We start from the raw sequence: 57,671 nt of genomic DNA, 5'->3' as shown, positions 1-57,671 counted from the left end.
CAACTCCGCCATCAGCTTCAGCGTCCGCTCCCCCATGTTGGGGAAGTCCAGTGCCAGCGTGGCGCCGTGGCAGGGGAAGGAGAGCAGTCCCGGCGAGGGCATGTTGCCGAACATCTTGAGCACGGCCAGAAAGGAGCCCAGACCGGAGCGGGCGATGCGTTCCAGTATCTCTTGCATGGCCGGTTCCGCGTTGGCGACGGGGATGGCGCATTGGTATTGGTAGAAGCCTTTGGGGCCGTAGATCCGGTTCCAGTCGGACACGGCATCCAATGGATAAAAGAAGGGCGCGTAATGAATGCGGCTGTGTTGCTCCCGTTTGCGCTGCTTGTGGTAATAGCAGAAGTTGAAGGCATTGAGCGAGGCGCGGTTGATCAGGCTGAACGGGGGTTCGATAGGGCAGCTTAGCGCCAGCTTGCTGGCAGGCCGCGATGCTCCCTTGGCATGATCGCCACGCATGAACAGGCCTCGCCCCAGGCGGCGCCCGCGGGCGGCACAATCCACCCAGGCCACCGTATAGGGATGGCTGCCGTCAGACTCGGCTGCCAGGTGGAAGAACTCCTGCAGATTGCCGTACTTGATCGACTCGTTATCGATCTGGTTGGACTCGATGGGCTGGAGCCGTATGGTGGCCCAGGTGATGGTGCCCGTCAGGCCCAGGCCGCCGATGGTGGCGTTGAAATAGGCCGGGTTTTCCTGCGGGCTGCACAGCAGGCGCTGACCATCGGAGCGCACCAGCTCGAATTGCAGCACATGGTTGCCGAAGGTGCCGTCCCTGTGGTGGTTCTTGCCGTGCACATCATTGGCAATGGCACCCGCCATGGTGACGAATTGGGTGCCCGGGGTCACCGGCAGGAACCAGCCTTGCGGCACTATGACGGCCAGCATCTCGCTGAGCAGGACACCGGCTTCGCAGGTCAGGATCCCGGCCTGGGCGTCAAAGTGGATCAGGCGGTTGAGTGACCGGGTATGCAGCAGGCTGCCGGCCAGGTTCAGGCAGCTATCGCCGTAACTGCGGCCGTTGCCGAAGGGCAGTATGGTTTCCCCGGCGGGCAGTGCCGGGGCTTGGTGGCGCCAGTGCCAGTTGAGCACCGGCGAACTGTTTTTGGGCAAACGGCCCCAGGATTCAAGAGTTTGCATGTCAGATGGCCATAATCAGAAGAAGAAACATGAAACCGCCAATCAGTAGGCTGGTTTTATCGCGTAGGGCAAACAGTATGGGGTCGTGGTGCATGTCGCCCCTGTGAGTCTTGAGCCAGAAATAGCTGACCCAATAGAGCAGCAGGGGGCAGGTGGCCCACAACCATTGCGGCTGCCGATAGAGCAGCTGGATCTCGTTGCTGTTGATGTAGAGGGCCAGCACCAGGACCGAGAGGTAACCACTGGCGATGCCAAAGGGAACCATGATCTGCTGATCGTCGTGCAGGTAGCCCCGCCCTCTGAGGCTGCCGGCGGTTTTGCCTCTGAGCTCGGTGCAGCGTTTGGCGATGGCCAGACTCAGGAAGATAAACATGGCGAAGGAGAGCAGCCAGAGAGACAGGGGGATGTCGGTGGCGGCGCCCCCGGCGATGATCCTCAGGGTGTACAAGAGCCCCAGCGTGACGGCATCCAGCAACACCACCCGTTTGATCGCCAGGCTGTACAGCAGGGTCACCAGGTAGTAGCAGCCCAGCACCAGCAAAAATGCCGGCGAGACCAGCCAGCCCAGCAGCAGGGCGGAGACCAGCAGCACAGGGGCGGCCAGCAAACCCCAGAGTGCCGGCACTGTGCCCGCGGCAAAGGGCCGACGGCGTTTGCTGGGGTGGTGTCTGTCATCCTGGATATCCAGCAGGTCATTGAGCAGATAGACGCTGGACGCACACAGGCCAAAGGCGACAAAGGCGAGCAGGCTGGCCAGCAGCTTGTCGGGCTGAGTGAATTGGTGGGCAAACAACAAGGGCGTGAAGATCAGGAGGTTCTTGATCCACTGATGGGGGCGCATGGCCCGCAGCAGTCCCAGCAGCCGGTTATCGGATCCGCCGAGCACCAGGTGCTCGCCATGGCGGCGCGCCACCAGGCGCCGTAACGACGCGGGGGCGTTGACCATGATGATCTGCGCCGCCTGCGACCAGATCGGCAGATCGACCCTGGCGTTCCCGGCATAGTCGAAATTGCGCTCGCCAAAGATTTGGCGAAGCAGGGAACACTTGGTCTGTCCCGTGAGGTTGACGGCGGCGCCGCTGCCATGCACGGCACTGAAGAGCCCCAGGTGTTCGGCAATCTTGTCGGCATGCTTTTGATTGGAGCCGGTGGCCAGCACAATTTGACGACCGCTGGCATGTTCTTGGCGTAACCAGTGCAGCAGATCGCCGGTATAGGGCAGGACGGCGGCGTCAAAGTCGACATGCTGGGCGATCCTGTGCTTGAGGTAGGAGCGTCCGCGCAGCAACCAGGCCAGCAAGGAAAAAATGCGCCACGGATAGTGCCGGATGAAGAGCAGCAGGCTCTCTATCAGCAGATCCGTCTTCAACAAGGTGCCATCAAGATCTACCACTAGTGGACGGGTGTTCATGGTGGATATCTCTTTGTAAAAAAGTAGGCCGGACGAGCCGGCCTAGCGGGTTAGGCGGCAGGCGCCTTGCTCTTTTTCAGCGCTTCGAGGATGTTGCGCTTGGCCGAGGCCCGGATGGCCTCGTTTTCTTCCATCTGCTTACAGGCGGACTTGGTGCCGGATGCCGGGTTGCAGTTGGCATAGGCGGCCTGCTGGCCGACGAGCAGGATGGAACAGGACAGCAACAGATATTTCAACATGACTTATCTCCTATAAGTGGTTGGTCTTAATGGCTTTTTCTGCATCTGACAGGCTGGCGAAGGTTTGTTCTAGCGCATCCAGATACCAGAGTTCTACCGACTCATAGCCTTCTTCCAGCTCCTGATATTCGGTTTGCCAGGCTTTCTCGTTCGGCAGGTAGTAGTGGATGATGGCCACCTTGGCGGGGGACACCGTCAGCTGCGGTGTCATGGGGTTCTCGCCGTCCAGAATGAACTCGTAGACGCCGGCCTTGTCCACCTGCAGTTGGAGGTTGCCGGAGCCGCCGTTATTGACCAGCGAGAGCGGAGTGCCCTGGGACAATTGGCCATGCTGACCCGCGCCTATGTTGCGTTCGTTGCTCCAGTAACGATCGGCGATCTTCAGTTCGGCCTTGCCAGGTTCCAGGTAGACCCAGGCACGGTAACGGTTGGCACCCAAGTAGGTCAGGCCGTCCTGCGGTTCCCAGTTGTTCATGGTGCCGCGGACAAACAGATCACCCCCAAAGGGACCCTCGCTGGCGCCGGTGAGTTTGGGATTGAACAGCACCTCGACCCGGTTATCGCCCTGCACTATCAGGCTCAGCAGGTAGGTACCGGCCTTGGGCACCGTCAGGCGCAGTGCGCCGGGCTGGGTGAGCAGCGGGGTGCGCTTGCCCATGGCGATGGCGGCGGAACTGGATACCGGCATCTGCTGACCCAGGGGATCCTGAATCGTCAGCGACAGCTCGGTAGCCTCCGTCGTCTCCACCACGGCCTCATAGGCATTGTTGCCCACGTAGTTCAGCGGTTGCGGGGCGGCCAGCCCGTCGCCCTGCAGGGCATAGCGACGTCCCAGCGGGCCCTCATCCGGCATGTAGATGAAGAAGCGGAACTCAGGCCGATCGAAATAGAAGAGCTCATAGGAGGAGCGCTCCGTGATGGTGGCCTTGAGGTTGGTGGACTGGATGCTGTTGGTCAGCCCCTGGGGCGTCATGTCACCGCCTATGTTCACCAGGTTCCAGGTCTTGTCTGCCAGCTTGAACTCCATGGCCCCCTTGTCCATCACCCGTTGCAGGTAGTAGACGCCATTGGCCTGGGGTTGCAGCTCGTCGCCGATCCCCCAACCGTTCAAACTGCCGCGGATGTACAAGGCCTCGTCACCGAAGGCGGCAGGCATGGCCTGGTCGAAGGTGATTTCATCGGCCGCTGCGGTCGCATAGCTGCTCTTGTCCTTGGCGACGGCACCTTGGTTGCCGATAAACAGCTCGGCGGACAGCTTACCCTGGGCATCTTCCTCGGCCAGCTTGACGGCGGTGGAACGGGTCAGCACCTGCGGCTTGTCGAAGGTGAAGTGCATGCCTTCCCGATGTGCCGGCAACAGGGTGACGAAGGTGCTGTATTCCGGCCAGGTAAAGTTGAAGCCCTGCTCCAGCGGTGTGTTGATCTGGGTGACTTGGCCGCGATCATCGATCATGAACAGCCTGTCCCTGTGGTGATCGTTCTGGTAATGCAGGGTCAGGGGTTCCGGCAGACGGTGGTCGATGCGCACCGACTCCTCACGCCATACCTGTTGTTCCCCCTGCTGCCAGACGGCCTTGACCTTGGCCATCTGCCCATCCTTGACGGCCGAGGCATCCCAATAGGCGCGGTAAGGCGGCTGGGGATCGGTGGCGATCTCCTGATAGCCGTCGCCAGCATCGGCGTAGAAGGTGACGGCACCGGCGGGCAGGCGATCATCGCCCTTGGCGGCCACCTCCAGCTTGATCATGCCACTGATCACCTCGTCGGCCTGGGGCGAGACAAAGCTCAGCGCCTGGACTTCGCTCTGTACCGGGCTGGCCTCGGTGGCCTGATAGACGGCGTAACTCAAGGGCGGCAGGCTCAGGGTGACTTGTCCCTCCTTGGCGGCCAGCTGGGTTGTGGTGCCGTCGGTGCCATTCACCTGGCGGTAATCCGTCGCCGCGACCTCGAAGTGTTCCTCATGGGCCTGGGTGTCGTTGTTGAAGGCAATCAGGTACTCGCGGCGTCGCTCCTTGTCATAGCGGGAGAACACCAGCAGGCCGGGCTTGTCGCTGCTAAACCGCAGCAACTGCTCGCCCTGGCGCAGGGCGCTGTCGCTCTTGTAGAGGCGGGTCAGCCCCTGGATGGTCTTGAACAGCGGATGGTTGACATCGAAGTTGTCATCGGCGGCCGTCTTGCTGGTGCCGAGCAAGGGCTCATCCTGGATGCCCTTGGCCAGACTGGGGAACATGTCGGCTCTGGCCTCATGATCCGCCGTCCTGCCCTCCATGCCCTGTTCATCGCCGTAATACAGGCAGGGGATACCCCGCACCAGTATCATGAAGGCGTTGGCCAGGGTCACTCGGGCCAGTTTCTGCTCTGGGGTGTAGTCGGCATTGTCCACGCCCATCATGTAGGCCAGACGGCCCATGTCATGGTTGCCGAGGAAGTTGACGTTGTTATCCGGCGAGTTGTCCACATCACGCATCACCTCGTCACGCTCGAACAGCCCCTTGGCCAGGTCGGTTTCCTGCCCCAGGCTGAAGAGGGTACGCATGCTGTCTTGCATGATGAAGTCCAGCAGGCCGCTGAATTGACCGTATCTGAGGTAGTGGGTCAGCACCATGGGGTCATATTCATAGGCCTCGCCGAAGACAAAGAAGTTCTCCTTGCCCAGCTGCTTGGCGTAGTCGGCTACCGCCTTGTTCCAGGCGTGCCAGAAGTCGATGTCGATGTTTTTGACGGTGTCGACGCGGAAGCCGTCGATGTCATATTCCTTCATCCAGTGCTGGGTGATATCGATGAGCCCCTGCACCACGGCGGGCTTGGTGGTGTCCAGATCGTCGCCACCGTAGAAGTCGCCGATCAGGGCGTTTTCACCCACGAAGCTGGTGTCACCATAGTGGTGATAGTTGTCGATGTCGTTCAGCCAAGCCGGGTTCTTGGCCCCCTGGTACTGGGGCGGAATGAAGGGGGTGTACTTCTTGTCCGATTCCGGGCCGTGGTAGGTGCAGTCGCTGTAGAGGAACTCGTGGTTGCCCTCTTTCACCTTCAGCGGCGGATTGCGGAAGCGGCCATCATCGAAATGGCACTCCTTGTACTTGATGGCATCAAAGGTGTGGTTGAGCACCAGATCCATGTAGATCTTGAGGCCCTTCTTGTGGGCCTCGGCGACCAGTGCCTTGAACTCCTCATTGGTGCCGAAGTGGGGATCCACATTCAGGTAGTCCTTGATCCAGTAGCCGTGATAGCTGCCGGTGAGGATGCTTTCACTGGTGACCACGGTGGGGATGTTGGTAAAGATGGGCGACAGCCAGATGGCGGTGGCGCCTAACTCCTTGATGTAATCCAGGCGTTTCCTCACCCCGGCCAGATCACCGCCGTGGAAGTAGCGAATGTCGGTGGGGTCGAACCCCGTGATCTCACGGGGTCCTTCCAGCTTGCCGGTGTCGTTGCTCTTGTCGCCGTTTTCGAAGCGATCCACCATCAGGAAGTAGATCACCTCATCGCTGGGCTTTCGCTGAGCCACCTGGCTGTAGTCGGTCTTTGCCGGCTCGCCGTCGCCGCAGCCGTACAGGCTGCACAGCATGATTGCCAGCAGGCTCTTTTTCAGTGTCAACATCTTGATCATCATCCTTGTTTATCCTGCAGTGCCTTTTCCGCCGCCTCTTGGCTGGGGAAATATTGATCCAGGGCTTCGATGTACCAGGACTCCACGCCATGGTCGCCTTCGTTCAGATCCACAAACTCGGTGCCCCACTTCTTCTCGCTGGGCAGGTAGAAGTGCACTATGGCTTGTGACAGCTCCTCAAGGGTCAGCACCGGCTGTTTGAGCTGCGCCACATTGAGCTCCAGCTTGTAGACCCCGCCTTGGGCGGTTTCAAAGCGCAGGTTGTCGCTTTCGGCATCGTTGAACAGCAGGTTGGGCTGGCCCAGCTGCAGCAGCTTGGTGCCCTTGGCGCCTATGTTGCAGCCGGCATTCCAGGTCTCGTCTGCCAGCTTGAACTCGCTCAGCCCCTGGGGCAGGTAGAGGGTCTGGCTGTAAATCTGGCCGCCACGGTAGGGGATCTCCTGGGTGACGCCCCAGCCATTGATGCTGCCGCGGATGAACAGCTGCTTGCCCAGCGGGCCGAACTCATCGGCCTTGCCGGACTTTGCAATCAGCAGGGTCGGCTGTTTCGGATCTTCGACATTCACCTTGAGCAGATAGAGGCCGGCCTCGGCAAAACTCAGCTTGAAGTCGCCAGCGGCACCCTGGGTCAGGGGGATGAGGCGATCCAGCTTGACGGCGCTGGCATCCTGGGCGGCGAACGAGGAGAGGCCGAAGTGATACTCACCCGGCTGGGTGACCATCACCGCCAGCTCGTAGTGGCCGCCATCCTGGTAGGCGAAGCGCAAGGGGCCTTCGATGGTCCAGGCCTTGGGTTGCTCGGTCAGCATCAAAGGGCTGGGCAGCGGGCCCAGCTCGGGCACTATGGTGTGGAATTGATAGGCCTTGCCGTCATCGCTCTTCATCGAATAGAAGTTGAAGGTCATCAACTCCTTGCGATCGAACTTGTGATTGAGGTTGGCCGGGTTGTCACCGCCGCTCAGCCCGGTGGCGATGTAGGGACCGCCCCGGTTGAAGCGCTGCCACTCGGCATCGGCGAACTTGAACTCGGTGTCACCGGGCTTGACCAGGCGGGTCACATGCCAACGGCCATTCTCATCGGCTTCCATCTTGTCGGCGGCGGACCAGCCATTGAGCGAGCCGCGCAGGAAGAAGTCGCCGTCCAGGGGGGCAAAGTGACTGGTCAGGGTGGCGGGTTTGCCGGCCTGGCCTGTTGCTTGAGTGCCACCTTTCACGTGACCCTGGTTGTCGACGAACAGCTCGGCGGTGATGCCCTGCTTCTGGGTCTTGATGTTGCGTACCATGTCGGCCCGGGTCAGCAGGATCGGCTTGTCGATCTGCCCATCGGCAATGACGTCATCGGCGAAGTAGACGAACTTGGTCTTCTCGCTGGGACGCCACGGCAAGCTGAAGCCCTTGTCGTCCAACGCGAAGGGGCCGTCGAAGGCGCCCACATCGCTGACGGCGTAGGCCCACTTGCGGTGGTTGCCGTTCTGGTAATGAACCGTCACATGTTCCGGCGTCCGTCTATCGACGATGAGCGGCATTGTGATGGACTTTTCCTCACCCTGGCCGTTCTTCATGGTGGCCTTGAGGATGATGGTCTGGTTGTTATCGTAACCGTCCGGATTCCAGTACAGGCGGTACGGGCTGGAGTAATCGACCCCGACCGGGACGAACTCCTTGGCCTTGGGGGTTTTGATGGCGTACTCGACGGAGACCCGATTCAGCTTGTCTGCCGGCAGCCCCTTGGCCGCCACCTCAAACTTGGTGCGGGTGCTGATGACGTCATTGGCCACCAGATCGTTGAAGGCCAGCGTCACCTGCGCCAGGGAGGTGGGCGGCACCGGACTGTTGGCTTTCCAAATGGCAAAGCTCAGCGGTTGCAGCGCGATATTCAGCTGGTCGCCGACGACCTCCAGAAGGTTATCGTCTTCGGAGTAGATCTGCTCATAGCCGGCGGCGGTGGCACTGATCTGGATGTGGCTCGGCCCCTGGCCGGGATTGAAGGCCAGCAGGTATTCGACGCCCGTGTCGGGATCGAGCCGGGAGAAGACATAGGTGTCGGCCTTCTGCTTGGTCTTGTTCAGGTAGCGCTCATACTGCAGACCGCTGCGCAAGGCCGGGAACTGCTTGTACAGATCGGCGTAGGTGCGCAGCTTGCGGTAGAGGGGATGTTGGGTGTCAAATTTGTCCTCTGCCGGGCTGCGGTTGGTGCCCAGGTAGTGGTTGTCCAGATATGACGGCGTCTGGGTGGCCATCATGTCTTCCCGGGCATCCCGATCCAGGCCATCGCCGATGAAGCCTTGCTCATCGCCGTAATAGATCACCGGGATACCGCGGGCGAAATACATGAAGGCATGGGCCAGGTCGAAGCGTTTGATCAACTCGGCCTCGCTGGCATCCGGCAGATCCTGCTTGAGGAAGAAGCCGAAGCGCCCCATGTCATGGTTGCCAAGGAAGTTCACCAGGTTGTAGGCATTCGAATCCTTGTCGATGTAGTAGTCGTCATGGGTAAAGAGGAAGTTCATGGCTTCGCTGGCTTCACCCACGCTCATCACGGAACGGGCCACCCCCTGGAAACCGAAGTCAAACACCGACGGCAGGTTGCCGCGGGTGGTGTAATCACTGCGGTTTTCGACGCTGTAGTCGTAGACCTCGCCGAACATGAAGAAGTGGGGTTTGCCCTTCGACTTGGCGTAGTCCAGGATGTCACCGGTCCACTTATTCCAGAATTCGACATTGACGTTGCGCACCGTGTCGATGCGGAAGCCGTCGACCCCGATGTCGATCCACTTCTTGAAGATCTCCACCATGCCCTTGATCACGAAGGGATCTTCGGTCTTGATGTCGTCCATCCCCTCAAAGTCACCGTTGAGGGCATCCTCCCCGGCGAAGGTGGTATCCCCCTGGTTGTGGTAGTACTTGATGTCATTGAGCCAGGCGGGCTTTTTGATGGTTTCCATGCCGGCCGGAATAAAGGGGTGATAAGGCAGTACCGCCGCTTCCTTGCTGGACTGGTAGGGGCAGATGGGCTTGCTGCCCAGGTAACCGCCCTTGGCATCGTGGCACTCTGTGTACTTGATCACATCGGCGGTGTGGTTGGTGATGATGTCGAAGAACACCTTGATGCCGCGGCGGTGGGCGGCGTCGATAAAGCGTTGCAGCTCGTCATTGGTGCCGAAGTGGGAGTCGACGTTGGTAAAGTCGATGGTCCAGTAGCCGTGATAGGCGGCGGACTCCTTGCCGTCCGGGCCCACCTGCAACGGCAGGTTTTTCAGTATGGGGGCCATCCAGATGGCGGTGGCGCCCAGGCCCTGGATGTAGTCCAGCTTCTGCTCCAGGCCGACGATGTCGCCACCGTGGAAGAAGCCCTTATCCTTGGGATTGAAACTCCGCTCGTAGGGGGTGTTTTCCAGGCCGCCCTTGTCGTTGCTCGGATCCCCGTTGTAAAAGCGGTCAGGAATGACGAAATAGACAATTTCGTCCTCCATCGTGCGCTGATTGATGTTTTCCGGACTGTAGAGATCGCTGGCATAGGCGGTGCCGCCCAGCAAGCTCATGGCAAAAAACGCCAAATATTTCATCTTGAACGCTGACATATTCACCCTTGAACCTTGGTTTGACTTGATTTCGCAGCCTGTTGGCTACGGCTGAGGTATTGGTTGGCTTCCGCTTCGCTGAAGAAGGGGGTCTCCTGTTCGGGCACGAACCAGATTTCACTGCCCGGGAGATTCTCTTCGGCGTAGATCAGGCTGGTTTCCCAGTGGCCATCGGCATCCGGCATGTGCAGGATCACATGGGGGCTGGGACGCACGGAGACGCGCCAGTCCTGGTCACCCTGGCGCTGCAGAATGAACTCGTAGAGTCCTTCGCCCAGCGGGGCCAGTTCGAATTCGGTGCTGGACAGGCGGCGCATCGGCGCGTCGGCGGCCACCGGCACCTCGTGGAGTGCCGGGCTGGCGACGCGCAGGGCCTTGCCCTGGCCGTGGAACAGCAGGGTGTAGCGCTGTGCCCCTTGATATTGCAGACAGGACTGGCCAGCCCAGTCGGCTAACCCTTCCAGGCGCACAGGTTCACTCAGCGGGCCGGGCATCTCGTCACAACCGGCCTGGTTATACAGGGCGCTGGCGGTCTTCTGAGTCTCCGGCTTGGGCACGTAGAGGTGATACTTGCCAACCTGGCTTTGCTTTTCATAGGCCTGGCGCATGGCGGCCAGCATGGGGTCGGTAAAGCGCTGATGGGCGTAATCCGGTACCTCGTCGAGATCGAAGAACAGGATCAGACCGGCGAACTGGCCGGCTAACACCTGACTCCGCAAGGGCAGCTCATGCCAGAGGCCCTGCCGTACCAGTTGAGTCTCCTCGAAGGGTTGCAGCACCAGGGGATGGCCGGACTCGCTCAGCAGTGTCATGTCTTCGGCAATCAGGTTGCCCTGTTGTTGCTCGGCCCAGCGCAGCACCTGGGTGAGCTCCGGCAGCGCTGCCTGTTCGTCATGAATGTTGCGCTCGCCGATGGCGACCTTCTGGCTGCGATAATCCCATTGGTAGTCCCCCTGGTACTTGGCCAGGGTAAAGGCGCCGGCCAGCAACAGCAGCAGGCTACCTGCGCCCGTGGCCAGCCGGTGAGCCGGGCTGCGGCTCAGCAGCCAGGCCCCCAGCTGTACCGTCGCCACCACGGCCAGGCCGAGCCATTCGATGAAATAGTTGAAGTTGGAACCTATCTTGCCGATGGACAGGGAGGTGATGAAGGCCAGGGGCAGGTAGAGCACCAGCACCCGGGCGTCGCTCGATAGCCGGCGGAACTGGCGCAGGCCGAGGCACAGATACGCCAGGGCGCCCAGGATGAACAGCCAGTTATCCCGCAGCATCAGCGTCAGGTAACGCAACAGATCTGCCAGGATGAACTCATTGATGTTGGCGGTGACCAGGTTGTCCCAAATAGCACCATGCGTGACGGCCATCAGGCCACCCAAGAGTGCAAGACCCGCGGCCACCATGGTCAGGCCCCAGCCCAGGGCCAAACCGGGGCGCTGCACCAGCAGCACCAGACCACAGGCGGCGGGGGCGGCCAGATAGGATTGCTTGGTAAAGCAGGCGGCCAGCATCAGCAGCCCCCCCAGGACAAGACCGTCGAGCCGACCCAGCCGATGGGCAAACCAGAAGGCGCCGCCGTAGGCCAGGGCGATGGCCAGCATGTCGACACGGAACAGGCCGCTCCACATGTAGACATAGTCCAGGCTGAGGAAGCCGGTCAGTGCCAGCCCCCCCACCAGCAGCTTGGCGAACCGGTTGGGCAGAAGGTGGCCCACCAGGGTGGCGGCCCAGGCGGCCAGGATCACACCGGCCGCCAGGGTGCTCAGCAGGGCCAGCAAACGGCCCGCCAGCAACAGCGGCTGGCCGATGAGCTTGGCCAGGCCGACCGTCAGCAGGTGAAACAGGGGCGGATAATTGGCCACCACATACTGATCCGCTTGGGTCAGGGAGAAGTAGGGCCATTGCCCCTGCTGCAAGAGTTTGCTCTGTGCCAGCAGGGGGCCTTCGCCATAATCCATTTCGAAGGGGTGCAGTATGCTCAAACCACTGTCGTGGATGAGCATGCCGGCATCCAGCAGCAATGACAGACACAGCAGCGCCAACAGCGCTGTCATGCCAATCCTTAGCATGTTTTGCATGGTTATTCCTTTAATTGGCCCGGGTGTCCGCCGGGCACGCTTTCACCCTTGCGGGTGTTCAGGGGCTGGGTCGCAGGGTCGCGTCCCCAGCCGCCCCGTGAGCGGCACAAAACCCCCACCGGGAGCCCGGTGGGGGATACCGGCTCGGTTAGGCTTCGGCCAGGGCCGCTTGCGGTTCGTCATCCACCAGGCTGCGTACCCACTTCTTGGAGCGCACCCGGGCATAGCCCACCATCAGGCGCACCAGTTCTTCGAAGGAGAGCACCAGGTAGACCCAGTAGACCGGCAGTTCGAAGTAGAAGGCCATCAGGAAGCCGGACGGCACCCCAACCAGCCAGGTGGCCATGGACTCCATGGCGAAGACGAACTTGCTGTCGCCGCCGCTGTTGAGCACGCCACCGGCGACTATCATGTTGGCCACCTTGACCCAGAGGAAACCGCAGAACACCAGGACGCAGAACTGCCCCATCTGCTGTACCTCGGCCGAGGTGCCATACAAGGCGACGTAGAAGGGCGAGGCCAGGGCCACCAGGCCGCCGACCGCCAAGGCAAACAGCACGCCGATGCGGATCAGCTTGTTGGCATAATCGATGGCGCCATCGAAGTTGCCGGCCCCCAGCCGATTGCCCACCAGCACGGAGGCCGCGCCGGCCAGGCCACAGAGCAGACCGATGGCCAGCCCCTGCAAGGGGTAGGTCATGGTCATGGCGGCGATCTCGTCGGTGCCCATGCGGCCATAGACCACGGCATAACCGCTTTCCCCCAACACCCACAGCAGTTCGGTCATGACGATGGGCAGGCAGGTGGCAAAGAAGCGGCGGAACAGCCCGGCCTCCATGCCAAACAGCTCACCCAGGTGGCGGAAGGCCACCACATGCCGTTGCCAGTAGGCGGCAACCAGTATGATGAGGAACTCGATGCTGCGAGCCAGACAGGTGGCGATCGCCGCCCCCATCAAGCCCAGCTTGGGGAAACCTAAGTGGCCGAAGATCAGCAGGTAGTTGAGCACCACGTTGATCACCACGGCACTGGTGCTGGCGTACATGGGCAGCTTGACCTGGCCCGTGCTGCGCAGGACGGCGGAATACATCATGGTCAACATGCAGGGCAGGTAGCTCCAGGCCAGCAGTTGCACATAGATGGCCCCCTCGTTGAGCAGCGTTTCATCCGTGGTGAAGGGGGACATGGCCCAGCGTGGCAGGCAACCCACCAGCAGGGCCAGGGCGCCGGCGAACAGCAGGCCAATCAGCAGGCCAAAGCCCAGCAGGTGGCGTATGCTGGTCTCATCCCGCTTGCCCCAGTACTGGGCACAGAAGATGGAGATGCCGGCCGCCAGACCACCCAGCACCACGGAGACGATGGAGGTCAGCTTGGCGCTGATGCCGACGGCGGCGATGGCCACCTCCCCCAGTTGGCCCACCATCAACTGGTCCGCCATGCTCAGCAGGGACATGATCACGCTCTGTATGGTGATCGGCAGCGCGATGCGCATGATGTCCGCGATAAACTGTTTGTCCTTAAACATGACACCCTCGTAAAAGTTGTTGATATATCTCTTCATGACTGTGGCAACACCAATCGGCGGCAGCCAGTGACTGGTTGCCGGAGTTGGGGTTTTGCAGTCCGATGCATGGCATGCCGGCGGCCTTGGCCGCCGTCACGCCATGGGCTGAATCTTCAATCACCAGGCAGTGGGCCGGTGCCACCCCCAGGCGATCCGCCGCCTGCAAGAAGATGTCTGGCTCCGGTTTGCTCAGCCGCACCTCATCGCCGCACACCGTCTGGCTGAAACAGGTGCTCAGACCTATGGTCTCCAGCATGGTTTCCACCAGGGCGCGTGGCGAGGAGGAGGCCAGGGCGCAGGGCTTGCCGGCGGCGGCCAGCGCCGCCAGCAAGTCAGCGACGCCAGGCATGGCCGGCAGTGGCTGCTGCCGCAAGGCGGCCAGCACCGCCTGCTGGTGTTCGGCGATCAGGGTGTCCAGCTCAGCTTCAAGCCCGTATTCCTGTCGGATGGTCTGCCACATCTGACGCTGACTGGTGCCGACAAACCTGTCTTGATCCGCCGGCGCCAGGAAGACGCCATGGCGGGCAAAGGATTGCCGCTCCACGCGCATGTAGAGGGGCTCGCTGTCCACCAGGACGCCATCCATGTCGAAGATGACGGCCTGCACCGTCTGGCAAGAGAGTCGGGTCATTTAGTTCACCGACCTGTCCCGGCTGAAGCGCATCAGGCTGTAGTTGGGGTAGGGCTTCATCTCTTCGAGCTTGAAGCGTTTGGTTGTCTGCAGATCGCGATAGCCGACGCCGTCGGCCAGGCTGACGTTGTCGGAGCCGCCGATGATGATGGGCAGCTGCATCAGGATGATTTCATCCACCAGATCCGCATCGAACATCTGCCAGTTGAGATAACCGCCACCTTCCACCATCACATGACGCATGCCACGGGCCGCCAACTTGGCAAACAGCTGGTGGAAGTCCACCCGCTTGGCACCGGAGATCAGCACCTCTTTGCCCAGACCGCGAATGGTGTCGAGCATGGGGTTATTACTGGCCTGCTCCGAGGTGACTATGATGGTCTGCTCCGGGGTGCTGAGCACCTTGGCCGACTCCGGGAAGTCCAGGCTGTTGGTGGGGATGACCCGCACCGGATTGCGCCCTTCTTCGTAACGGTTGGTCAGTTGCGGGTTGTCGGTGACTATGGTGTTGCGCCCCACCATGATGGCGTCCACTTCGCCCCGAAATTTGTGGATGAAGCGCATGTCGTCATCGGTGAACAGCTTGAACAGATCCTTGCTGGAATTGCCGCTACCCAGGGTCAATTTGCCATCGATAGAAATCTGACTAAATACGGTGACTTTCATCTTGTTCCTCCACTTATCTGTGTCAAAGCAGCTCAGCCATCTGACTGCCGACTTGCTGTTGGGCGCACACCTGCATGAAGGCGGCCGCCTCTTTGACATCGCACTCTTGGTTGAGTAACCGGCGCAGCCCCAGGGCCATGGCAAACCAGACATCAAACATGATCCGCTCCCGTGGCATGGGCCGACAGGCCTGGCGCAGGGCCAGGATGGCCTGACGGTTGCCATCGCCCAGCCGGATCTGCTCTTCGATCACCCCTTCGTGTACCGGCCACCTTTGTACCTGGGTCGCCCACTGCCGTTGGGACGCCTCGCTCAACATGAAACGGGTGAAGGCGAGGATCAGCTCGCGTTTCGGGCCGCTTAACCCCTGGTTGGGGTAGACGAGACCTATGGTAGAGGTCATGGAGGTCATGGCACGGCCCTCCACGGTCGGCAGGGCGGCGACACCCAGTCGTTCCCCCATCTGCTGGCTCAGGTAGTTGAAGATCCACTCGCCGCAGACGATGGCGGCGGTGTGGCCGGCGATGAAGTTGTCCAACAGGGCGGTGGAGCCTTGCTGGTTGGCCAGCAGACCCTGGCGAACCTGGCGCTCCATGAAGGCCATGGCGCTGCGATTGGCGTCGTTGTTTAAGTCCGGCGTGCCCTCGTTCAGCACCCAGCCGTCATGGCCGGTGAGGAAGGGGATGAACCAGTAGGCATCACAACAATCCGATGCCATGGGGGTGATCCCCTTGGCCTGCAGCTCGGGCGCCAGCGCCTCCAGGGCCTCCCAGCTGGCGGGTGGCTCGGGCAACAGCTGGCGGTTGAAGAAGAGCACCAGATGGTTGCCGCCCAGCAGGGGGACGCCATATTGCTGCTGGCGCAGTTGCATGGTTTGCCAGTGCCCCTCGGAGATGGGGGTGTCAAAGTCGCTGGGGGAAACCGGCGAGAAGAGGGCATGCTCCTGCAAATAGAGCATGTCGGCCGGCACGAAGGCGATATCCGGTGCCGGGCCGCCCGCCTGGATCTGGGCCAGGCGCTCATGCAGATGGCGGATGTTCATCACCTCGGGGACCACCTCGCCCAATCCCAGGGCGGAGAAGGCCGCGCAGCGCTCCTCCAGCACCTGGATGGAGGTGTCACCTTTGCCGTCAAATTCGTGCCATAACAGCAGACGTTCCTGTGCCATATATTGAACTCCTATATCGGCGATGGGGGAGTTAGGGGTGCCAGAGCAGCACCGCCTGCAAGGGCGCGAGCTGAGCTGGACAACCTGTGATGACGGGTGACTCGGCCTGGCGCGAATCCAGCAGTCGCTCGGTGCGACCGCTGAGCTCCGGGCACAGATGCGCCCAATCCACGGTGTGGGCTTGCTGGGGATCCAGGTTGACGGCCAGCATCAGGTGCTCGCTCTCCCGGCGGTAGCCAAACAGCAAGACAGGCGCCGGGGCGGCCAGCAGGACGAAGTGCCGCGGAGAGAGCAAAGAGGCAAAGCGCTCCCGCAGCTGGGCGATGCGGCAAAGCAGCGCATACATGTCGTGATTGCCTTGCCAGGCGATCTGCATCCGATTGAAAAAGGCCCGGGGGATGTCGGCGCCGTCTGTGTTGTCTGCCAGGCCGCAGTTGAGCGGTTGCAGCTCGTTGACCTCCAGCCCTGTGTTGATGAAGGGAATGCCGTTGGGCAACACGCCATTGAACAGGGTCAGCGCCTGGGCCAAGGCCTTGCCACCGGGACGGGAGGTGATCCGCGGGGTGTCCGGGGTTTCGGTACAGGCGAACACATGGATCTTCAGATCGGCCAGTTCCCGCAGATAGGTAAACAGCCGTTCATGGGTGGCGTCCGCCATCACATTCCAGCCGCTGCCCAGCATGATGTTGTAGCCCGTGGCCCGGGCCTGCTCGTGATTACGATTGAACAGATCCTCGCTGATGATCAGCGGATGGGCGCTGCCATCGTGCATGCGGTCGATCAGACGTTGCAGCAGCGAGGGGGGCAGGGTATGGCCGATGTCGATACGGAAGCCGTCAAAACCATAACGCTTCATCTGATAGGCTACGGCGTCTTCCAACCACTGCCACAGGGGCTCATTGGGCTCGTCGCCCGGGAAGCGATTGCACTTAATGGTATCGAACAGCACGTAGGGCGGCTGATGATCCGGCAGATAGGGGCGCGCCGCCGGGTGAACATCCAGATACAGTCTCAGGAAGGCGATGTCAGTCCAGACCGGTTGCACATCGTTGATCCAGTCGGAGTGAGCCGGGGCCGGGACTATACCCATCTGCTCTTCCACCAGGGTGATGAGCTCACTGCCGTCCGCCTCCGCTTGGGCTTGCAGTCGCTGCCACAGTTCAGGATCCAGCCGGTTGGGGGCCAGGCTGAATTTAGCCAGATGGCTGGCGGTGGCTGGCGCCTGATACAGGCGCTCCAGCCGCTCCGGGGTACATTCGGTGAAGGGATCCAGTCCAGGAACCTCGGGGGGGGCAAAACCGGGCAGTGCCTCGCGTCGAATCCAATAAATCCAGTCGGGATGCTGCTTCACCAGCTCATTGTTCATCGCCGTGACCCGGGGAATGAAGTCATGCACCACTCGGATCCCCAGGCGATGGCACCCGGCGATCAGCAGCGCCAGTTCATCATCCAGACAGAGATCCGTGAGCCCATCCAGCAAGGGATCGTGCAAGGCCGGATCCAGAGAGAAATAGTCGGCGATGGCATAGGGGGAGCCGAGATCGCCCTTGCGGTTCAAGTCACTGTTACGGGTGACCGGCAGCAGGTAAAGAATGTTGACGCCCATTTTTTGCAGCATGGGCAAGAGCCATAACATGCGCAAAAAGGTGCCTGATTGCCAATTACCGCTACCGTCATAGTTCCATGCCGCGCTGTACCGCACCAGGGTGGTATAAATAACACTATTATCCAGATTAAGGGGCTGTTCCAATGATGGCGCATCTGTGGCCAACAGCTGATCAAGCAACCTGGCAGTGTGTTCATAAGGGTTTACTGCGAGTTCAGTTTCTTTGCTGGACAAGACAGGTGCACAGGAGGACTGATTCCAAATTGACGGGATCCAGAATTTAATGTCTTGATGTTCATTTGCCGCGCGCAGGCAATATTCGTGCACCTTGGAAATTATTTCCATATGTCACCTTCTTTAAACTGTCACATGTTATGAGTCGTTAACGAGAATAGAATTAAACAGTCATCTCAAATACTGTTTTAATCGCTTTGTCCTGAGGATCGAAACGCCCATCAATAGCTTCTTCATATTCAGACAGTGCATATTTGTGGGTCACCAGGCGTGCCAGCTCCGGCAGCGATGCAGCCATGGCAATGGCGGCAGGAAAATGTTGGTTATATTCCCCTGCGCCGATCACGGAGAGGGCATTGACCAGGAAGTGCTTGACCGGCAACTCGAAACGATAGTGCTGATCGAAACCGAATAAAAGGATGCGACCGCCCCGCACCAGATGACGGGTGGCCAGCGCTAGCTGATTGCCGGAAGAGTCCAGCACCGCATCAAATTTATCTTCTCCAGGCAAGTCTTCCGGTGTCATCACGTTCAGACCAAGCTCACGGGTAAATGCCAGTCGATGAGGGTTTTTCTCTAATGCAACTGTTTGAATTCCCATCTTTTTACAAACAAGTTGTGCCACCAGACTCATGGGGCCACAGCCGATCAGTAGCAGGCGCTCTTGGGCTCGTAAGCCGCCCTTCTCCAGGGTGTGCAGCACGCAGGCAACGGGTTCAATCAGTACGGCCGCTTCCCAGCTCATGTTTTCTGGCAGGCGGTGAACGAAGCGCTGATTGCAGACGAAGCGTTCGGCAAAGGTGCCGTGAATATTGACTCCGGCAATGGCTAAACCACCCTCATGCCCCTCACACAAATTGGTATCGCCTCGGCGGCAGGCAATACATTCACCACAGTACTGATTCGGATCTATGACGACACGATCCCCGATTTTAACTTGTGTGACATCTGTACCAATGGCCGTAACTATACCGACGGCTTCATGGCCGCGAATAATTCCACTTGCGCCTTCTTCTCGCCCGGACAATACCGCCAAGTCAGTTCCGCATATCCCTGTCATGGTAATGGATACTTCCACGTCTTTATTACAAAACGTGGTGCGTTCTTCATGTTCAGATAAGAAAAGGCGTCGAGTTTCACCCAGCTTCAATGTCAGCATTTTTATCCCCACCCAAAATGAGATGGATATTCTCTATAGGTGAATGTGGAATGTAAAATAATTTATAATTCGCGCCAGAAAAGCATTTCATTTGGTTGTTTGTATCGTCATAAGTAAAACTGAAAGCGTTTCTTCGATTTATTAATGCTGACAATGTAACTCCGTGTAACATATAAATCTGCGCAAATTTCAATTTGCGATCAAAAGGCGATAAAAGACCAAAACAAAAGACAAAACAGGTTCGCAGGTAGTGGAAATGAACTGATACAAGCGAGTCTGGCGCTATATGGAGCTGATCTCCATGTGGAGCCATTCGGTGCGCGAACAAAGCGAAGCCCCAAGTGAAACCGCCGAATTCGAACGGGCTTCATGTGTTGGCTTCCTTTGGTTCCATATTTAGTGTGTTTGCATATAGGAATCTTGGCATGGTGCGAGTGGTTCTGCCGATGGTGGGCATGGGTTGCACTCTTGAGCTGGCGGGAGGAGGTGCAGACCCTGGCGGGGTGCCAGCGCCGTCAAGGTTGTTTCGGGGGCCGGTGTTTCCCTTACGGCCTCGAGAGGCTGAGTCGCCCTCATCATCCCACTTGAGCTAAGGACTCGATGGGCTTGATTAGGTTGACCGGGTCTGTGACCGTGATTCTCGACGGGTGGCCGCAGTCGAGCCTGGCGCCCTTGCTGCTGATGTGGCAACCGATGGATAATGAGCCCCTTTGACGCTGGGTTGCGAAGGGAGCAGGGCATGGTCACCATGCAGGATGTGGCAGAACGGGCCGGGGTGGCCAAGTCCACCGTATCGCGGGTACTCAGCGGCAAGGTGCGCATCAGCCAGCGCACCCGGGAGCGGGTACTGGCGGCGGTGGCGGAGTTGGGGTTTCGTCCCAATGGCCTGGCTCAGGCCCTGGCCACCCAGAGCGCCAACGCCGTGGGGCTGGTGGTGTCCAATTTCGAGGGGCCTTACTTTGGCCGCCTGTTGCGCACCCTGGCCAAGACGGTGGAAGAGGCCGGCAAGCAGCTGATGGTCACCGACGGTCACGACGATCCGCAAAAAGAGGCGGCGGCGGTGGAACTGCTGGTGGACCGGCGCTGTGATGCCATCATCCTCTACAGCCGTTTCATGAGCGAGGCGGACCTCACCGCCCTGAGTGCCCGCCTGCCAGTGCCCCTGGTGGTGATGAACCGTCCCCTGCCGGATCAGCCCGAGCGCTGCGTGGTGTTCCAGCAGGCTAGGAGCACTCAGGCGGCCATGACCCATCTCATCGCCCTGGGCCACAGGCAGATCGCCTGCATCAGCGGCCCCTTGCACACCCTCACCGCCCGCCAGCGGCTGGCGGCCTATCGCGCCGCCCTCACCGAGGCCGGCCTGCCGGTGACCGAAACGCTGGAGGCCGAGGGCAATAACCTGGTGGATGGCGGCTACCGGGCCTGCCGCAGCTTGTTGTCCCGCGGCGTGCGTTTCACCGCCCTGTTCGCCTGTAACGACGACATGGCCATCGGTGCCTTGCGGGCCTTGCAGGAGGCCGGGCTCAAGGTGCCGGAACAGGTCTCTTTATTTGGCTTCGACGATGCGCCGGCCGGTGCCTACCTGCTGCCGGCCCTGAGCACAGTGCACCTGCCCATCGAGCAGATGGCGGCGGCGGCGGTGCATCAGGCCCTGGCGCTGGCCGCCGGCCAGCCGGTGGCCCCCCTGGCGCCGTTTGACGGCATCTTGCGGCTGAGAGAGTCGGTTGCCCCGCCATGTTCACGCTAAAGCAACTGCCCCTGCCTGTGCTGGAGGCTCAGCTGGCCGCCTGCCAGGCCGAGCTGCAAACCCGGCTCGGTCCCTGCCAGCTCCGCCTGCTGGAGACTGACGACATTCCCGCCCTGCTGGGGCTGGAGCGCTACTGCTTCTCCCCGCGGCTGGCCTTTGGCCGGCGGCGCTGGCGCAACCTGTTGGCCCACTCCGGCTGCCAGACGGTGGGGCTCTGGCAGGGGGGGCAGCTGCTGGCCTATCTGTGCCTGTTTCCCCATCTGGGCTGGCAGGCCCTGGAGGTGCGTTGCCTGGCGGTGCACTGGCACGTGCGGCGCCGGGGCGTGGCGGCGGCCCTGATGGATCTGGCTCTGGCCCTGGCGGGGCAACTGCAAGCCCGCAGCCTGCGCCTGGAGGTGGACGAGGACAATCCGGCCGCCTGCCAGCTGTATGCCGGCCTGCAGTTTGTCCCCTTGCGCCGCCTGACAGACTACTACGGCGAGGGACGCCACGGCCAACGGCTGATGCGATCCCTGGAGGGAGCCCATGGCGTGCCGGGAGTGTGAGAGAGACGAATTTTGGCACAAGCTGGGCCGCTGCCGGGGCTGCATGCTGGGCTGCGCCCTCATCGCCCTGCTCAGCGGTCTGATCTGGCGGGGGCTGGGGGCGGACGGCTCGGTGCCGGCCCTCACCGCCTTACTGTTTTTGCTCGGCAGTGGCGGCCTGTTGGCCCTGCACCTGCTGGTATGGAGCTGGCGCCGTCTGACGGGCGCCGATCGACAACACGACGAGGAAACACGATGAAGCATGCCTGGTTGCTGGGCCTGTTGGGCCTCACCGCCACCACCTTGGCTCAGGGGGCCGAAGATGCCCTGGCCAAACAACTCACCCAGATGCGCACGGCCGCCAATGGGGCGCTGGACACCTGGGTCTATACGGTGGGGGATATCGATGTCACCGCCTGGATGGATAGCCAGCCGGTGATCATCAAGGTGCCCATCCTGGACGAGAACCGCCAGCACGTGGGGGACAGCGACTACTTCTTCAAGCAGGGCCGGCTGTTTGCCGTAACCATGCCCTATGGCCGCTATCAGTTCGACGAGCAGGGCAATCTGCTGGAGTGGCTGGATGAGACGGGGCAGATGAGCGAGCTGCCTGGCTCGCCGGCCTGGGCCGCCCGTCAGCAGTGGCTGCAAAAGCGCGCCGCCCAGCTGGCGGCTGCCTTCGTCCCCGGCGAGGCCGTGACCGGTGCCCTGGATGAGACGCGCTTGAGCCAGCTTTGCCTGAGCCGCTTCCAGGCCTTGAGTGGGGCCAGCATGGCGACCCTGGCACAGCACCAGACTGAACTGCCAGCCAAGCCAAGACTCACCGGCCAGCTGGCGGTGGGGGATAAGCAGTACAGCCTGGATTGCGAGGTCAATGGCGCCCAGCAGGTGAGTCGCCTGACCTATCGCGTCAAGGCGGTTGAATAACCGGCAACTCGGCTTGAGCTGTGGCGTCAAAGGGGGCTGTTATGGCTCCTTTTTTTATCTAGGTTATTGTATAGGCGTGTATTTTTGACTGTCTCAGGCCATAGTTATCCTACTTGGCCAGCCTGGGCCAGGCGCTTTTTCAACACGGATGCTTATGGATCACTTCCTTGTCGCCTCCTTGCTCGCGGATGCTCTGTTAGGACTGGCCTTGTTGCTGCTGTGGCGGGTGCAACCCGATAATCACAGCGCCCTCTATTGGGGGCTGGGGCAGATGAGCCTTGGGCTCATGACCCTGCTGTATTACCTGCCGGCACCCGAGTCGTTTCTATTTTTTCGACAACTGTTGATCGTGCTGGGTCTGCTCGCCGGTGGCCTGCTCTATGTGCAGGGCTCCCTGGCTTTCATCGGCCGGGAGCTGCACTGGCGCTGGCCTGGTCTGTTTGCCCTGGTGGCAGGGATCGGCTTGCTGGTGGGTATTGCATATTCGGCTCCCCTCGCCGGTGGTGTGGGGCTGCTCTTGCTAGGGGCCTGCCTGATGTGGAGTGGTTGGCTGCTGAGTCAGGGCAATCACAGTTATCGGCTGGTGGGGCTGCTGCTGGCGCTGCGGGGCGTCCTGAATCTGGCGTTTGCCCTGGCGCTGGATCTGCATCCTATCCCTCCGGTGATGCATCTGCTGGCCTTCTTGGCCAAGGCCGCCTGTCTGCTGGGGCTTATCTATCTGGTGCTGGCGGAGGCCCGCCAGCGCTTTCCCAATGCGGTGCGCTTCCTGGCCGATGGCATCTGGATCCACGATGAGCAGGGCCGCATTCTGCTGGCCAACCCCGCCTGTGCCCGGCTGTTTGGCTACCAGGAGCCGCTGTTGCTGGAGGGGCGGCATGTGCAGGACTTTCTGCCCTTTGTGGGCCAGACCAGTCTGAGCAAGCTGTTTGTGCTGCTGCAGCAGGAGGAGAGCGTCTTCCCCCTGACCTATGAGCACAAGGTTCAGGATCACAGGGGGCGGCGATTCCCGTTACAAGTCAAACTCAGCCCCTATTGGCAGGGCGGGCAGTTGCTGGCCCTGGCCCAGCTCAAGGACATCTCGGTGCGCAAGCGGCAACAGGAACTGCTGGAACGGGCCGCCAATGTGGACGAGGTGACCGGGCTGGCCAGTCGTCATGCCCTGACCCGTCGGCTGCATGAGTGGTTGCAGGCGGAACCGGATCGCCCCTTTGCCCTGTTGTTTTTGGATCTGGATCATTTCAAGCGGGTCAACGATACCCTGGGTCATCTGCTGGGGGACCTGCTGTTGCAGGTCAGCGGTCGCCGCTTGCAGCAGCTGATCCCCGCTGAGGCCTTCCTGGCCCGTTTTGGCGGCGACGAGTTCGTCATCCGCTTGCCGGTTGCACCTGGTGAGTCGGCGCAAACGGCTGGCCTGGCCCTGGGGCAGCAGATCACCGAGGCCTTCCGTCAGCCCTTCGTGCTGGACACCCAGCATGTGGTGGTGACCCTCAGCATGGGGCTGGTCTGCTATCCGGAGCAGGCCAGCGAGCCCATGGTGCTGTTGCGCCATGCCGATACCGCCATGTATGCGGCCAAGCGGGCCGGACGTAACCAGTTGTGCCTGTTTGATAAGCGGTTGGCAGAGGCGGCCCATGACAGTCTGTTGCTGGATGGTGCCCTGCGGCAGGCCCTGGCCCGCCAGGAGTTCAGTCTGGTGTACCAGCCGATCCTGCTGGCGGAGGCGGGGGCCCTGTGCAAGGTGGAGGCCCTGATCCGTTGGCACAGTTCCAGCCTGGGCTGGGTGACGCCGGATCGCTTCATCCCGGTGGCGGAAGAGAGCGGCCTCATAGTGCCGCTGGGGCGCTGGGTGTTGCAGGAGGCCTGTCGCCAGCTGGCCCAGTGGCGGCAGGACTATCCGGCGGCCAGCGGCCTGCGGATGAGCGTCAACGTGGCGGCCTGGCAGCTGGCGGATGCCGATTTTGTCGCCGACGTGCAGGCGGCCCTGAGCGCCAACGGACTGCTGCCAGAGGCGCTGGAGCTGGAGCTGACCGAACGTACCCTGATCGCCGAGGATCCCACCATAGAGCGCAACCTCACCGTCCTGCGCCAGCAGGGCGTCAAGGTGGCGCTGGACGATTTCGGCACCGGCTTCTCCTCCTTGAGCTACCTGAGCCGCATCCCCCTGGATACCCTCAAGATGGATCGCTCCTTCATCGCCGAGCTGGAGACCAGCCGGCGCTGCCGGGATCTGGCGCTGCACATCATCGCCATGGGGCGTAGCCTGGGGCTGCAGCTGGTGGCCGAAGGGGTGGAGACCGCCGGCCAGGCCGAGACCCTGACCAGCTTCGGCTGTCACCTGCTGCAGGGCTATCACCTCTCCCGCCCACTGCCGCCGGCGGAGCTGGCCGAGCGCTACTTTCGCTGAGCGACGGCCTTAGCCTGCCGGGGGCGCCGGTTGCCGGTAGGCCACGGCGTCGATCTGCACCTCCAGTCCCTCATGGGCAAACAGGGTCTGGATGGTCTTGCGGGCCGGGTACTGGCCGGCAAAGCGCGCCTTGAACACCCGCTCCATGATGGGAATGTTCCAGGCATCCCGCAGCAGCACATCCACCTGCACCACCTGCGCCAGCCCCAGGCCGAGGGGGCGCAGCCGGCGTTCCATGTCATCCAGGGCGCCATGCACCTGGGCCTCCACCGACTGATCCACATTGCCGACACAGAAGCTCAGATAGACGAAGTCCCCGGCCTGGACACAGCCCGAGTAGGCATTCTCCTCGTTGATATCACTGCGGATCAGTGTCATAGCGCCTCCGCCGTCAGGGGTTTGACCGGGGTGAAGATATTCAGCTCCCAGATGCCGGACTCCCGTCCGTCGTTGAGGTACTGCTCGAAGCAGGGCCCCTCGGCGGGCTGATAGCCGGAGTCGGGTAGCCACTGGCCAAACAGGGCCTGCCAGGGGCTGGCAAAGTCGCCATCCGTCACCCGGCAGCGGTAACAGGCATAGGTGCCGGCCGGCAGGGTCTGCAGTTGCACTTCGCCGCCGACCTGGGTGCCCTCAGGGACGCTCAGCGCCACATCGGCCCGCAGCTGATCCTCCGGCGTCTGCTCCGGGTTATCCCAGTAGAGCGCCAGCCAGTCGCCGTCGCACAGGCCGCGGGCCTGACTCCAGCGGCCCAGTCGTTCGAAACCGGCGGGCATGGTCTGGGCGTAGGGGCCGGCGACGCGGATATAGGCCAGCAGCTGGCTGGGGCGTTGGACAAGGGTGACATCCATAGGGTGGTCTCCTGATGGTTGGGGGAGGGGGACGGCCAAGGGGCCCCGCTGATCCAGGCTGGTGAGCCAGGGGCCGGGGGCCTGGGCCGTCAGTAACTGGCGCACCCTCGTCAAGGCACCGCAGGCGCGGATCTGACTGGGGGTGTGGCCGAAAAACTGTTTGAAGGATTTGGCGAAATTCTGCGGGCTGGCAAAGCCCAGCTCACGGGCCACCTGGGCCACCGATGGCCGGCTGGGATCCAGCAGGCGGAACAGGGCCCACTCCAGACGCAGGCGACGGCCATACTCCGCCAGTGTCTCGCCCATGACGGCGGCAAACAGACGGTGAAAGTGATAGGGAGAGAAGCAGGCCACCGCCGCCACCTCGCTCAGGCTGGGGGGCTGGGCCAGGTGACGGAGCAGATGATGCAGGGCCCGGGTCAGGCGACGGCGGTATTCCTCTGGGTGACGCATCAGGCTTCCTCCTGTGGTGGAAGCCTGAGCATAACGAAACCTGTATAAAAAAACAGGTTAAAGGTGTCAATTGCTGTCGAATGCGCAAGCCAGGACACCTCCCGGCCTGCGTCAGGGGGCTAGCGGCGCTGGTTCTGCTTGGCCAGACGGCGCAGCAGGCTGTCGGCAAAGTCCTGGGGCTGCTCTACCACCCCGGCTTCGTCCGGCAGGGGGAACACGGCCACACAGAGGCCGTCTTCGGTCATGCCCTTGACCCAGCGATCCAGCCAGGTCTTGAGCGGGATGGCGTGAGGCTCGCCCTGGCTCCAGTCGTCATCGGCCCAGGCCTGGGCCTGTTCGGCGCTGGGCCATACCGGAATGCACTCCTCGCCATCGGCCACCAGCAGCATGCTGCCGCCGGCATCCTTGAGGATCCAGAGGGTCTGCTGGGCCACGGCTTCGCGGACCAGGTAGGCGTAGCGCCCTTCGGCATCCAGGTTCAGGGGATCATCATGCTCGCTCATCAGGCCTCCTCGTCGTCGGCAAGATCCAGCTTGTCCGCCAGGGCCTCGGCCAGCTCGGCGGCATCCACTACAGTGCCGGGCGCATCCACCAGGGGGAACACGGCCAGCGCCACCCCGTCCTGGGTCAGGCCATCGGCCCAGCGCTCCAGGAAGATCTCCAGCGTGATGGACTGGGGCACATAGGCTGCCAGCTCACCCTGTACCCAGGTCTGGGCGTAATCGGGATGGGGCCACACCGGCAGGCAGGTCTCCTCCTCGTCCTTGAGCAGCAGCAGCCCCTGCTCGTTCTTCAGCACCCACAGCAGACCGTGCTGGGCCACCTTGCTGATGAAATGGTCATAGCGGTAGTCGGCGTTCAGTTGCAGGGCGGCGTTGCGCTCTGTGTCGGTTAAGGGGTACATGCAGGTTCTCCGAAAGGGCGGGGGCGCTATCTTCCCATTCGGCCCCCGCTTGTGCAAATCGGCTAGGGGGTGAAATCCACCGTCAGGCTGCCGCCGCTTAGGGTGAGATCCAGTTTCCCGGCCCCCAGTACCGGCACGAAGTTGTCGCTCTCACCCTCCTCGGGTACCGCATCGGTGGCGGCGTTGCAGACCAGTTGCAGGTCATAGCTGCCGGGCTCGATATAGTCGAGCCGATAGTGGGCCGCCTCGCTGTCGCTGGCCGGTGTCAGCAATGTGGTGAGGCTGGGGCCGCCGCTGCTGGTGTCCTGGGCCATGCCCAGATAGGCCAGCTCACTGCCGTCCCGCGCCGGGTAGAGATAGACCCCCGCCTGGCTCAGATCCCCGTCGCACAGGCTGTCGTCCACCTGACCGGTCAGGCTGGCCAGGGTGGTGGCATCCAGCAGGCGCACACCATTGGGCTTGAGCTTGTAGTACTGGCCGTGGCCCGGCAGCACCATGGCATGGCGCAGGTTGAACTCCAGCTGATAGCTGAGCACGCCGTCGGCACTGGCGGTAAAGCCATGCAGCTTCACCTCGCTGCTGGGCACCTCCAATGGCAGCACGGTGTCGCTCTCGTCCACCACATAGGAGCTGGGGAAGTCATCGGTCAGGCCGTCGAGGAAGTGGCTGCGGCCATCCTCCACCATCAGGCGCAGCTGCTCGTAGTTGCCGCTGGGGATGGTTTCGCCACTGAGCAGGGCATGGCCCAGGCCGTTCTGGTAGTGCAGCAGATCGAGATAAAGGAAACGCGGCTCGCCATTGTCATCCAAGGGGATCTGGTAGCCGGTGGGCAGGCAGCCGTCATCGTCGCCGGTGGCCAGCAGATCCAGGGGTTGCCAGATATGATCGTCCGGCTCGGTTTCGGCCTTGAGACGCAGGGCACTGACGGCGATGCACACCTGCTTGGCGCCATCGACGGGGGCATCGGAGAGGGTCAGGCTGAGTTGGCTGGTGGCGGTGGCATTGTCACCACCGCCGCCGCAACCGGCCAGCAACAGGGCCAGGCCGATGGGCGACAGAATGGGTTTGTTCATAACGACTCCTTGTTGAGGTAGCTGGGTTGGGTTCACTGAGCTACCTCACAAGTTTAGCCGCCGGTGCTCAGACCGGATCCTGCACCACGGGACGGCTCAGATCGCTACCCCATTCGCTCCAGGAGCCGTCGTAGACGGTGAGCCCCTGCCAACCGGCCAGCTCGGCCCCCAGGGCCAGGATGCAGGCGGTGACGCCGGAACCGCAGCTGAACACCGGCTTGGCCTCCGGCGCCAGCCGAGCGGCAAACTGGGCCTGCAGCTCGGCCACCGGCTTCATCCGGCCATTGTCCAGCAGATCGGCAAACGGCAGGTTCAAGGCGCCGGGCATGTGGCCGGATCGCACCCCGGGCCGTGGCTCGGCGGCCTGGCCGGCGAAGCGCTCGGCGCTGCGGGCATCCAGCACGGGGCGGCTGCCGTCAGTGAGCACTCGCTGCACCGCATCGGCGTCGCAGAACAGCTCGGGTTGCTGGGCGGCGACAAAGTTCCCGGTGGCGCCGGCGTAGGGGCGGGGCGCCGCCACGGCGTGACCGGCGGCCTGCCAGGCGGGCAGACCGCCATCCAGCACCGCCACCTGGGCGTGGCCCATGGCGCGGAACATCCACCAGCCCCGGGCGGCGGAGAAGATCCCCAGCCGGTCGTAGACCACGATAAGGCTATCGTTGTTGACCCCTAAGGCCCGCACCTGGCGCTCGAACTGCGCCGGGCTCGGCATCATATGGGGCAGGGGATTGGCGGCGTCCTTGATCTCGCCGTCGAAGTCGAAGCGGCGGGCACCGGGGATCTGCACCACAGGCCCGTTCTCAGTGCTGCCCGGCGGCGCCATGTGGGCGTCCAGCACCAGCAGATCCGGATGATGGAGGTGGTCGGCCAGCCAGGCCACCGAGACCAGGGGCGAGGGGAGGGTGAGTCTGTGCATCTGTGGCTCCTTGCTATCACAGTGTGGGTTGCCCCTACTCTACCACCGCGCGGTCAGGCTGGGGGAAGGCCGGTGTCGGCGGCGGCGCGATTGGCGCAAATCATCAAGCGCGGCCGCGGCGGCCGGCCTAGGCTGGGCTCTTTTGCTGATCCCGCATTGAGGAGAGGATTATGACGCTGACGCCTGTGTGCAAGGCCCTGCTGGCCTATGGACTCATCACCCTGCTGGCCCTGGCGCTCTTGTGGTGGCAGCTGGGGGGCATACTGCCGGGGCTCTTGCTGATGGGGGTGGTGATGGGGCTGCTGCACCTGGTGGCCCTGCGCCATGCCCAGGCCGCCGCGGCCGAGGAGGAGGAGCCGCCCTGCGACCGCAGTCTCTAGTCATGCGCTGGCAGAGGACGGCCTCCCCGTGGGGAGGCCGCCTTCCGCTGGCCGGCTAGAAGCCGCGGGTCAACAGGGGCTTGAGGAAGCGGGCGGTATGTGAATGCTCACAATCGGCCACCTGTTCCGGGGTGCCGGCGATGAGGATCTCGCCGCCGCCTGAGCCCCCTTCCGGGCCCAGATCCACTATCCAGTCGGCGGTCTTCACCACATCCAGGTTGTGCTCGATGATGACGATGGTGTTGCCGTTGTCCCGCAGCTGGTGCAGCACGCTCAGCAGTTGCTGGATGTCGTGGAAGTGCAGCCCTGTGGTGGGCTCGTCCAGTATGTAGAGGGTCTTGCCTGTGTCGCGCTTGGAGAGCTCGCGGGAGAGCTTGACCCGCTGGGCTTCGCCGCCGGACAGCGTGGTGGCCGACTGCCCTAGCGTGATGTAGGAGAGCCCCACATCCATCAGGGTCTGCAGCTTGCGCGCTAACGCGGGCACGGCGTCGAAGAAGGTGCGGGCGTCTTCCACCGTCATCTCCAGCACCTCGTGGATGCTCTTGCCCTTGTACTTGATCTCCAGGGTCTCGCGGTTGTAGCGCTTGCCCTTGCACACCTCGCAGGGCACGTAGACATCCGGCAAAAAGTGCATCTCCACCTTGATCACCCCATCGCCCTGGCAGGCCTCGCAGCGGCCGCCCTTGACGTTGAAGGAGAAGCGGCCCGGCTGATAGCCGCGGGAGCGCGCCTCCTGGGTGCCGGCGAACAGCTCGCGGATGGGGGTGAACAGGCCGGTATAGGTGGCCGGGTTGGAGCGCGGCGTGCGGCCGATGGGGCTCTGGTCTATGTCCACCACCTTGTCCAGCAGCTCCATGCCCTGGATGTCCAGGTAGGGGGCGGGCTGCTCCACGGTGGCACCGTTCAGCTCGCGATGGGCGATGCGGAACAGGGTGTCGTTGATCAGGGTGGACTTGCCGGAACCCGACACCCCGGTGACGCAGGTCATCAGCCCCACCGGGATATCGAGGTTCACCTTCTTCAGGTTGTTGCCCTTGGCCCCCAGCAGCTTGAGCCAGCGGTCGTCGGGCTGGCGGCGCTGCTCCGGCACCGCGATGCGCTTGCGGCCGGACAGGTAGTCGCCGGTGAGTGAGTGCTCATTGGCAATGATCTCGGCGGGGGTGCCCTGGGCCACCACATGGCCGCCATGGACCCCGGCGCCGGGGCCGATATCCAGCACATGATCCGCCAGGCGGATGGCGTCCTCGTCGTGCTCCACCACTATCACCGTATTGCCCAGATCCCGCAGGTGGAACAGGGTTTTGAGCAGGCGTTCGTTGTCCCGCTGGTGCAGGCCTATGCTGGGCTCGTCCAGCACGTACATGACGCCGACGAGACCCGCGCCTATCTGGCTGGCCAACCGGATGCGCTGGGCCTCGCCGCCGGAGAGGGTCTCGGCGGAGCGGGACAGAGAGAGGTAGTTGAGCCCCACGTTCACCAGGAAGCCCAGGCGGTCGTTGATCTCTTTGAGGATCTTCTCGGCGATCTGCGCCTTCTGGCCGGTCAGTTCCAGCTCGGTGAAGAACTGCTGGGCCGCGCCGATGGAGAGTTCCGTGATGGCCGGCAGGTTCATGCCGGCGATGAAGACGTGGCGCGCCTCTTGTTTGAGGCGGCTGCCCTGGCAGCTGGGGCAGGGCTGGTTGGCGACGTACTTGGCCAGCTCCTCCCGCACGCTGTTGGACTCTGTCTCCTTGTAGCGCCGCTCCATGTTGGGGATCACCCCCTCGAAGGGATGGTTGCGCACCACCACATCGCCGCGATCGTTCATGTAACGGAACTCGATGGCGGTCTTGCCGCTGCCGTAGAGCACCGCCTGCTGGTGGGCCGGCGACAGGGCGTCGAAGGGCGCATCCAGCTCGAAGCCGTAGTGGTCGGCCACGGATCTCAGCATCTGGAAGTAGTAGAAGCTGCGCTTGTCCCAGCCGCGGATGGCGCCGCCGGACAGGGAGAGCTCGCCGTTGGCCACCACCTTGTGGCGATCGAAATACTGCTGCACCCCCAGGCCGTCACAGCTGGGGCAGGCGCCCGCCGGGTTGTTGAAGGAGAAGATGCGCGGCTCCAGCTCGCTGATGGCGTAGCCGCAGTGGGGGCAGGCGAAGTTGGCGGAGAAGGTCAGGGGCTCGGCGGTGGGCTCGTCCATCTGGGCCACCAGGGCCAGGCCGCCGGAGAGGGTCAAGGCCGTCTCGAACGACTCGGCCAGCCGCAGCGCCAGATCCGGCCGCACCTTGATGCGGTCCACCACCACCTCGATGCTGTGCTTCTTGTGCAGCTCCAACTCAGGCGGATCGGAGAGGTCGCACACCTCGCCGTCGATGCGGGCGCGGATGTAGCCCTGGGCCGCCAGGTTCTCCAGCAGCTGCTTGTGCTCGCCCTTACGGTTGCGCACCACCGGGGCCAGTATCATCAGCTTCTCGCCCTCGGGGCGCGCGAGCACCTGATCCACCATCTGGCTGATGGTCTGGGCGGTCAGCGGCACATCGTGCTCGGGGCAGCGCGGCTCCCCCACCCGGGCGAACAGCAGCCGCAGGTAGTCGTAGATCTCGGTGATGGTGCCCACGGTGGAGCGCGGGTTATGGGAGGTGGACTTCTGCTCGATGGAGATGGCCGGCGACAGCCCCTCGATGTGGTCCACGTCGGGCTTTTCCATCAAGGAGAGGAACTGGCGGGCATAGGCGGAGAGGGACTCCACGTAGCGGCGCTGGCCCTCGGCATACAGGGTGTCGAAGGCCAAAGAAGACTTGCCCGAGCCGGACAGGCCGGTGACCACGATCAGTTGGTCCCGCGGCAGGGTGACATTGATGTTCTTGAGGTTGTGGGTGCGGGCACCCCGTACTTCGATCTTGTCCATGGCGCTATGACATCCCGGCGAACAAACAAGCCGCCAGTATGGCACAGCGTCCACTGGATGAATAGACAGTGCCAGGGCCTTGCGGCTATGCTGAGGCCCAGGGATGACATCTGGGGCGGCGGGCAGAATTTGATCTGGCCTGCACAGTTGCCGACCGGATCATGGGCCGGGCGCCCGGCGCGGATGTCAAAGGGCCGGGGAGCTGGTAAGATGAGCCCCTTTTACGAAAACCGTCGGGCCTGCCCGACAGCAGAAGATGCGGAGCTAAGCTATGGCCAGTCGTGGCGTGAACAAAGTCATTCTGATCGGTAACCTGGGGCAGGATCCGGAAGTCCGTTACATGCCCAACGGCAACGCGGTGGCCAACATCACGGTCGCCACCTCCGAAAGCTGGAAGGACCAGCAGGGCCAGCAGCAGGAGCGCACCGAGTGGCACCGCTGCGTCCTGTACCGCCGTCTGGCGGAGATCTGCGGCGAATACCTTAAAAAAGGCTCCAAGGTCTATCTGGAAGGCCGCCTGCAGACCCGCGAATGGCAGGATCAGCAGGGCCAGAAGCGCTACACCACCGAAATCGTGGTGAACGAGATGCAGATGCTGGACGGGCGCCCCGGCGCCGGTGGTGGCATGGGTGGCCAAGCCCAGCAGGGTGGCCAGGGTAACTGGGGTCGTCCGCAACAGGCCCCGGCGGCCGCCGGACAAGCTGGCTACGGCCAGCCCCAGCAACCGGCTGCCCAGGGTGGTTACGGTCAGCAGGGCGGCTACGGCGCTCCCGCCGCGCCCAAGCCCCAGGGCCAGCAACCCCAGCAGCCCAGCTACAACGAACCGCCGATGGACTTCGATGACGATATCCCGTTCTGATCGGGACCTTGCGCGGATGGCGCAACGGTTAGTGGAAATTGAAAACGCCCTGCGATGCAGGGCGTTTTTGTGTCTGGGGTTGAATGGTGGTGGATCGTGTTTGGGAGGAGAGGGTTCCGCCCTATTGAACTTGGGTTCCTTTCCTACCATCGCTGGGCGGGGCGGGCAAAGGGGCGCTGGCCCGCCCCTTTGCAAACCTGGGCCTGTTTGCCCGCGCCCGGGAAGCCCCCTCGCTCCGGTCGTTGTTTCGGGGTCACCAGCGACGGCCCATCCCTGGACCGGCGCTGGCTTGACCCGCATCCTTGCGGGCCATCCCCTGCACGCCTCCCTCCGCTCGGCCCGGGCGAGGGCGGTAGCGCGGTGGTTTCTATCACCCTGGGCGATGTTATCGGTAGGGCGTAATATGCGCAGCGCATTACGCCGAATTGTTGGATGGTGTTTGAACCATCGGGTGTCGCATCAGGGTGACGGCGCAATACTCTGTTGGCTATTGCGCCCTACATGGCTGGAGGGCCGTTTGCCCGGCCCGCCGCTCACCGCGGAATAACCTGAGCCTCGACACGGTTGTGGCGCCCCTTAGTGATGCTCGGGCTGATTGACCCTCAGTTGGGCCTCTTGCCAGGCGTCCTGGGCGCTCAGGCGGCCGGAGAAATAGTTGTTCAGGGCCGCCGTGCTGCTGTTCCAAAACAGCGGCATGGCCGGGTGGCTTGGCATGGGCACCCCTTGTCGCACGCTCTGCAAGATGGCCTGACGGCGGGCGTTCAGCGCCTGGGTCTGTCCGTAGCAGGCGACCAGCCCGGTGTCCACATCGGCCTGATACAGCGCCATCCCCTTGGCGGTCAACAACCACTGCTCGATAAACTCCCGCGCCAGCAACTTTTCACGGGAGTTACTGCTGATCCCTGCCGCTATCACCCCATAGAAGGGATGCACGGCCTGCCCGGCCAGCGCCGGCAAGCCGGTGACGCCGTAATCGATGCCACTTTTATCCAGACGCCGGGCATCCCAGGGGCCGCCCACCATCATCGCCAGCTTGCCCTGGCTGAACCGATCCAAGACCAGCTCATAGCTCAAGCCCTTGGGCATCCAGCCTTGCTGGAGCCAGTCGGTGAGCCGTTGCATATTGGCCAGCACCTGGGGCTGATCGGCATCCAGTCGCAGCCGCTGCTGCCCATCGACCCACAGCCCGCGCGGTACGCCGGCCGTGACAAAGGGCCAGCTGTGATAGGGGGAGCTCAGATCCCAGCCCACCAGATCGACGCCGGCCGGCAAGGTGCGGGCCAGACGGGCAAACTCGCCATCGCCCTGTGGCGCCGCCGGCAAGAGGGTGCGATTCCAGAACAGCACCAGGGATTCCAGTTGCAGCGGATAGCCCTGCAGATGGTTCGCCTCCCGCAGCGGTGCCGCCGCCTCGGGCAGGCAGAGTCCCTGGGGCAGGGCACTGGCCGGGATCGGCTCCAGCAGGCCGGCCTGAGCCCAGGCGGCGAAACGGTCATGGGCCCAGATGATGATGTCCGGCCCCTGGCCTTCCCCCTGTTGCGCCAGTATCTCGAACTTCTCGACAAAGTTGCCCGGCGTCTCCACCAGCACGGCGCGCCCGGTGCGCGCCGTGAATTCCCGTCCCAGCGCCATCAACTCGGGCAGGTTGCGACCACTCCAGATCACCAAGGGGCGCTCCGGCTCAGCCTGCGGCCAGCCAACCCCAAGCACGGCGGCCCCCAGCAGACACAATCCCAGCAGCCAGCCTACATACGGTTTCATCATCACTCCTCAACACGCCCTTACGTCACGGCGTCCGCTGCGCATCATCAAGCAATCGCCATCAATAGCCAGCTTCGGCGGCAACGGGCTTGGTAAATTCTGCGCCACCGCACATCTGACGTGGCCGGCCATCCAGAATTGGTGACTCCAATTGGAGCAGAGGGGTTTTCTTGGAGGGAAATGCTGGATTCGTTTGGGGAGCCAATAAATGGCGCTATTGCTTGCGGGGTCGCCATCGCTTTCCCTCCTCCTGGCAAGGGGAGGGGGGCTGTTGGTGGTGGCTATCCGATATGGCCGGCGGGATCCGCCCAGTTAACCGTGGCGGCGCTGTGGGGAACTGCCACTGGCAACGTCTGGCCGGCTGCGTCGGCCTGTATGCTGGTTGATTTCGGTGTGGTGGGGAGGGTTCCGCCCTATTGAGCTTGTTTTCATTTTTCTCCGCCGCTGGGCGGGGCGGGCAAAGGGGCGCTGGCCCGCCCCTTTGCAAACCTGGGCCTGTTTGCCCGCGCCCGGGAAGCCCCCTCGCTCCGGTCGTTGTTTCGGGGCCACCAGCGACGGCCCATCCCTGGACCGGCGCTGGCTTGACCCGCATCCTTGCGGGCCATCCCCTGCACGCCTCCCTCCGCTCGGCCCGGGCGAGGGCGACAAAGCGGCGGTTGTTTTTCATCACGATGGTGATGTTATTGGTAGGGCGTAATAAGCGCAGCGCATTACGCCGAATTGTTTGGATGGTGTTTGAATCATCGGGTGTCGCATCAGGGTGACGGCGCAATACGCCGTTGGCTATTGCGCCCTCCGCGGGCTAGAACTGTACATACAGACAAATACAGATTGTTGATTTTACATATTTTTTATTATGCTTGGTGTTATGTTCATAATTGCTTGTGATGACTCAGTAATTATATTTGATATGTAGACGATATTATCCATTGTCAGTGGTAGAGTGTTATATCTATCCATATATGTATAAAGGAAGTGACTTCTGTCTAGTTTTAATATTTTTTTTGCTGTTATTGTGTCGCCATTCAAAAGTGCATTTAGGTTTTCATCCAATCCACCCTGAATCCTGAGCCTAAACTTTAGAGATAGCATGGCCTCCCAACATTTTTTCTTGTAGTGCTTATATGCTAGCTCTTCAAATATCTTTCTCATGCCCCACTCGCTAGACTCTAAAGATGCAAGTATGCCATTCAGAGAGCGAGATAATTCATTTTGACCTTCCCAGTGTTGTTTTTGTTTGTACCGAAGGTCATGTTCCACTTCATGCCAACCTTCTGAAAGCACAGTGCGAAGTTGGACTTCAAATGTGCAATCTATAGCTTTACCTCCAACGCCATGTAGAAAATCAGCGTTGTGTAGCTTAGGGATTGTATATATCAAGTTATACCTTGTTACACAAAATATTTCCTTTTCATGCTTGTCAATTGTAGAGTCTTCATGCAGGCAATTATAGTGCTTGTTCAAAATATTTTGAACAATCTCAATGTCATCTGAAAAATAAAGAACGACTCTGATGCCTACTGCATCCTGAATTTTTCTTCCAGCATTAGTGTATTTTAGCGTTTGCAAGTCATTTTCGATTATGGTTGTTTGCAGTTTTTTTTCTATGGAAATGTTGCTTTTCCCTCTGCCGAAAACACGGCAAAGAATTCCACCAGCATGTAACTTATGCTCGATATCACGTTGGATATGTGATGATATATAATTGAAGTCACTATGCATCATTCATCTCTCCCCAAGATTCTTTTGATTTCAATGATTTCAGAGAGATTTATTTCAACGAATCCTGAGTAGCGCCCATCATTTAATATCTGCTTCTTTTTAAGGGATATAATAGCTGCGAACATCTTGTCTGGAGATATATTTCCAGAGTCAGAGTAAGCGCAAATACCCTTAATCGGTCTGTGTTTGTGAGTAATTGTCTCCCTTCCAACAGGCCAAAATCTTTCCAATACAGCTTTCTCTGCTCTATCAATAATGCATTCTTTAATTGTTTCTGCTTCTTTCTCTTGACGTGAAAGTTTTAGTTGTTCGAGTATGTCGTTGTCTGACACGCTACCAGGTGTGTATATAAAACCAGAAAAGTTTTTTCTCTCACGTATTTTGCAATTATAGAATCGGCATGAGAAAAACGTAACATCGCTGATTTTTGACGGGTCAATTATGCAGTTATTAAACTGGCAATCGTTAAAGTGACTATTGCGTATAGGCTTTGTGCCGATCTCAATGTTGTGGAATGTAAGTGAGTTTATTTCATTGTTTAATATTTCAAAACTGACTTCCTGAAGGAGTTCAATGGATGCAGATACTTTATTTGTGCAGCTAATGTAGTCTAAGGAATCTTTTAATTTAATCCATAGCTCTTTCCTTTTCTCTTTGAGGCGAGTTCTGAAGGATGATATTGCGGGCCCTATATACCGCCAGTCATCACATATCCATCCATCTCTATTGTAAATGTCTCTTGTAACATAATGGCCGAATACAAATTCATTTATAAATTCGATTTTTGTTGGATTTCTTGAGCTGCGGTCTAGAAATGCGTGACTGGCAAGTTTATTAGCCATTTCATCATGAGTTGGTTTGTTGTTTGGGTCGTATCTTTCTATGCATGTTTGTATTAGGTCATACCCATCGATTTTTATTAGGTCTATTATGTAGTTCCTATCTTCTGAGCGATAGTTTTTATCAATCATATCTTTTGCGACTATGTCAAGAATCAGGTTTTGCTCATCTGACGTCATCTTTAGATCTTGTCTGTTTTGCTCGCGATCAAGAATAAAGTTGAAGTAATTCTCTACGAGCTTGTCTGGCTCCCTGCATGCAGCCATCATTTCATCTTCTGATATGTGCCTAAGGAATGAAAGCATTACGGGGTTTGCTATCGAGCTAATTTCTATGCCTGCATCTTCTAACTTTACTCTTCGTTCAGATGAAATCCAGTCTGTAACCTCAGGCTCATTTATTTGAATTTTCACAAGAGAGAATGCTGATTTATTTTTCTCTGCCCAGGAGTGAAATCCATCACCATCAAACAACATCGTTCGTCTTGTTGTTAATATTATCTTTGCATTGCCAGTTAGATACTCTCCTATTGTTTCCAACATGGGTTCTTTGCTCTCAAAGTCTTGCTCTTCATCAAGGTTATCCTTAAGTAGCTCGTCAAAGCCATCTAGGATTGTTATTATTTTTCCATTTTCCATCTCGCTTTTAACTAGGCTTGATGAAACATTGATAAATGATTTATCTATCTCATCCAAGAGAACATGCCTAAATATTCTTGCTTGTCTGTTTTTTGATAATTCAGCAAGTAATGGAATTTTGCCGTGCATGGAGTTTATTTTTGATGCCAGTTCGTATGCTGAGCATGTTTTCCCAAAGCCGGCCGCAGCTTCAACAACAAATATTATTGGCTTGGTATCATCAATACGTGATAATATCTCTTCGGATATGTTTGTTTCCCCTTTTTTCCCATCTATGAAATATGGTGCAACAAGGTATTCATATGTTGATGAATCACTATATTTTTTACATATGGATGTTGTAAAGGATATGTATTCATTTTTGATTTTTTCTCTGTATGAATCTACAGAGAAAAAACTATCAAAAAGCCTCGATTCTATTTCGCTCCCTGGTTCTAAAATAGAATGTGCGTAGCCACATTTCTTAAGCTCTTTCTCAAGAGTGGATGTATTTGCGTCTGGTCGGGTTTTTATTATTTCTATGTTCTTGAATGGGCCGCTAACATATAAAAATGATATGTATCCATTTTCGATGCTGGTTTGGAACTCTTTGAATCCATATCTTTGATAAATGGATTTTATCGCTTCGTGGTTCATCATCATATGCTCTTGGTTTATAAGCCAGTGTAGCGTAATCGCACGCATGTAATTTTTTGTAATCCATAACCCCATGCGGAATAACCCTTTTATCCCGTTATTCTCGCCAATTTGGCTAATGGGATCCGTCTTCCTTTTGCACCCCCGTGCAGCGGGAGTGGCTAAAGGATCGTTGCCGGGGAGGGGCGGAACGGCCCCCTCCGGATATAAAGACCATATGCCGCCCAGGCTACCGCCCCTGGGTTCCAGCTCCCACAGTGCTGCTTGCCTGCCTCATCCTTGTGAGTCCCTATGCTAGCGGCATTTGCGTCCGCTGGCACCCAAGTAGGTCACATTTGCAGCCATGTCAAATGGTGGGCTTATTGAGTGGCTGGGCGCGGGGTCGGCACGATTCCGATGTGATGACGGCCCAGGCCCGGTGGGCACAACTGCGGCAATGAAAAAGGAGGCGTTCGCCTCCTTTCTGGTTACATCCCGTCTGCTGCGGGTCTGGTGTGCTGGCTTACGCCGCCCGGCGTGCCTTGCGGCGAGACCAGGCAAGGGGCAGTAGCAACAGCCAGGGCCAGGACAGGGCACCACCGCCGCTGCGATTCCAGGTCGTGGTGGTGCTGTTGTTGCTGGTATCCGGGTCGCTGGCGGAGCCATCCACCCGGGCGCTGACGGACGCCTTGGCCAGGCTGGCATTATCCAGCGCCAGACTCAGCACGACCTGATCGCCACTGGCCAGGCTACCCAGATCGCACTGCCAGCCGACCTGGCTTTCGATACAGGTTTCCGGCCATTGGGCCACGGTGAGGCTGGCCGGTAGCTGTATGGTCAGCCTCACCTGGTCGACGTCCGTCTGCCCCTGGTTGTGCACCGTCAGCTGGTAGTGGGTTTGGTAGACGCTGCTGGTACGGCTGAGGTGGCTGCTCAGTGCCAGGTCGGCACTGGGGCCCAACAGCAGGCTGGTGATGCCGTTGTAGATGGTCAAGGCGCCATCGCCCACATCGGTCAGTAGGATATCGGCCAGGCCGTCACCGTTGAAGTCACCCACCAGCCCCAGGCTGTCCGGATGGAACAGGGTCTGGTTGCTGGCGATGAAGCTGGAGGCTGTCCCCTGGTTGGTCAGCAGCTGCCAGCTGCCGTTGTCGTGCTGGGCCAGCAGATCCAGATCGGCATCACCGTCAAAATCCGCCACCAGCAGGTCATTAACCGCCGCATCGCCGATGTGGGTCAGGGTGCTCAGGCTGCCGTCGCTGGCCTCGGTCAGCACAGACACGCCGCCCCCTTGGCCGTCGTCGTCCAGGCCATAACTGGCCACGGCTTCGGTCTGACCATCGCCATCCAGATCGGCCACCTGCAGGGTGCGGATCGAGCCGACGGTCAGGCTGTCATCCGCCGTGGCACTTCTGGTGAGGCGGGTGGCGGCCAGGGTGGACTGATCGGCCACTGTATCCAGGGCGATAAGCGACAACTGGCTCCCATCTGTGATCAGCGCCCGGCCATCGGGCCAGAGGGCAAACTCGCTTACGGTAAAGGGCGTCTGCACCACCTCCAGGCCGGCCTGGCTGCCACCCTGATTACCACGCAGCAGGTAAAGTCCCTGACCGCCGATCAACAGATCCGGATAGCTGTCGCCATCCAGTTCCGCCACCTTGATCTTGCGGCCAAACGGCAGGGTCTGCAGGGCACTGAAGTGCAGGTCACCCTGGTTGAGGTAGAGGGCAGAGGCATCACCGCTGCTGTTGATGACCACCAGATCCTCTAGGCCATCCTGGTTCCAGTCGAGGGTCGCCAGGGCCCTGGTGTGGCCCAGGTTGTCGAGGCTGGCCTCGGCCACCAGGCTGTTGCCACTGAAGCGGTAGAGGCTGAGACCTTCCCCCTCGGCGGTGCCGACGACCAGTAGCGGCTGATCCTGATCATGGATGATCGCCAGTGCCGTGGCCTTGGCGACGATGGCGGCCCGGTCGCCTTGGGAGAGGGCTTCCGTCGCCAGGGTGACGTCTGTGGTCAGCTCACTGAGCAGATTGCCGTCGCTGTCCAGCACTCGGGCCACCACAGTCTGATCCCCCTGATTCTGAGTGTTGATGGGCAGGGTGAATTGCTGTTGGCCGCTCACCGCCAGACTCACGGGGCAGCGCTGTACGCCCTCATTGAGGGTACAGCCTGACATTGTCGTCATGTCGGCGCCCTGCAGGGACAGCTCCAAGACGGCGTCACTCAGGGCCGGTCCGGCCTGGAGCTGAGCGGTCAGCACCAGCGCCAGCGGCTTGCCCACCTTGGCGGGCAGTCCTTGCCAGCCGCCGGCCAGGGCCACCAGGCTTTGCTGGGGCTCGGTCAGGGTCAGGGCAAAGCGCTGGCTGGCCGTTTGGCTACCGTCGCTGGCTTCCAGCGCCACAGTGACGTCGCCGCTGGCATCGGCGGGAACCGTCCCGGTGAGCAGGTTGTCCTCCAGGCTCAGCCAGCTGGGGCTCTCCACCAGGCTGAGGGTGACGGCACTGTCCGGATCGTCCACCACCACCTGATAGCTGAAGGTGGCGCCCGCCACGGCGGCGGTGGGGGCCGTACTGGTGAAGATGGGGGCATCGTTAACCGGGCGAATGACCAGGCTCACTGTGCCGGATGCCACACCGCCCTGGGCGTCACTGATCTGGTAGCTGAAGCTGTCACTGCTGGCCTCGCTGCCGTCGTGCTGGTAGCTGAAGCTGCCGTCGCTGTTGAGGCTGAAGGTGCTGGCATGGGCTGGGCTGGTTAACAGCTGCGCGCTCAGGGCATCACCGTCCGGATCGCTGTCGTTGGCCAGCAGGCCGTTGCTGGCACTGGTGGTCAGTTGGCCCGCTTCGGCGAGGCTGTAGCTGTCGGCCTGCGCCAGCGGTGCATCGTTGACGTTGACCACTGTGATGCTAAATGCCGGCAGACTGCGGCTGGCGGCGCCATCGCTCACCGAGATCACTATGTTGCTGCTGGTGCCCACCGCGTCGTTGCCGGGGACGCCGGACAGCACCCCGGTGGCGGGATCGAAGCTGGCCCAGGCCGGCAGGTTCTGGATGCTGAAGGTCAGGCTGTCACCGTCACTGTCGCTGGCACTGGGGGCAAAGCGGTAGTTGGCGCCTTGCTGCACCGAGCCTGACGGCGTGCCGCCGATCTGCGGAGCTGTATTGGCTGGCTGCACCGTGAGGGTGACGGTCGCCTCGTCAGACTGGCCGCCTTGGTCATCCACCGCCACATAGCTGAAGCTGTCGCTGCCCTGGTAGTCACTGGCTGCCGTGTAGCTGATGCTGCCATCGGCCTGCACGGCGGCGCTGCCATGGGCCGGCAGCTGGCGCAACTCCACCGATACCAGACTGCCGTCGCTGTCGCTGTCGTTGGCCAAGACCTGCAGCGTGCTGGTTTGGCCGGCGATCACCTGCAGGCTGTCATCGACGGCCACCGGCGCCTGGTTGACCAGCAACACCCGGACCGACACCGTGGCGCTGTTGGACTGGGCTCCGGCGTCATCGGCCACCTGGTAGCTGAAGCTGTCGTCGCCGTGGTAGTCGGTTGCCGGTGTGTAGGTGATCTGACCGCCCGCCAGACTGACAGTGCCGTGGCTGGGCGCGCTCACCAGGCTCAGGCTGCCGCTGTCCAGGTTGCCGTCGCTGTCGCTGTCGTTGGCCAGTACCGCTATGGTCACGGCCTGGTTCTGCGAGGTGCTGACGCTGTCATCCACCGCCAGCGGGGCCTGGTTGGGCAACGACAGGACGATACTGACGCTGGCGGGAGCAGACGAGGCTCCTGACGGGTCCACCAGCCGGTAGCTGAAGCTGTCATCGCTGCTGATGGTGCTGACCGGCGTGTAACGTACCAGGCCGTTTACGACCGTCGCCGTCCCCTGGGCAGGTTGACTGACCAGCACTATGGTCAGGTCGGCATTGTCGTTGTCCACATCGCTGTCGTTGCCCTTGACGTTGATGTCCATGACACCGACCCCGGTCAGTACCGAGGTATCGGCCACGGCCACGGGCGCGTCATTCACCGGGTTGATGGTCAGGCTGACGGTGGCGACGTTGGAGGTCTGGCCGGTGGCATCGTTGACCCGGTAGCTGAGACTGTCGCTACCCACATAATTGGTGGTTGGCACATAACGCAGTTGGCCATTCACCGGGCTGGCACTGCCGTGCTGGGGCGCCTGCACTACCACTAGGCTGTCGGCATCCAGGCTGTTGCCGCTGTCGTTGGCCAGCACGTCGATATCCAGGCTGTTGTCCTCATCCAGGCTTGCGCTGTCGACGTTCGCCACCGGCGCATTGGCCGCCAGTATGGTGAGGGTCAGGGTGGCCTCGTTGGACAGGGCGCCCTGGCTGCTATCGGCGACCTGGTAGGTGATGGTAACCACACCGGTATAGTCGGCGGCGGCCTGATAGTGGATCTGGCCGTTCTGCACGCTGGCGCTGCCCCGGGCCGGTTGGCTGACCAACACCAGGCTGTCGGTGTCGAGGCTGTCGCCTGTGTCCACCTCCCCATCGTTGGCCAGGACATCCAGGGTCAGGCTGTCACCGGCCTGCAGGCTGGCGCTGTCGTCCTGGGCCCGGGGGGCGTCGTTGACGGCCGCCAGGGTCAGGCTGACGGTGGCCGAATTACTCACGGTGCCGTAGCTGTCCTGTACCTGGTAGCTGAAGCTGTCACTGCCGTTGTAGTCAGCGACCGGGCTGTAGGTCAGGATGCCGGTGGCCGTGTTCAGGGTCAGGCTGCCGTGTTGGGCCTGGCTGATCACCACCAGACTGGCGTTGTTGAAGCTGCCCCGCACCAGGGTATCGTTGCTCAGTACCGCCAGCTGTGCCGGGACATCCTCGGTCAGGTTGAAACTGTCATTCACCGCCACCGGCGCCGCGCTCATGGCGGTGAAGCTCAGGCTGGTGCCGGCAAAGGGATTGCCGGCCAGGTCGGTGAGGGCCTCGCTGCCGACGGCCAGACTGTGCACCAGGGTCGGTACCAGTTCCTGACTGGGCGTAAAGCCGACCGTGGCACCACTGACCGTGACGGCACCGCCATTGGCGGCTCCATCAAACAGCAGGCTGCTGTCGGAGGCGGTCAGGCTCAGGTGATCGTCGGTGCCACTGCCGGTGGCCATATCCTCACTGAAGGTCAGACTGATGCTGGTGCTCAGGGCAACATCGGTGGCATTGGCCGCAGGGGTGCTGCTTTGTAGCGTCGGGGCCACCGTGTCTTTGGTGATGCTGGCGGTCGCCGCTGTGCCGGCATTGCCGGCGCTGTCTGTGAGCACCAGGGACAGGTTCAAACTCCCCTCCGCCAGGCTGCTGAGATCCAGTGCCGTCAGGGTCAGACTGCTGCCGGCCAGGGTGCCGCTGCGGCTGACCGAATTTGTGCCGTCGCCGATGGTCAGCTGGTAGCTGTCACCACTTTGTCCACCACTGAGGGTCACGCTCTGGCTGGTCTGGTTTGCCAGGTTGACGTAGCTCGCCACAAAGCCGGCGCTGTAACCGGTTGGTGCCGTGCCATCCTTGACTGCCGTGTCGGTGGCGGCACTGCCGGCATTAGCGGCATCGTCAGTGAGGGTCAGGCTGTAGGTCAGGGTGCCATCGGCCAAGCCGCTGACATTGAGCCCGGTCAGCTGCTGGCTGGCGGTCGTGATGGTGCCGCTGGACGTCACCGGACTCCCCCCACCACTGCTGGAGACCGTCAATTGATACTGGCTGCCCACTTCCGCGCCGCTGAGGGTCACCGAGGTGGCGCCCTGGTTGGCCGCATTGATGGCAGTCTGATCCAGGGTCAGGCTGTAGCCGCTGGGTGCCGTGGCATCCAGGGTCAGACTCAGGGCCGCCGAGGCGCTGGAGGTATTGCCGGCACCGTCGGTTTGCTGGGCGGTCAGGCTGTGACTGCCCTCGCTCAGGGCGCTGGTGGTCAGACTCCAGCTGCCCCCGCCGTCCACTGTGGTGTTGCCCACCTGTGTGGCGCCGTCCAGTACCACCAGGCTGGCATTGGCCTCGCCGGTACCCGTCAGGGTGGGGGTGGTGTCGTTGGTGATGCCGTCGCCCTGGCTGCCGCTATCGGAGCTCGTGTCTAGCCCAGGTGTCGACGGGGCCGCCGGTGCCAGGTTGTCGACGGTAGCGTTGCTGGTGTCGGCGGTGGTGGTGCTGTTGCCGGCATCGTCGGTGGCGGTCAGTGTCAGGTTCAGATTGCTGCCTTCGAGGCTGCCGGCCGTCAGGGTGTAGGTGGCGGTCCAGGTGTCGCCGCTGTTGCTGGCCGCGACGCTGCTGCCGCCGCCAAAGGCGGAGAAGTCCACCGCCACGCTGCTGATGTCGCCGTTGTTGTCGCCACTGCCGGTGTTGTTCCAGGTGGCGGTGACGGTATCGCCAATCTTGAAGGCACCGCCGGTACCACTGGCGCCGGAGAGACCGATATTGGCATCGGTCACGGTCGGGGCCTGATTGTCGACGCCGGCGTTGCTGGTGTCGCTCACTGTGGTGCCGTTACCGGCATTGTCGGTGGCGGTCACCGATACATTGCGGTTCGTCGCATCTAGGCTGCCGGCCACCAGGGTATAGCTCGCCGTCCAGCTACCGCTGCTGTTGCTGGCCGCGACACTGCTGCCGCCGCCGAAGGCGGAGAAGTCCACCGTCACGCTGGCGAGGGTGTCGCTGTTGTTGTCACCGCCGGCGGTGTCGTCCCAGGTGGCGGTCACGGTATCCCCGACCTTGAAGGTGCCGCCTGAGCCGCTGGCACCCGCGATGCTGATGTGGGCGTCCGTGACGGTGGGCGCCTGGTTGTCCAGGGTGGCATTGCTGGTGTCGGCGGTGGTGGTGCTGTTGCCGGCATCGTCGGTGGCGGTGACCGAGACGTTGGCGTTGCTGATGTCTAGGTTGCCAGCGGTGAGGGTGTAGGTGGCGGTCCAGATGCCACTGCTGTTGCTGGCGGTCACGGCACTGCCGCCGCCAAAGGCGGAGAAGTCCACCTTGACGCTGCTGATATCGCCGTTGTTGTCGCCACCGCTGGTGTTGTTCCAGGTGACGGTGACGGTATCCCCGATCTTGAAGGTTCCGCCCGTACCGCTGGCGCCCGCGAGGCTGATCTGGGCATCGCTGACGGTCGGCGCCTGGTTGTCCACGGTGGCGTTGCTGCTATCTGCCGTGGTGCTGGTGCCGTTGGCGTTGGTGGCGGAGACGCTGACATTGCGGCTGGTGGCATCTAGGCTGCCGGCTGTGAGGGTGTAAGTCGCCGTCCAGGTCTCACTGCTGTTGCTGGCGGTCACGCTGGTACCACCACCGAACTGGCTGAAGTCCACGGTGACGCCGGTAATGCCGCTGTTGTTGTCGCCGCTGGACGTGTTGTTCCAGGTCACGGTGACGGTATCGCCGATCTTGTAGGCCCCGCCGGTACCGCTGGCGCCGGCGAGGGAGATATTGGCATCGGTGACGGTGGGCAGTGCCACCGAGGTCAGGGTGGATGAGAGGGCTGCACTCAATGAGCCTGAGGTGGCCCGCAAGGCCAGGCTGTCGCTGACGCCGGCATTGGTGTAGTTGAGTGCCAGGGCGGTGAAGGTGGCGCTGCCACTGGTGGGCGTCAGGGTTACCGTGGTGCCGCTGCCGTCCCCGTCCCCGGTGCCGGTCAGGCTATTGACGGTGCCGGGCACGACCGCCCCCGAGGTGTCGGTGACGGATAACAACAGGCTGGTGCTGTAGCCCGTGTCGACGGTGTTATTGGCATCCACCGCCCGCACCACGGGGACAGTGCTGAAATAGGTGGTGCTGCCGCTGCTCAGGCTGGTGGGTGCCGGCTGCGTTGTAAAGAGGAGTTTGGTTGCCACCACATCGGCGGTGATGCTGTTGGCGGTGGCGCCGGTCAGGCCGCTGGCGGCGGCGGTCAGGGTAAAGGCTTCCTGGTCGGCGCTGGCGGTGTAAGCCAAGCCGCTGAAGCTGGCCACGCCACTGCTGGCGGCGACAGTGCTGGTACCGCTCAAGCTGCCGGCGCTGGCCTCGCTCAGGCTGACGTTGCTGGTAAAGTCCAGATCCGTATTGCCATAACTGTCCTGAGCCGCCACCACTGGCTGGGTGGTCAATGCACTACCTGAAATGGAGCCTGCTGGCTGGGTGGTAAAGGCCAGTTGGCTGGCGGTGACGCTGGTGGTAAACCCCGCACCGTTGGTGACGGCCGTGGTCGACGCCATCTGGGTGCTTGTGCTGCCCAGCGTCAGATCGGTATCACCGTCCAGGCTGAGGATGAAGGTGTGGCCCTCTGTCAGGCCACTGTGGCCCAGATTGGCATTGACAGTGTAGGTCTCGCTGCCACCGTCGGCGATGCTGATGGCGAGGCCGGAGAAGGTGACGACACCGCTGTTGTAACTGCCGGTAACGGAGCCGCTGATGTCGGGCCCACTCAGGGTCCAAACGACGTTACTACGTTCCGTGGTGGTACTGGTGCCAGAGACATGCACCTGCACCTGAGACACCGTCATGGCCAAGCCGTCACTGGTGCCGCCGTCGGCCAGGGTAAAGTCCAGCGCGGCTGTGGCACCGGCTGTGGTGGCTATGCTGGTGGGCTCGCTGCCGCCGCCGGCTGTCAGGCTGCCGTCGCTGTCGGGGACGACGGGCGCATCGACCATGATGTTGTCTACCAGCAGATCCAAATCGGTGCCGGTGATGCGCAGCTCATTGATGTTTTCGAATTCGCTAAAGCTACTGGTATCGATACTGGAATCGCTCAGGCTCACCGAGCGCCCCGTGCCTATCTCTGCGTCGTTCAGGTAGGCATGCAGGATGATATCTCCATCACCGGCACCGGCGCCCAGCCAGATGGAGCTGAGCTTGAAGGTGCTGGCGCCCACTATCCGCACCTGGGTGACATCCCCGACAGTGCTGCTGGCCACATAGAGCCCTACGTTGTCCACGTGGGTGAAGTAACTAGCGACTTGCATCTTCTGACCGGCCGACATGCCGGTGCTGTTGCTGTAGAAGGTGAAGCTGCCAATCGTCGCTGGGCTGTCATAGAGAGTGCCATCAGCGATGCTCTCAAAGTTCTGACTATCGCTACTGCTTAGGGTCAACAGCTGCTGCAGCTGGGCAACCGGCGCGCTGTCCGGTGTCCTACCTTGGCCGTATTCCAGGGTCAGGTTACCGCCTAAATCGGCGGGGCCTGTGGCGTCGGTGGAGGCCAACACGGGGTGGCCTATGGCAGTTGAGAGGCTATCGACCAGCTGATGGCCCTGCTCCTTGGCCACAGCACAGCCCCACAGTTCCAGCTGGGCGTCAGCCGTGAGCTGGTGTCGCCAAGCGGTCAGGAAGTCGGGATGGGCGGCGAGGAAGGCTTGATCGAGCCGCTCTGTGCCCAGTTGCAGGGCACCCGGTTGGCCGTGGCTGATGAGGCTGACTCTGGACCAGCGCTCACCGGCCAGGGCGCCGGGCAGATCGTCGAGCCCGTGCAGGCGTCTGAGCTCCATGCCGGGCGCTGTCGGTATCTGTCCAGCCAGCTCGGCATCCACTAACACCAACTCCTTGGCGCTTCCGGTGAAGGCGACCAGTAATCCCAACCATAGCCAGGCTCGACTCATGGCAATCTCCTCAACTCAAAAAGTGGTCATGGCCCCTGGCCATGCCAGAAAATTCAATAAAACAGCGGTCCGGCATGGCGGACCGCCGTTTGCCCGCACGATGAGAGGGGCTCTGAGTGCCCGTCAGCCGTGTGTGGGATATTCACCATCGTCCAGACAGATGATGAAGTTCAGCCCCAGGTAGGGCTGCATGTTGTTATGCGGATCGCTGCTCCCTGCGGCGGCCAAGGCTTGAGGGGACATCTGGGTGAGCTGGCTACCGCTAGCGTAAAGGGGGATGGTTTGTCGGCCAAGACCGCTTTGGGCCCAGGATGCCCCTTGCGGCCCCTGGTCTGCCTGCCCGACGCCACTGACGGCACAGGCCTGGTGGTTGTGGTTGGGTATTTGAGCGGCGCTCAAGGTGACGCTGCTACTGCCGACCTGCTGCCCCAGTGCTCTTGCGCTCAGACCCGGTCCCTGGCCCCAATGCATGGGCGCCCGGCCTCTGAGGTCAGGCAAGCCGAAGGTGCTAGTGCCATTGCCGCCGTAGGTGGTGCCAAGAATGGAGAACAAGGCCTGGTATTGCGCAATTGGCAGAATCTGGCCGTCACAGAAGGCCCAGCCATATGGAGCGAAGTTGCCGGCAAACAGGCGGATCTCGCCAAGATAGGCATCCATGTTAAGTACTCCTTAGTCGTGGCTTGGAAAAATGCCCTGCACGGCGATACAGAAGTTCGCCACCAGATAGGGCTGCATGTTGGAATGGGGCTGATTGCCGCCGGTCTGACTAATGGCGCCGCTGGCCAGGCTCTGGCTGGCCTCAAAATCATAGAGGGCATAGTTGCTGGCGGCCCAGTAGCCATTGGCTGGCGGGGCGGCGGTGGCAGTGTTTGCGTCAGCCATCACAGTATGCGTGTGCTGGGGCATTTCCTGCGTCGTCAGCGTATGGTTTTCCTCGCCAGCACTTTTCCCCTGGGTCACGCCATTGCCGACATGGACCGGCGCCCGGCCTTGCAGATTGGGCAGGGCAAACTTGGTGGTGCCTTCACTACCATAGGTGGTGCCCAACAGGGCATATAGTGCCTGGTTTTGGTTGATGGGCAGCAGCTGGCCGTTACAGGGCAGCCAGCCCTTGGGAACGACATTGGCGGCGAACAGACGGATCTCGCCGAGAAAGGGGTCAGCCATGATGAATCCTCCTTAATTCGGTGTCGGATAGATGCCTTGTAGGGCGATGATGAAGCTCAAGCCCAGGCTGGGCATCAGGTTGTCGTGGGGCTGGCTACCCCCCGTCGGCATCACTGCCTGGGGCCCCATGTGGGTGGTCGGTGTTACCGTGGAATAGGCGGGCACGGCACTGGTGGCGGCCCAACAGGCGGCCTGGGGGCTGCCTACGCTGCCGTTGGCGCTACCCTTGGCCTGGTGAGTGTGTGCGGGGAGTTGCGCCTCGCTCAGATTGACCTGCTCTGCGCCGCCTCGCGCGCCCAGCGGATAGTTTTGCCCTGAGCTGGCTTGGCCCAGATGCAACGGCAGTCTGCCGCGCAGATCCGGCAAGGCAAAGGTGGTTTGGCCGTTACCGCCGTAGGTGGTGCCAAGCAGCGCATAAAGCGCCTCGTTGCCACTGACAGGCAGGAGTTGGCCGCTGCAAAAGGCCCAACCTGCTGGGGCATAGTTGCCGCCGAAGATCCGTATTTCTCCCAGATAAGGTTCCATGGCATTTCCTTTCTCATTCCGTTATTGATATGCCTTCCCCACCACGATCATGCTTTCACGACCGGAGATAGCCTCATGCACGTTCCTTTGCCTGCCGGCGTTGGCCTGCGTCCGCTAACGGACGACGACAAGGCTTTTATGGCGAGGCTCTATGCCCTCAACCGTCAGGCCGAAGTGGCGAACTTTCCTTTCAACGAACAACAAAAAAAACTGTTTCTGCACAGCCAGTTTGAGGCTCAATTCCGGCACTATTTCAGTCACTACCCCAGAGGGCGCTTTGCCCTCATCGAGCAGCAAGGCACGCCAATTGGCCGCTTCCTGGTGGCCGAATTGCCAGGCCAGTTGCGGCTGGTGGATATCGCCCTGCTGCCCAGCCACCAGCGGCTGGGTATTGGTAGCGCCCTAATCCGCCAATTGCAGGCCGACGCCAGGGCGCAGGGCCTTTCTATCCAGCTGCAGGTGGACCCTGTCAGCCCGGCCCGGGGGCTGTATGAGCGCCTGGGCTTTATGGCCGGTGAGGGCAACGGCCTTTACCTCGCCATGGTCTGGGCGCCGCGCCCCCTGTCGCCCGACGAGGGAGGCCGGCTCGGCGGTTCGACCGCAACATGAAGGCGAGTACATCAGCATGCTTGCCTGGACACAGTGGTGTGAGAACGGGCCGCCCTATGGGGCACGGGTTTGATCGGCCTGGCGCTGCCTCGATCCTGTCTGGTGCCGGGAGAGGAGTGTCATGGCGCCATAAATAGCCCAAATGAGCCCTAATGCTAGCTGCATTTGTGCCGTTTGGCGCCTGCTCAGATCACATTTATTTTGTCGTCAAATGCGTCCGATTGCTGGGTGTCAAATATCCGGCCGGCTCGAGGCGTTGAAGGAGAACATCCGCACCTCGTCTCTGGGGTGCCAGCCCAGCCGGTCATAGAAGGCCTGGGCCGATGGGTTGTCGGTGTGGACGAACAGGTGGGTCTTGGCGATGCCCTGATCCGCCAGGGCGTCGATGGCGGCCTGTACCAGGGTACGTCCGACACCGCGGCCCTGGGCGCTTGGGCGTACCGCCAGGTGTTGCAGGTAGCCGCGGCGGCCATCCGTGCCCACCAGCACGGCGCCCAGCAGCTGGCCGTCGGCCTCCACCACGAAGCTCAGCCCGGGATTTTTGGCCAGATAGGCGCCGATATTCTGCCGCGAGTCGGCCTCCCGCAGCGTCATGCCGCTGCTGTCTTGCCAGAGGGCCAGCACGGCGTCGTAGTCCTCCAGTTGCATGAGACGGAGCTGGGTTTTGTGCATCAGGCCTCCGGCGGCAGGTGGCAGACCACGCACAGCTTGTTGCCGTCGGGATCGCGGAAGTAGGCGCCGTAATAGTGGGGGTGGTAGTGGGGGCGCAGACCCGGCGCACCTTCATCCGTGCCGCCGTTTGCCAGGGCCAGGGCGTGGGCCTGATCCACCTGGGCCCGGCAACCGGCGTTGAAGGCCAGGGTGTGGCCGTTGCCCGGTGCCGGGGCGGCACCGTCCAGCGGGCGACCGATGAGAAACAGGGGGCGGGGGGCGCCCGGGGTTTGCCAGCCGGCCCAGGGGCGCTCCGGCTCGCAGAAGCGCTCCGGTATGCCCAGGCAGGCCAGCAGGGGGCGATAGAAGGCAAGGGCCCGGTCAAAATCACTGATACCGACGCAGACATGGGAAAACATGGCAGGCTCCTAAGTGGGGGCGAAAAGTGGGGCGGCTTGAGCCGAGAACGTGGGAGGACAAGTTAGCGCCGTATGACGCTATCTTTCAAGCCTGCAATCTGGGCCTGTGGTGATCAGGGGGGTATGATGCGGTCTTTGCGTCGTAAGAGGAGTCTGCGGGATGAGCTGTCCCCAGGTGGCGTTGCTGGTCTGCGACCGGTTCAGCCCCTTTCATCTGTCGGTGCCCGGTCTGGTGTTTGGCAACAGCCTGCCCGGTGAGGCGCTGTTCGATCTGCGGCTGTGTGCCGCCGAGCCCGGGCCCCTGACCTCGTCCCTGGGCTTGCAGCTGGTGGCCGGCCAGGATCTGAGTGGGCTGGCGACGGCGGATCTGGTGGTGGTGCCCTACTGGCGGGCCCCGGATGAGCGGCCGCCTGAGCCCCTGTTGCAGGCGTTGCAGCAGGCCCATGGCCGGGGCGCCCGCCTGGTGGGGCTCTGCCTGGGCACCTATGTGCTGGCCTATGCCGGCCTGCTGGACGGGCGCCCGGCGGCCACCCATTGGGAGTTTGCCGCCGACTTTGCCGCCCGCTTCCCGGCGGTGGGGTTGGATGCCGAGGCCCTCTATCTGGATGACGGGGATCTGGTGACCTCCGCCGGTACCGCCGCCAGCCTGGACTGCTGCCTGCACCTGGTGCGCCAGTACCATGGCCCGGCATTGGCCAATCGGCTGGCCCGCCGCCTGGTGGTGGCACCCCACCGGGAGGGGGGGCAGGCCCAGTTTATCGAGCGGCCCCTGCCCCAGGGCGGCGCCGACGCCCGCATCAACGGCCTGCTGGCCCGGCTGGAGCAGCAGCTGGCGGCCCCCGGCTCCTTGGATGCGCTGGCGGCCTCGGTGGCCATGAGTCGTCGCACCTTCACCCGCAAGTTCTTGCAGGCCACCGGTCTTTCGGTGGGGGAGTGGTTGACCCAGCGACGCTTGCAGCAGGCCCAGGGGCTGCTGCTGGCCGGTCACTCGGTGGCCCGCATCGCCGAGCAGCTGGGCTTTGGCTCGGAGGCGGCGCTGCGGACCCAGTTCAAGCGCCAGTACCGCCTCACTCCCAGCCAGTGGCGGCGCAACTTTCAGGGCCAGTGAGCCCAGGCCAGTGAGTGCCGCGCAGATTGGCCCGATTTGGCGGGGGTTTGTCCCGCGGGCCACTGCCGCCGAGTCAGCGCTCACCCGATACTGAGGCCTCATCCACATCACCATGAGGCCATCGCCATGCAACTGACCCTGATCCGTAATGCCACCCTGCTGCTGGAATATGGCGGCCAACGGCTGCTCATCGACCCCATGCTGGCCCCCCAGGGGCGCTATCCCGGCTTTGCCGGCACCCCCAACGCGCACCTGGCCAATCCCCTGGTGGATCTGCCGGTACCGCTGGAGAGCTTGCTGACGGTGGATGCCGTGCTGGTGACCCACCATCACCCGGACCACTGGGATGAGGAAGCCAAGGCCCGGTTGCCCAAGCAGACGCCTGTGCTGGCCCAGCACGAGCAGGATCGTCAGGCGATCCTGGCGGCGGGCTTTAACCAGGTGGCGCTCCTGGATGGCGCCCGGCTGGGGGAGGTGCAGATCCGCACCACAGGCGGCCAGCACGGCAGCGATCTCGCCCTGGCCCAACAGGGGGAACGGCTGGGCCAGGTGTGCGGCCTGCTGCTGACTCACCCGGACGAACCCAGCCTCTATCTGGCCGGTGACACCGTCTGGCACCCGGCGGTGGCCCAGGCCCTAGATCTGGCCCCGGAGGTGGTGGTGCTCAACTGCGGCGAGGCCACCTTCAACGGGCTGGGGCCCATCATCATGGGGGCGGAGGACGTGGTGCGGGTCTGCCGGGCGGCCCCCGAAGCCCAGGTGGTGGCGGTGCACCTGGAGGCGCTCAATCACTGCGTGCTGAGCCGGGCCGAACTGGCGGCTCAGCTGGCGGCCCAGGGGCTCACCGACCGGGTGATGATCCCCGCCGATGGGGAGGGGTTCTGTATTAGTCGGACATCACTGGGGCTGGGTGTTGTGCCCCTGGTCTAGCCGGCGGCGCTCCCGTAGGGCCTTGACCATGACCGCCACCACCAGCAGGTTGGTGAGCAGCAGGCCGTAGCTCAGCACGTCGGGGCGGTGTAGGCATTCCATCACCTCGAATGGCAGGTAGAGGGCGCCACTCAAGGCCGCCAGCAGTTCGGCCCAGCTGGCCTGACGGAACAGGCCGTAGGCCTCGACGAAGCGCAGGCCGGCGTAGGCCACGGCCCCCAGGGCCAACAGGCTCAGGTGACCGTTCTGCAGGTGGCCGGCGGCCTGGATGAAGATGCCGGGGTAGTGGGCGGCCGGGTTGAGATGGGCCTCTTCCACCAGACGGATCGCCAGGGTGTGGAGGTCGCGGTGTAGCAGCATCAACAGGCCGGAGGCGGCGGCCAAGGCCAACAGGCCCTTGAGTGCCTCAAAAGAGGCTACCACCTTGAGTGTCTTGTGCAGCGTCATGCGTCTCACCTCATCGGATGCGAGGCCCTCTTTGTACACGGATTGCCGCCGCCTGACCAGTGCACTGGCGGCGGGGCCCGCCGGCTAGTCGGGCCGCCGCGAGGGGGCGTGATAGCAGTGGGGACCGTGCAGCAGTTGTTGGCGTAGCTGGCGCGGGGTCAGGCCGGTGAGGGCCAGGCTGTCGTGGCTGAAATGGGCCTGATCGCAGAAGCCCCGCGCCAGGGCCACCTGTACCAGTTCCAGCTCCGGCTCCAGGGCCAGCTGGCGCAGGCTGTGCTGCAAGCGGGCCAGTCGGGCGAACTGCTTGGGGCTGAGGCCAAAGCGCAGGGCGAAGCGCCGCTCCAGATGGCGCCGACTCCAGCCCAGGGCATCGGCCAGGGCCGGAATGGCGGTGTTGGGGGCATAGTAGAGCCGCTGGATCAGGGCGTCTTCGCCGGCCTGATGGGGCTGCTGGCAGCGGGAGAGCTGGCGCAGCAAGAAGTCCTGCAACAAGGCCAGTTGTTGCGGCTGGCTCAGGGGTTGCCGCAGTGCCGTCAGCAGGGCTTCGCCCTCTTCCGGCCACAAGCGCTCCACCGGTAGCAGGCTATCCGCCAGCTCGGCAAAGGGCCAGGGGGTGAGGTGGCGCAGCTGCCCCGACTTGAAGCGAATGGCCAGCAACTGCTGGGGGCCGCTGGCGCTGAGCTGCAGGGTCTGCTGACGGGGACACAGCAGATGTCCCCGGGGGACAGGACGGCCATCGGCCTGACGCGGCCGGCTGGCCAGGTGAAAGAAGACCTCACTGCCGGTACCGGGAAACAGGGGCGGCAGGGCGGTGCCCGCCGGCAGGCTCCAGCCCCACAGGCGATCGACGAAGGGGGCCAGGTCTGGGCCGGGGGCCTGACTCCAGCGGCGTGGCGGCAGGGCGGACATGGGCGTTACCAAGCGGGAAGATGGTGTCATTCTACGCCCTTCTATGGCCTTGCCCAGGGGTTAATCGACCGCCGCTGCAGCGATGGCGCCTTAGCCGAACAGGCTGTCACCACTTTGAAATTCCAGGCCCGGGTGGCAGTCAAACCGTACCGCGCCCACCGGAATGCGACCGGCGGCGGCCCGTTTGACCCTGGCCACACCATCATGGCCGAAGCCGGCACACAGCTCGATGGCGACGAAGCCCTGGTGGATGAGCTGGGGCACCAGCACCTCGGCCTGGGCGTAGTTGGCCACCGCGAAGGTGGTGACTTCCACCTCGGGGGTTTTCACCTGGGCCTGATCGATGGCGGGATTGGCGTGGGGGGCGACGAAGATAAAGGCGGCTTTGAGGCTCATGATTGGCTCCTTGATGGCCGGTTAGAGGACGCCTGCAGCGTAAGCGGGGAGCCGCCCCTGTATCTTGTAAAAATGCGACCCCAGGGTGACTTAAGGACGGGTGGGTAGATGCAGGGCCAGCCAGACGGTGATCTGATCGTCCGGGGTCCAGGCCACCTTGTGGCGGCAGTGGGCGGGGATCAGCAGGGCGTCGCCGGGGCCCAGGGTGACGGGCGCGGCCTCGGCGAACTCCAGCCGGGCGGCTCCTTGCAGCAGGCAGACCCACTCGTCTTCGGCCTGATCGAACCAGCCGGTCTCGGGGGCGGTCTGGCCGCAGGAGAGGATGCGCAGCAGGCGCAGATCGCCGGCCTGATGCAGCAGCTCAAACTGCTCGGCGTCCAGGCTGGCGGGTAGCTCCGCCAGCAGGCACTGGCGGTGACCGGGAGCGTTAGATGGCGTATTCATCGGCGCCGTGGCCCGGCTTGCTGAGGTACATGCGCTCATCGGCCCGGGCCAGCAGTCCCTCCAGCTCCGGCGGCTGCTCCGGCCTGTACTCCACCACCCCGGTGCTGAAGCGGATGTCGTAGCCTCGCTTGGCGCTGGCGTTGAACTGCTGCACCGCCAGGCGAAAACGGCCCAGCACCCCTTCGGCCTGCAGGCGGTCACACTCCGGCAGCAGCACCACGAACTCGTCGCCCCCCAGGCGGGCGAAGATGTCGGCCTGGCGAAATTCCTGTTCCATCAACTGGGCAAAGTCCTTGAGGGCCCGGTCGCCCTCCGCATGACCGAAGCGATCGTTGATCTGCTTGAAGCCGTTGAGATCCATAAACAGCAGGCAGGCTAGGTGCCCCAGCCGGTAGCTGTGTTGCAGGCTCTTGTTGGCCAGCTGGATGAAGCCGCGTCGGTTGCTGATCTGGGTCAGCTCGTCCACCGTGGCCAGGGCCAAGGACTCCAGCTCCCGCACCGCCATGGCCGCCAGATCGCCCAGCAGTTGCCTGTCTTCCTCATTGAGCTGACGGGGCCGCTGGTCGATGAGGCACAGGGTGCCCAGCCGGCTGCCGCTGCTGATCTGCAGGGGATGGCCGGCGTAGAAGCGGATATAGGGTTCGCCTGTCACCAGGGGGTTGTCGGCAAAGCGGGGATCCTGAGTGGCATCCTCCACCACCAGGGGGCCCTCACCCAGGATGGCATGGCCGCAGAAGGAGATGTTACGTGGCGTCTGACGTACCGGCAGGCCGATACAGGACTTGAACCACTGGCGGTCGCTGTCCAGCAGGCTGATGAGGACGATGGGCACATCGAACAGCCGGCGGGCCAGCCGGGTCAGGCGATCGAAGCGCTCCTCGTCCGGAGTATCCAGCAGGTTGAGCCGCTGCAGATCGGCCAAGCGGCATCCTTCATCGGCGGGCAGGGCGGGTTCCAGCATTCCCTTGATCCTTGGTGTTTTTTTACCGGGATCTAAGCATAACGCCTGTGGTTGTTTATCGCATCTGCCGCTGGGCTAGTGGGTGAAACGCTCTGGATGGTCGCTGATCAGCATGTCCACGCCCCAGGCGGTGGCCTGGTTCAGCCAGGCCGGATCGTTGGGGGTGTAACAGTGCAGCCGGTAACCGGCCTGCTTGATCTGCTGCGCCAGTTGGGCGTCCAGATGCCGGTAATCGCAGTGGGCGCTCCAGGCCTGCAGGTTGGCCAGGGTGGGCAGCGGGTCGGCGGGGATCTTCTGCCACAGCTGGCCGCGGGGCACCTGGGGCAGGCGCTGCTGCATCAGGGTCAGGGCCTGGGTGTCGAAGCTGGAAAACAGCAGGCAGTCTGCCGGCAGGGCCAGCCCCTCGATGACCTGGGCCACCGCCTCGCACAGGGCCGGCAGATCTTCGCTGGCATAGGCCTTGAGCTCCACGTTGACCTTGAGGGGATAGCGCAGGCACAAGGCCAGCACGTCCGCCAGGGTGGGGATGGCCTCACCGGCATAGGCCGGGTCGAACCAGCTGCCGCCATCCAGTGACTGCAGCTGGGCCAGGCTCAGCTCCCGCACCCGGCCATGGCCGTCGCTGCACCGATCCACGGACTCGTCGTGGATCACCACGGGCACGCCATCGGCGCTCAGCTGGACATCCAGCTCCACCCAGGGCAGGCCGGCCTCGGCCGCCAGGATAAAGGCACTCAGGCTGTTTTCCGGGGCCTGACCGGACAGGCCGCGATGGGCGCACAACTCCATGTTTAACTCCTCATAGATCCTGTGGTTGGCGGTCAGCCTGCCACCGTGCCATGACAGTTTGCTGACAGGACGACGTCGCCATCTGCTCATGGCGTGTTCATGAAACTGTCGCCTTGTCTACCTAAATAACCGTTCCGAAATGTAGATCACTTGTCCGGGGAAGAAGGGAACTCGGCGTCGTTTGTGCGATCTG

The 57,671-nt window shown here is 62.0% G+C and carries 44 protein-coding genes (1 of these 44 running past the window's edge); 10 read left to right on the top strand and 34 right to left on the bottom strand.

The window, feature by feature from the left end:
• The 12 genes from ABD847_RS15785 to ABD847_RS15730 form a co-directional block, all read right to left on the bottom strand.
• On the bottom strand, window positions 1–1,137 hold the 5' portion of the coding sequence (locus ABD847_RS15785) for an FAD-binding oxidoreductase (RefSeq protein ID WP_345014747.1). The gene continues 162 nt to the left of window position 1, outside the view; 1,137 of the gene's 1,299 nt are visible here — the first part of the coding sequence; it begins with the start codon at window positions 1,135–1,137; the stop codon falls past the left edge of the window.
• 1 nt (window position 1,138) lies between these two features.
• On the bottom strand, window positions 1,139–2,548 hold the full coding sequence (locus ABD847_RS15780; RefSeq protein WP_345014745.1) for a UbiA family prenyltransferase: 1,410 nt from the start codon (window positions 2,546–2,548) through the stop codon (window positions 1,139–1,141).
• Between the two features lie 50 nt (window positions 2,549–2,598).
• Entirely contained in the window at window positions 2,599–2,787 is a 189-nt protein-coding gene (locus ABD847_RS15775) for a hypothetical protein (RefSeq protein ID WP_345014743.1), read from the bottom strand.
• Between the two features lie 10 nt (window positions 2,788–2,797).
• Window positions 2,798–6,388: an alpha-amylase family glycosyl hydrolase gene (locus ABD847_RS15770; protein ID WP_345014741.1), complete on the bottom strand. Its 3,591-nt coding sequence runs from the start codon at window positions 6,386–6,388 to the stop codon at window positions 2,798–2,800.
• Window positions 6,389–6,396: 8 nt separating this feature from the next.
• Complete coding sequence (locus tag ABD847_RS15765; RefSeq protein WP_345014739.1) at window positions 6,397–9,939, bottom strand: alpha-amylase family glycosyl hydrolase; 3,543 nt, start codon at window positions 9,937–9,939, stop codon at window positions 6,397–6,399.
• Between the two features lie 41 nt (window positions 9,940–9,980).
• Window positions 9,981–12,050, bottom strand: coding sequence for a hypothetical protein (locus ABD847_RS15760; RefSeq protein WP_345014737.1), 2,070 nt, complete (start codon window positions 12,048–12,050; stop codon window positions 9,981–9,983).
• 148 nt (window positions 12,051–12,198) lie between these two features.
• A complete protein-coding gene (locus tag ABD847_RS15755; protein WP_345014735.1) occupies window positions 12,199–13,575 on the bottom strand; it encodes an MATE family efflux transporter in 1,377 nt (458 codons plus the stop codon).
• Entirely contained in the window at window positions 13,568–14,245 is a 678-nt protein-coding gene (locus ABD847_RS15750; RefSeq protein WP_345014733.1) for an HAD family hydrolase, read from the bottom strand. Before ABD847_RS15750 ends, ABD847_RS15755 begins: the two co-directional genes overlap by 8 nt.
• A complete protein-coding gene (locus ABD847_RS15745; protein ID WP_345014731.1) occupies window positions 14,246–14,911 on the bottom strand; it encodes a RibD family protein in 666 nt (221 codons plus the stop codon). It lies immediately after the preceding gene.
• A gap of 22 nt (window positions 14,912–14,933) precedes the next feature.
• Window positions 14,934–16,079 (bottom strand): sugar ABC transporter substrate-binding protein, encoded by a 1,146-nt coding sequence (locus tag ABD847_RS15740; RefSeq protein WP_345014729.1) that lies wholly within the window; start codon window positions 16,077–16,079, stop codon window positions 14,934–14,936.
• Window positions 16,080–16,110: 31 nt separating this feature from the next.
• Complete coding sequence (locus tag ABD847_RS15735) at window positions 16,111–17,697, bottom strand: alpha-amylase family protein (RefSeq protein ID WP_345014727.1); 1,587 nt, start codon at window positions 17,695–17,697, stop codon at window positions 16,111–16,113.
• Window positions 17,698–18,082: 385 nt separating this feature from the next.
• Window positions 18,083–19,078, bottom strand: coding sequence for a zinc-dependent alcohol dehydrogenase (locus ABD847_RS15730; RefSeq protein ID WP_345014725.1), 996 nt, complete (start codon window positions 19,076–19,078; stop codon window positions 18,083–18,085).
• Window positions 19,079–19,778: 700 nt separating this feature from the next.
• On the opposite strand from ABD847_RS15730, the gene ABD847_RS15725 reads away from it, so the two are divergent.
• From ABD847_RS15725 to ABD847_RS15705, 5 genes are all read left to right on the top strand, one after another.
• Window positions 19,779–20,825 carry a LacI family DNA-binding transcriptional regulator gene (locus ABD847_RS15725; RefSeq protein ID WP_345014724.1) on the top strand — a complete coding sequence of 349 codons (1,047 nt, stop codon included), beginning with the start codon at window positions 19,779–19,781 and terminating at the stop codon, window positions 20,823–20,825.
• Window positions 20,813–21,370 (top strand): GNAT family N-acetyltransferase, encoded by a 558-nt coding sequence (locus ABD847_RS15720; protein ID WP_345014723.1) that lies wholly within the window; start codon window positions 20,813–20,815, stop codon window positions 21,368–21,370. Before ABD847_RS15725 ends, ABD847_RS15720 begins: the two co-directional genes overlap by 13 nt.
• Entirely contained in the window at window positions 21,351–21,608 is a 258-nt protein-coding gene (locus ABD847_RS15715; protein WP_345014721.1) for a DUF3624 family protein, read from the top strand. Before ABD847_RS15720 ends, ABD847_RS15715 begins: the two co-directional genes overlap by 20 nt.
• Window positions 21,605–22,276, top strand: a complete 672-nt coding sequence (locus tag ABD847_RS15710; protein WP_345014719.1) for a hypothetical protein — start codon at window positions 21,605–21,607, stop codon at window positions 22,274–22,276. Before ABD847_RS15715 ends, ABD847_RS15710 begins: the two co-directional genes overlap by 4 nt.
• Window positions 22,277–22,430: 154 nt before the next feature.
• Window positions 22,431–24,680 (top strand): putative bifunctional diguanylate cyclase/phosphodiesterase, encoded by a 2,250-nt coding sequence (locus tag ABD847_RS15705; protein WP_345014718.1) that lies wholly within the window; start codon window positions 22,431–22,433, stop codon window positions 24,678–24,680.
• Between the two features lie 9 nt (window positions 24,681–24,689).
• Here ABD847_RS15705 and ABD847_RS15700 read toward each other — a convergent pair whose 3' ends face one another.
• From ABD847_RS15700 to ABD847_RS15675, 6 genes are all read right to left on the bottom strand, one after another.
• Window positions 24,690–25,058 carry a RidA family protein gene (locus ABD847_RS15700; protein ID WP_345014717.1) on the bottom strand — a complete coding sequence of 123 codons (369 nt, stop codon included), beginning with the start codon at window positions 25,056–25,058 and terminating at the stop codon, window positions 24,690–24,692.
• The gene (locus tag ABD847_RS15695; protein ID WP_345014715.1) at window positions 25,055–25,981 is read right to left on the bottom strand and encodes an AraC family transcriptional regulator; all 927 of its coding nucleotides are present in this window, start codon (window positions 25,979–25,981) and stop codon (window positions 25,055–25,057) included. The genes ABD847_RS15700 and ABD847_RS15695 overlap by 4 nt, the downstream gene beginning before the upstream one ends.
• A gap of 119 nt (window positions 25,982–26,100) precedes the next feature.
• Entirely contained in the window at window positions 26,101–26,484 is a 384-nt protein-coding gene (locus ABD847_RS15690) for a DUF2750 domain-containing protein (protein WP_345014713.1), read from the bottom strand.
• A complete protein-coding gene (locus tag ABD847_RS15685) occupies window positions 26,484–26,885 on the bottom strand; it encodes a DUF2750 domain-containing protein (protein ID WP_345014711.1) in 402 nt (133 codons plus the stop codon). Before ABD847_RS15685 ends, ABD847_RS15690 begins: the two co-directional genes overlap by 1 nt.
• Window positions 26,886–26,947: 62 nt before the next feature.
• Entirely contained in the window at window positions 26,948–27,958 is a 1,011-nt protein-coding gene (locus ABD847_RS15680) for a DUF4382 domain-containing protein (protein ID WP_345014709.1), read from the bottom strand.
• Between the two features lie 67 nt (window positions 27,959–28,025).
• Window positions 28,026–28,874, bottom strand: a complete 849-nt coding sequence (locus ABD847_RS15675; RefSeq protein WP_345014707.1) for a sulfurtransferase — start codon at window positions 28,872–28,874, stop codon at window positions 28,026–28,028.
• A gap of 170 nt (window positions 28,875–29,044) precedes the next feature.
• Here ABD847_RS15675 and ABD847_RS15670 point away from each other — a divergent pair, with 170 nt between their 5' ends.
• Window positions 29,045–29,254 carry a hypothetical protein gene (locus ABD847_RS15670; protein WP_345014705.1) on the top strand — a complete coding sequence of 70 codons (210 nt, stop codon included), beginning with the start codon at window positions 29,045–29,047 and terminating at the stop codon, window positions 29,252–29,254.
• A gap of 55 nt (window positions 29,255–29,309) precedes the next feature.
• Here ABD847_RS15670 and uvrA read toward each other — a convergent pair whose 3' ends face one another.
• The gene (gene uvrA, locus ABD847_RS15665; RefSeq protein ID WP_345014703.1) at window positions 29,310–32,141 is read right to left on the bottom strand and encodes an excinuclease ABC subunit UvrA; all 2,832 of its coding nucleotides are present in this window, start codon (window positions 32,139–32,141) and stop codon (window positions 29,310–29,312) included.
• 271 nt (window positions 32,142–32,412) lie between these two features.
• Between uvrA and ssb the strand changes: the two genes are divergently transcribed.
• Window positions 32,413–33,000: a single-stranded DNA-binding protein gene (gene ssb, locus ABD847_RS15660; RefSeq protein ID WP_345014701.1), complete on the top strand. Its 588-nt coding sequence runs from the start codon at window positions 32,413–32,415 to the stop codon at window positions 32,998–33,000.
• 576 nt (window positions 33,001–33,576) lie between these two features.
• Here the strand turns inward: ssb and ABD847_RS15655 are convergent.
• The 7 genes from ABD847_RS15655 to ABD847_RS15625 form a co-directional block, all read right to left on the bottom strand.
• Window positions 33,577–34,761 (bottom strand): extracellular solute-binding protein, encoded by a 1,185-nt coding sequence (locus ABD847_RS15655; RefSeq protein ID WP_345014699.1) that lies wholly within the window; start codon window positions 34,759–34,761, stop codon window positions 33,577–33,579.
• 840 nt (window positions 34,762–35,601) lie between these two features.
• On the bottom strand, window positions 35,602–36,486 hold the full coding sequence (locus tag ABD847_RS15650) for a hypothetical protein (protein WP_345014697.1): 885 nt from the start codon (window positions 36,484–36,486) through the stop codon (window positions 35,602–35,604).
• Entirely contained in the window at window positions 36,483–38,600 is a 2,118-nt protein-coding gene (locus ABD847_RS15645) for an NACHT domain-containing protein (RefSeq protein WP_345014696.1), read from the bottom strand. Before ABD847_RS15645 ends, ABD847_RS15650 begins: the two co-directional genes overlap by 4 nt.
• Before the next feature lie 499 nt (window positions 38,601–39,099).
• The gene (locus tag ABD847_RS15640) at window positions 39,100–48,123 is read right to left on the bottom strand and encodes an Ig-like domain-containing protein (RefSeq protein WP_345014694.1); all 9,024 of its coding nucleotides are present in this window, start codon (window positions 48,121–48,123) and stop codon (window positions 39,100–39,102) included.
• 123 nt (window positions 48,124–48,246) lie between these two features.
• Complete coding sequence (locus ABD847_RS15635) at window positions 48,247–48,780, bottom strand: phage tail protein (RefSeq protein WP_345014692.1); 534 nt, start codon at window positions 48,778–48,780, stop codon at window positions 48,247–48,249.
• Window positions 48,781–48,792: 12 nt separating this feature from the next.
• Window positions 48,793–49,290, bottom strand: a complete 498-nt coding sequence (locus tag ABD847_RS15630) for a phage tail protein (protein WP_345014690.1) — start codon at window positions 49,288–49,290, stop codon at window positions 48,793–48,795.
• A gap of 12 nt (window positions 49,291–49,302) precedes the next feature.
• A complete protein-coding gene (locus ABD847_RS15625) occupies window positions 49,303–49,815 on the bottom strand; it encodes a phage tail protein (protein WP_345014689.1) in 513 nt (170 codons plus the stop codon).
• A gap of 75 nt (window positions 49,816–49,890) precedes the next feature.
• On the opposite strand from ABD847_RS15625, the gene ABD847_RS15620 reads away from it, so the two are divergent.
• Window positions 49,891–50,424 (top strand): GNAT family N-acetyltransferase, encoded by a 534-nt coding sequence (locus ABD847_RS15620; protein ID WP_345014687.1) that lies wholly within the window; start codon window positions 49,891–49,893, stop codon window positions 50,422–50,424.
• 231 nt (window positions 50,425–50,655) lie between these two features.
• Here the strand turns inward: ABD847_RS15620 and ABD847_RS15615 are convergent, their stop codons facing one another.
• Window positions 50,656–51,096: a GNAT family N-acetyltransferase gene (locus tag ABD847_RS15615; RefSeq protein WP_345014685.1), complete on the bottom strand. Its 441-nt coding sequence runs from the start codon at window positions 51,094–51,096 to the stop codon at window positions 50,656–50,658.
• Window positions 51,096–51,494 (bottom strand): VOC family protein, encoded by a 399-nt coding sequence (locus ABD847_RS15610; RefSeq protein WP_345014683.1) that lies wholly within the window; start codon window positions 51,492–51,494, stop codon window positions 51,096–51,098. Before ABD847_RS15610 ends, ABD847_RS15615 begins: the two co-directional genes overlap by 1 nt.
• Before the next feature lie 160 nt (window positions 51,495–51,654).
• Here ABD847_RS15610 and ABD847_RS15605 point away from each other — a divergent pair, with 160 nt between their 5' ends.
• Both ABD847_RS15605 and ABD847_RS15600 read left to right on the top strand, forming a co-directional pair.
• Entirely contained in the window at window positions 51,655–52,602 is a 948-nt protein-coding gene (locus ABD847_RS15605) for a GlxA family transcriptional regulator (protein WP_345014681.1), read from the top strand.
• A gap of 126 nt (window positions 52,603–52,728) precedes the next feature.
• On the top strand, window positions 52,729–53,532 hold the full coding sequence (locus ABD847_RS15600) for an MBL fold metallo-hydrolase (protein ID WP_345014680.1): 804 nt from the start codon (window positions 52,729–52,731) through the stop codon (window positions 53,530–53,532).
• Here the strand turns inward: ABD847_RS15600 and ABD847_RS15595 are convergent.
• The 6 genes from ABD847_RS15595 to ABD847_RS15570 all read right to left on the bottom strand — a co-directional run bounded on the left by ABD847_RS15595 (window position 53,500) and on the right by ABD847_RS15570 (window position 57,478).
• Window positions 53,500–53,979, bottom strand: a complete 480-nt coding sequence (locus tag ABD847_RS15595; RefSeq protein WP_345014678.1) for a DUF2127 domain-containing protein — start codon at window positions 53,977–53,979, stop codon at window positions 53,500–53,502. The genes ABD847_RS15600 and ABD847_RS15595 overlap by 33 nt on opposite strands.
• Window positions 53,980–54,063: 84 nt before the next feature.
• Entirely contained in the window at window positions 54,064–54,918 is an 855-nt protein-coding gene (locus tag ABD847_RS15590) for an AraC family transcriptional regulator (protein ID WP_345014676.1), read from the bottom strand.
• Between the two features lie 60 nt (window positions 54,919–54,978).
• On the bottom strand, window positions 54,979–55,284 hold the full coding sequence (locus ABD847_RS15585; RefSeq protein WP_345014674.1) for a DUF6506 family protein: 306 nt from the start codon (window positions 55,282–55,284) through the stop codon (window positions 54,979–54,981).
• Between the two features lie 90 nt (window positions 55,285–55,374).
• Window positions 55,375–55,728: a cupin domain-containing protein gene (locus tag ABD847_RS15580; protein WP_345014672.1), complete on the bottom strand. Its 354-nt coding sequence runs from the start codon at window positions 55,726–55,728 to the stop codon at window positions 55,375–55,377.
• The gene (locus tag ABD847_RS15575; RefSeq protein WP_345014670.1) at window positions 55,712–56,689 is read right to left on the bottom strand and encodes a GGDEF domain-containing protein; all 978 of its coding nucleotides are present in this window, start codon (window positions 56,687–56,689) and stop codon (window positions 55,712–55,714) included. The genes ABD847_RS15580 and ABD847_RS15575 overlap by 17 nt, the downstream gene beginning before the upstream one ends.
• A gap of 75 nt (window positions 56,690–56,764) precedes the next feature.
• Complete coding sequence (locus ABD847_RS15570; RefSeq protein ID WP_345014669.1) at window positions 56,765–57,478, bottom strand: glycerophosphodiester phosphodiesterase family protein; 714 nt, start codon at window positions 57,476–57,478, stop codon at window positions 56,765–56,767.
• Between the last annotated feature and the right edge of the window lie 193 nt (window positions 57,479–57,671).

This window comes from Pseudaeromonas paramecii, assembly GCF_039540575.1.
Taxonomy (GTDB): domain Bacteria; phylum Pseudomonadota; class Gammaproteobacteria; order Enterobacterales; family Aeromonadaceae; genus Pseudaeromonas; species Pseudaeromonas paramecii.
The sequence above is the reverse complement of the archived record's forward strand: the minus strand, read 5'-3'. Positions and strand labels throughout refer to the sequence as shown.

Coding starts and splice junctions, on each gene's coding strand:
- ABD847_RS15715 (WP_345014721.1), top strand. CDS start 21,351: ATGGCGTGCCGGGAGTGTGAGAGAGACGAATTTTGGCACAAGCTGGGC.
- ABD847_RS15780 (WP_345014745.1), bottom strand. CDS start 2,548: ATGAACACCCGTCCACTAGTGGTAGATCTTGATGGCACCTTGTTGAAG.
- ABD847_RS15650 (WP_345014697.1), bottom strand. CDS start 36,486: ATGATGCATAGTGACTTCAATTATATATCATCACATATCCAACGTGAT.
- ABD847_RS15570 (WP_345014669.1), bottom strand. CDS start 57,478: ATGGAGTTGTGCGCCCATCGCGGCCTGTCCGGTCAGGCCCCGGAAAAC.
- ABD847_RS15755 (WP_345014735.1), bottom strand. CDS start 13,575: ATGTTTAAGGACAAACAGTTTATCGCGGACATCATGCGCATCGCGCTG.
- ABD847_RS15745 (WP_345014731.1), bottom strand. CDS start 14,911: ATGAAAGTCACCGTATTTAGTCAGATTTCTATCGATGGCAAATTGACC.
- ABD847_RS15725 (WP_345014724.1), top strand. CDS start 19,779: ATGAGCCCCTTTGACGCTGGGTTGCGAAGGGAGCAGGGCATGGTCACC.
- ABD847_RS15645 (WP_345014696.1), bottom strand. CDS start 38,600: ATGATGAACCACGAAGCGATAAAATCCATTTATCAAAGATATGGATTC.
- ABD847_RS15690 (WP_345014713.1), bottom strand. CDS start 26,484: ATGAGCGAGCATGATGATCCCCTGAACCTGGATGCCGAAGGGCGCTAC.
- ABD847_RS15730 (WP_345014725.1), bottom strand. CDS start 19,078: ATGCTGACATTGAAGCTGGGTGAAACTCGACGCCTTTTCTTATCTGAA.
- ABD847_RS15685 (WP_345014711.1), bottom strand. CDS start 26,885: ATGTACCCCTTAACCGACACAGAGCGCAACGCCGCCCTGCAACTGAAC.
- ABD847_RS15700 (WP_345014717.1), bottom strand. CDS start 25,058: ATGACACTGATCCGCAGTGATATCAACGAGGAGAATGCCTACTCGGGC.
- ABD847_RS15585 (WP_345014674.1), bottom strand. CDS start 55,284: ATGAGCCTCAAAGCCGCCTTTATCTTCGTCGCCCCCCACGCCAATCCC.
- ABD847_RS15740 (WP_345014729.1), bottom strand. CDS start 16,079: ATGGCACAGGAACGTCTGCTGTTATGGCACGAATTTGACGGCAAAGGT.
- ABD847_RS15635 (WP_345014692.1), bottom strand. CDS start 48,780: ATGGATGCCTATCTTGGCGAGATCCGCCTGTTTGCCGGCAACTTCGCT.
- ABD847_RS15605 (WP_345014681.1), top strand. CDS start 51,655: ATGAGCTGTCCCCAGGTGGCGTTGCTGGTCTGCGACCGGTTCAGCCCC.
- ABD847_RS15640 (WP_345014694.1), bottom strand. CDS start 48,123: ATGAGTCGAGCCTGGCTATGGTTGGGATTACTGGTCGCCTTCACCGGA.
- ABD847_RS15625 (WP_345014689.1), bottom strand. CDS start 49,815: ATGGAACCTTATCTGGGAGAAATACGGATCTTCGGCGGCAACTATGCC.
- ABD847_RS15735 (WP_345014727.1), bottom strand. CDS start 17,697: ATGCTGCAAAAAATGGGCGTCAACATTCTTTACCTGCTGCCGGTCACC.
- ABD847_RS15630 (WP_345014690.1), bottom strand. CDS start 49,290: ATGGCTGACCCCTTTCTCGGCGAGATCCGTCTGTTCGCCGCCAATGTC.
- ABD847_RS15590 (WP_345014676.1), bottom strand. CDS start 54,918: ATGACACCATCTTCCCGCTTGGTAACGCCCATGTCCGCCCTGCCGCCA.
- ABD847_RS15580 (WP_345014672.1), bottom strand. CDS start 55,728: ATGAATACGCCATCTAACGCTCCCGGTCACCGCCAGTGCCTGCTGGCG.
- ABD847_RS15770 (WP_345014741.1), bottom strand. CDS start 6,388: ATGTTGACACTGAAAAAGAGCCTGCTGGCAATCATGCTGTGCAGCCTG.
- ABD847_RS15575 (WP_345014670.1), bottom strand. CDS start 56,689: ATGCTGGAACCCGCCCTGCCCGCCGATGAAGGATGCCGCTTGGCCGAT.
- ABD847_RS15750 (WP_345014733.1), bottom strand. CDS start 14,245: ATGACCCGACTCTCTTGCCAGACGGTGCAGGCCGTCATCTTCGACATG.
- ABD847_RS15675 (WP_345014707.1), bottom strand. CDS start 28,874: ATGCACAGACTCACCCTCCCCTCGCCCCTGGTCTCGGTGGCCTGGCTG.
- ABD847_RS15705 (WP_345014718.1), top strand. CDS start 22,431: ATGGATCACTTCCTTGTCGCCTCCTTGCTCGCGGATGCTCTGTTAGGA.
- ABD847_RS15765 (WP_345014739.1), bottom strand. CDS start 9,939: ATGAGCTTGCTGGGCGGCACCGCCTATGCCAGCGATCTCTACAGTCCG.
- ABD847_RS15620 (WP_345014687.1), top strand. CDS start 49,891: ATGCACGTTCCTTTGCCTGCCGGCGTTGGCCTGCGTCCGCTAACGGAC.
- ABD847_RS15610 (WP_345014683.1), bottom strand. CDS start 51,494: ATGTTTTCCCATGTCTGCGTCGGTATCAGTGATTTTGACCGGGCCCTT.
- ABD847_RS15655 (WP_345014699.1), bottom strand. CDS start 34,761: ATGAAACCGTATGTAGGCTGGCTGCTGGGATTGTGTCTGCTGGGGGCC.
- ABD847_RS15760 (WP_345014737.1), bottom strand. CDS start 12,050: ATGCAAAACATGCTAAGGATTGGCATGACAGCGCTGTTGGCGCTGCTG.
- ABD847_RS15720 (WP_345014723.1), top strand. CDS start 20,813: ATGTTCACGCTAAAGCAACTGCCCCTGCCTGTGCTGGAGGCTCAGCTG.
- ssb (WP_345014701.1), top strand. CDS start 32,413: ATGGCCAGTCGTGGCGTGAACAAAGTCATTCTGATCGGTAACCTGGGG.
- ABD847_RS15680 (WP_345014709.1), bottom strand. CDS start 27,958: ATGAACAAACCCATTCTGTCGCCCATCGGCCTGGCCCTGTTGCTGGCC.
- ABD847_RS15615 (WP_345014685.1), bottom strand. CDS start 51,096: ATGCACAAAACCCAGCTCCGTCTCATGCAACTGGAGGACTACGACGCC.
- ABD847_RS15595 (WP_345014678.1), bottom strand. CDS start 53,979: ATGACGCTGCACAAGACACTCAAGGTGGTAGCCTCTTTTGAGGCACTC.
- uvrA (WP_345014703.1), bottom strand. CDS start 32,141: ATGGACAAGATCGAAGTACGGGGTGCCCGCACCCACAACCTCAAGAAC.
- ABD847_RS15775 (WP_345014743.1), bottom strand. CDS start 2,787: ATGTTGAAATATCTGTTGCTGTCCTGTTCCATCCTGCTCGTCGGCCAG.
- ABD847_RS15710 (WP_345014719.1), top strand. CDS start 21,605: ATGAAGCATGCCTGGTTGCTGGGCCTGTTGGGCCTCACCGCCACCACC.
- ABD847_RS15670 (WP_345014705.1), top strand. CDS start 29,045: ATGACGCTGACGCCTGTGTGCAAGGCCCTGCTGGCCTATGGACTCATC.
- ABD847_RS15695 (WP_345014715.1), bottom strand. CDS start 25,981: ATGCGTCACCCAGAGGAATACCGCCGTCGCCTGACCCGGGCCCTGCAT.
- ABD847_RS15600 (WP_345014680.1), top strand. CDS start 52,729: ATGCAACTGACCCTGATCCGTAATGCCACCCTGCTGCTGGAATATGGC.